Source organism: Blautia sp. MSJ-19, from assembly GCF_018918125.1.
Taxonomy (GTDB): Bacteria; Bacillota; Clostridia; order Lachnospirales; family Lachnospiraceae; genus Blautia_A.
The window spans coordinates 1-57671 of record NZ_JAHLQA010000002.1 but is presented as its reverse complement, the minus strand read 5'-3'; the positions used below and the strand labels follow the sequence as shown (position 1 = coordinate 57671).

Below are 57671 nucleotides of genomic sequence, written 5' to 3'. Positions count from 1 at the left end.
CAGGATATAAAGCAGGCACATGATCGGCGTCATATAAGAGGAGATCACGCCGACCTTCTTTACACCGCCAATGATGATCACATAGATTGCGAGTACATACAAAAGAGACGGTACGATGTATGGAAGTTTGAAGGTACTTCCAACTGCCTCAGATACCGTATAGTTCTGAAGAGTGATAAACCATGTCATAAAGATACATCCACCGAATAATACAGCAAAAATCTTCCAGAACGGAAGCTTCTTCTCATCGCCCAGACCTTTCTGCATATAGTAGGTCGGTCCACCGAGATATTCGCCGTTTGGCTGTTTTTCTCTGTAGTAGACAGCCAGAGTTACCTCTGTCATTTTGATGATCATGGCAAGAAGTGCAGCGACCCACAGCCAGAACAGTGCACCAGGACCTCCCGTTGCGATCGCGGTTGCAACACCGGACATATTGGATACACCAACGGTTCCTCCGATCGCGATGGAAATCGCCTGGAATGGTGTCAGGCTCTTGCCGTCATCTCCACCTTCCTCACGACGTTCTTTGCTGAACATATTTTTGACGATATGTCCAAAGTGACGGAACTGGAAAAATCCGGAGCGGATCGTCAGATAGATTCCTGTTACCAGAATTGTGATCAATAAAGGCAGCCCCCATAACCAGTTTGTTAAGTTTTCGAATAATGCAAACATTCCCTCTCTCCTTTTCTTTTGTTTTGCATAAAAATGCATTACCCCTCATTTTTATTCATTTCAGTATAGCATATACTTTTCTTTATTTCTATGCTAAAGCGGCATTTTCCTAAAACTTTTTCAGCTCATTGCAAAAAAAGTGTAGAACAACTTAAACATTTGCTCTACACTTTCTGTTTACTTAATGATGCTTTTTAATTACTCTACTTCTTCCGGTTCCATACTTAATACATGCTCTGCATTGTCCACAACATCATATTTCTGTCTGTACTCATTGAAGTATGTGTAATATTCCCAGCTGTCTGTCGGATAAACTTTGGAATCATGAATATGAAGATCCGAATCCTGCTCACCGCTCTTTAAGAGTGCGGTCATTGCACTTGCACTATGGGCAGCGATACGTCCGAAGCTGTTCAGGATATCATTGAATACCGTACCTTCTTCCAGTCCACACTCGCCTTTGCTCAGTCGCTCTACATGATGCATCTTCAGCTCATCACAGAGATTCGTAATGACTGCTCCCAGTGGAGCAACTCTCTGTGCCGCTTCTTTATCATCTTTCATAAAAGCATTACACGTCACATTGATTTCTTCACGAACCGCTTCCATAACGACATTCAGTTCATCCCATGCAGCCTGTGAAAACTCTGTATGATTGTCATGCATCTCATTTGCCATATGTGCAATATAGGAAGCATGGTCACCAATTCGCTCAAAGTCATTGATCGTATGCAGATACAGGGAAACCTGTCTGGTCTGTGCAGTATTCATCTCTCGCTTGGTAAGCTGGATCAGATAATCGCCAAGACGACTCTCATACTTGTCGATCAGGTCTTCTTTGCGCTGCACCTTGTCATATTTGTCCTGCTGATAATCATTCAGAAGGTTCATTGCACGGTTGACATTCTTGCGAAGCTTCTTGGACATGCCGTTCATTGCACGATGGCACTGTGCGATCGCAAGAGCCGGATAATTGATCAGACGTTCTTCAAGCAGATCGAAATCTGCCTCGTCTTCCAGCTCCTCGGCACTGTCTTTGACAAGCATGCACACCAGTTTTTCAAGTTTCGGAATAAATGGAAACAGTACCACAACAGTAGCTACACGGAACACGGTATTCAGTGCTGCGATCGTAACTGGTGTCATGATCATATCCATAAATCCAAAATGCACGATTGCATTTGCAGTATAGAAAACGATAGACCACATGATCAAGCCGAACAGGTCATTCATCAGATAGATGAGTGCAGTTCTCTTACCATTTTTGTTTGCTCCGATCGCAGAGATCAGAACCGGACAGGCTGCACCTACACCAATACCAAGAACAATCGGGAATGCACTGGCAAATGTCAGGATACCGGTTACGGAAAGTGCCTGAAGAACACCGACAGTTGCAGATGCACTCTGCAGTACCGCTGTAAAAGCAATACCTACCAGAATACCGGCTATCGGATTTGAAAACATCGTCAACATGTCAATAAATACCGGACTTTCACGAAGCGGTGCTACCGCCCCACTCATTGTCTGCATACCAGTCATAAGAATCGCGAAGCCAAGCATGATGTTTCCGATATTCTTATGTACGGATCTTTTGCAGAACATACGAAGAATGATACCGATCACAGCTACCACTGCGGAAATTGTCGCTGTTGAAAGAATACTTGCAATACCACCGGATCCCTGAATATAAGAAAGACATAGAATCCAACCTGTAATACTGGTTCCGATGTTGGCTCCCATGATGATACCGATCGCCTGTTTCAGCTTCATCATACCGGAGTTTACAAAACCGATGACCATAACGGTAGTCGCTGAAGAAGACTGAATAACACTGGTCACGCAGGTACCAAGTGCAACTCCTTTCAGCGGAGTGTTTGTCATACGGTACAGAAATGCCTCGAGTTTGTTGCCTGCTACAAGTTTCAGGCCATCTCCCATCAAAGACATTCCAAACAGAAATAATGCCACTCCTGAGAGCAAAGATAAGATCATTGAAAATACTGCCATATTTTTTCTCCTCTGTAGTCAGTTGTCCCTGAGAACTCTTCATCAGGACTGACTCCTCCTGTTAAAGTATTTTTTACGTTTTCTTAACTTTGTTTTTTCTTGTTTTTCACATTCCTTATCTATTATGCCATATCAACGACATGATTACAATATTTGATTAAATTGTTTTTTATAATGTTCTCTTATGATACAATACAGTCAGAAAAGGAGGCATCTTATGAAACTGACATTATTTCCTACTCTGAAAAATTATAATCTCAATCATCTTCCCAGGGATATTTTTTCCGGGATCATCATTGCCGCAGTATCCATTCCTATTTCTATGGGATATGCACAGATTTCGGGAATTCCTGCCATCTACGGTCTGTATGGTTCTGTTTTTCCGATCCTGTTTTTTGCTCTGTTTTCTACCTCAAAACAGTTTATCTTTGGCGTTGATGCTGCTCCTGCCGCAATCGTAGGCAGTGCCCTGGCCTCTCTCGGAATTGCAGCGGAATCTGCTGATGCCCTGTACTACGTTCCCATGATCGCACTGTTTGCCGGTCTGTGGCTTCTGCTCTTTTATTTTCTCCACGCAGACCGTATGGTAGACTTCATTTCCACACCAGTCATGGGTGGATTTATCAGTGGAATCTCTCTGACGATCATCTGCATGCAGATTCCGAAGCTGCTCGGAGGCAGTGCAGGATCCGGTGAGATCATTGAGCTTCTGCAGCATATCTTCCTGACATGCCGCAATATCAACTGGCTTTCTCTCGGACTTGGCATCGGTGCCCTGCTTCTGATCCGCCTGTCCAAAAAGATTTTTCCGAAATTTCCGGTTGCAGTCATGATCATGGCTCTTGGCGTACTCTGCACCGTCTTTTTTCATATTGATCAGCACGGTGTCATCCTGCTGCAATCTGTCGAACCGGGACTGCCAACCTTCGTCCTTCCACATTTTGGACAGGTACAGCTGACACAGGTCATCGGCCGCGGTCTGATGGTTGCCGTTGTGATCATGGCCGAAACTCTTCTTGCAGAAAATAACTTTGCATTTAAAAATGATTACAAATTGAATGACCGACAGGAAATCCTTGCCTGTGCTGCCGGAAATATCTCTGCAGCTTTCGTTGGCTGCTGCCCGGTAAACGGAAGCATCTCCCGTACTTCCATGAACGAACAGTATGGAGGTTCTTCCCAGGCGGTCTCCCTTACAGCCGGAATCGTCATGGCAGTCCTTCTCTCAGGATTTACCGGTTTCATTGGCTATCTGCCGGTTCCGGTGCTCACAGCGATTGTCATCTCTGCCCTAATGGATGTCGTTGAAGTCCATCTCGCCGTCCGCCTGTACAAAGTCAGCCGTAATGAATTTTATATCTTTATGGCAGCCTGCATCAGTGTGCTGTTTCTCGGTACGATCTATGGCGTTGTCATCGGCATCCTGCTGTCTTTTACCGCTGTGATCCTCAAGGCCACCAACCCGCCGCGTTCTTTCCGTGGTATCATTCCCGGAAAGGAAGCATATTATGACCTGAAACGTAATCCGCATGCCTATCCGATCCGTCATGTTGTAATCTACCGCTTCAGTGAAAATCTCTTCTTTGCCAATATAAAGATCTTTCAGGAAGACCTGGAAAACAGTCTGAAAGATGATACGCAGGTCGTGATCGTCGATGCCGCATCTGTCAACTCGATCGATATCACTGCCGCTGACCGTCTGGAATCCATCGCTGCCAACATGCAAAAACGAGGGATTCGTTTTTATATCACAGAACATGCCTCCACATTGAATGACCAGATGCGTGCTCTCGGCATTGGACACCTTATCAAGGACGGATGTGTCCGTCGTACCATTCTTGCCGCACTAAACGATGCCGGTATCCAGAAACCTTATGATCTGGAAATCCCCGAAGCAGTCAAAAAACTGGCAGAACTTCGCAGTCAGGCACATCTTCCGGCAGAAGAAGAAAATACTCTCGAAGAATTTGCCTGGGCTTTTGGTAATGACACTGTTGAAGAGCTGGAAAAAGCCACACATCAGATCATTGAACATCTGCATCAGATGCCCGATGTCGAACGGCTCTCCGCAGAAGGTCTGCAGCAGCTTCTTGATAACTGGCATTCTCTTGGTGCACTAGATGAAGATGAGATCCTGCGCCGTATTGAATTACATATTGATGAGCTTCCACTGGAATTGCATAAAGATCATCGTCATATTCTTGACCTGATTGAAAAACGTCGTACACGCATACACGAAAAAATGCTGGAAGAGCACCCGGAACTTGCCGCCCGTCTGGAACAGAACCGCAAGCGTCTGGAGGAACGTCTGGAAAAGCAGAATCCGGAAGCTATGCGCAAATGGAAAGAATGGAAAAAGAGAGAGCACTGACGCTCTCTCTTATCTTATATAAACACCATCCATTCCCATATAGGCCCCTTCCGGGCAGGATTCCTGTGTTTTTTCTCTGCGCAGCTCTGCGACTGCCTCGTAATCACCATCCATCAGATGACTCAGAAGTTTTCTTGAAATTCCCAGGCATATCTTACGTTCATCCGGCTCTTTGTAATCTTCTGTAAAATACGGCAGATCCAATGATACCTCTGCATAAGTATCATAAAGTCTCAGATTACTGCTTTTATCCAGAAACAATTCACAGACCGGTTTATAATATGCCTTATAAAAATCTTCCTCGCTGAACTTCAGCTGTTCTCCTTCTGTATTTCCCTCCGGCTCTCTTAAGATTCCGCAAAGATAGCCATGATCATAATACGTCATACATACAGCTGCCGGATCCGGGCGTACACCATTCAATGTGCCGATTGCCTTCAGCTGATCTGCACCTTTTTTGAGTGCCTGTTCTCTGTAGTTACTTCCGCCCTTTGCCTCCCAGACATTCCAGCTCTGTGAAACCGGGCTATAACCAATCATCTCCGGTCTCCATTCACTTGCAAAGAAATCAATATATTCCCTGTGATCAGGTGTCTCAATCAGATTCAGATTGGTCAGATATTCAGAACCATATAATCTGTGGCTGATCATCTTTGTAAAAAACATACCCATATAATAGGAAATGACACTTTTTTCAGAGGAATCCAGATATGCGATCTTCTTGGACTTTTTTAACCGGTCGCCCTCCGTCTCCAGCGCTGTTTCCACCAGGAAAAGCTTATACAAAGTTTCCAGTCGTTTTTTCTCCGGAAAAGCTGCTGTCAGTCTCTGTATCGGCATACCACAGGTAAGAATCGCATGAAGCAGTTCTTTGTTGGTAAATTCCAGTTCTACGGTATTATTGGTCAAGCCGCTGTCGCTATAATGATTCTCCGTCTCCAGCGACATGGTATATGTTTTATCTTCTGTTAAAATCATGAGCCTTCTCCTTGCATTCTGCAAAAATATCTATATTATTATAGCATTTTATTCTTAACCTGTGCAATGGATTTTACAAAAAGAAACGGCTGATTTCTCTCGAAACCAACCGTAATGATTCTTTATTTCATGTAAGTATACAGCCACTGATAAACCTTTGCCTGTCTCGTCTTATATGTACCTACCTGATTTCCGTAATCTGATGCAAGTGCATTGTAAACATTGATCAGATTGTATGGTTTTTTTGTCTTGCCAAGAACTCTTGTCACAGCAGTATAACCGCCCTGATGACGGATATTAATAAACATGCCAACTGCCTGTACATCTGTTACTCCAAGATTGCGGACCTCTGATTCATATGCTGCAATCTGCTCATACATAAGCTGATCCTGGCATTTCTTTCCGGTATCGGAACTGATGATCTTTACAATGATACTCTGGTATTTTGTATCTTTGTATGTAGACCAGTTTTTGTTGCATACATCATTCCACAGTCCGTTGGATGTATCATATTTCTTCCATGCAGTATCTCCCATGGTCTGGTGGATTAGTTTGAGAAGTTTCTGAGCTTCTGTACCATACCACTGTCCTGCACCGATCGTGATCGCATGCTCCGCGCTGCTGTTTGTATATGCCCTGGTAAAATCTGCATAATCCTGTTTGCCGTAAACCTGTCCTCCGGTCTCTACTGCATAAAGGATCTTTTTCATGACATCTTTCTGTGCTGCGGTAAATTTCGAATTGCTGACAGATGTTCCTGCCGAATTGCTGTTGGAAGTATTTGCCGCCGGTGCTTTTGGTGTTGTAACCTGATTGCTCAGCTTCACTGCGGACATGTATTTCACTCCGCCGCCTTTTTTGTATGGACGCACCGTATATACATATTTTGTATTTGCACTTACCTTTGCATCTGCATAAGAAGACTGTGTCTTTGCAACATCTGCAACAACCGCCCAGCTTCCGTTAACTACTTTTCGGTAAATACGATATCCGTCTGAACGGGTATTCTTTTTCCAGGACACATTCACCTTACTGCTGGATGCAGCCTTAGCGGTCGTTGTTGTCGTTGCCGGACGGGTTGCTCCTGTGGCTGCCACATATTTGCTGTAAACATATTTGCCATTTTCCTTGCGATATGCACGGACAGCATACTGGTATGGCTTGCTGGATGTAAGTCCACGGTTCAGATAAGTAGTAGTGCCTGCCTTTACTGTTTTGATCCTTGTATATGATTTTTTGACTGATTCTCTTCGGTAGATCACATAACCCTGCGCAGAAGAAATTTTGTTCCATTCTATTCTGAGGGCAGTATTACTGGAAGCCTTTATCTTTGTCTTTACAGTTGCTGTTTTTATACTGGATGCCGCATGGACGGGGGTATCCGTCACCAGCACTGCACTCAGCATCAGAAACAATATAAATACCAGTGCGATGCTTCTTTTGTATCTGCCTGTCTTGCTCATTTAATCGTTCCTTTCTTAAACACGCCAAAGCCTTCATGTTGTATTTTAAGTAAGAATCAAAGAAAAAGCAAGTCTTTTTTTACATTTATTTTAAATTTGTTAAATTTGTCTTACGTCATTTTTCGTCTTTTCAATATCATTCTTCATCCAGCGTGCGGATTGCTTCCTGAAGCTGATTGTCTTCCGCATGCGTAATCTCTGTTTTATTCAGAAGCTCTGCTGCCAGTTTGACCTCTACATCCGGCTTAATCCCGGTCTTATTAATAGAATTTCCGTTTGGTGTATAATAATTGGAAATCGTCAGTTTGACCGCACTGCCGTCTTTTAACTGCTGCAGTTCCTGTACAACTCCCTTTCCATAAGTCGTAGTACCCACGATTTTTCCGATTCCATAGTCCTGCACCGCTCCCGCAAAAATTTCGGATGCACTGGCACTGCTTTCATTCACAAGAACCGCAAGCGGCATATCCAGCTTATTTTTGCCATCACAGGTTTCTTCCTCGCGATTGCCGTTTTTATCCTCCGTATATACGATCAGACCTTCCGGAAGGATTTCACGCAAAATCTCGCAGACAGATGTCAGCAGCCCTCCCGGATTATCTCTGAGATCAACTACCATTCTCTGCATCCCCTGTTCTTTGAGATCTGCAAAAGCCTCCCTGTACTGCTGTGCTGCCACCCCGGTAAACTGCGTGATCTGAATATAACCGGTCGTTTCGTCCAGCATCTCGCTGAACACTGCCGGAAGTTCCACGTCTGTAACTTTTACGGAAATCTCAAGTGGTTCTTCCTCATCTTCTCTCTGCACGGTCAGAACGATCTCTTTGTCCTTATTTTCCCGAATCAGGCTCACTACATCCGAAAGCTCCATATCTGTGACATCAGTCTCATCAATTGCAGTGACTACGTCTCCGGCGATCAGACCTGCTTCTTTGCCAGATCCGCCCTCATAGCACTCTGCGATCTGCACCCCGCCATTTTTATTCTTCTGTATGGAAACTCCGATTCCCACATAAGAGCCTTCTGTCGTTGCAGTCTCCTGTGCATATTCCTCCGCGGTATAATAGCGGGAATACACATCTCCAAGTCCATAGATCAATCCGGCATATATTCCCTCTGCCAGCTCATCTTCGTCAACCTCTCCCAGATATTTCTGATCGATCAGACTTTCCAGATACTCTACTTTCTTTACATGAGACGAATCTGCCAGTACTCCACTCCCTGTGTCCCTCTGTGCCAGCTGCAGTCCGCCAGCTGCCAGTGCCGTTACCAGTACCCCTGTTAAAATCCCTGTCATATATTCTTTATGTTTCATTTCAACTGCCTTTCTCATCATTTCCTTTTCTGTTGTTTTTTAATATAACATAAGCGGCACAGACTTTAAAGTCCATGCCGCTCTTTCTTATATCTGCTCATGCGAATTCAACGCTTTTGCCCTGGTATCTGTTATACTCTCAGGTGCTTTCTTGTTGTCAGTAAGCTTCCGATAAAACCGATTCCGATTCCAAGTGCCAGACCGACCGGAAGAAGGATCTGATAGATCTGCCATACCGGAATAAATGCAACCACACCTGTCAGAACGCTGAATTTATTTAAAATGTATTCCACTACTGTATTGTAAAGGAAATACAGTGCTGTCAGTGGGATTGCCGCACCGATCACGCCGAGTACCATACCTTCCAGAAGGAACGGCGCACGGACAAATGCATCTGTCGCACCAATGTATTTCATGATTCCAATCTCTTCCTTACGAACAGAAATACCTACAGAAACAGTATTGCTGATCAGGAAGATAGAAATGATCAGAAGAATCGCAATGATCACAATAGATGCATAGGAAACCAGTTTGTTAAAGCTTCCCAGTGTATTGGCTGCCTGCTCAGACTGATTTACTTCTCTTACATGATCCAGTCCCTGAATATAAGTTACCAGCTCTGTCTGTTTCTCAATCTGATTCAGATATACATGGTAGTTTGAAGAATTAACAAGCGGGTTATCATCCTTAAATCCCTCTGCCGCATCAGATCCCTGGAAATACTGATCTTTAAAATTCTGCCATGCCTGATCAGCAGACTCGAATTCAATTCTCTCTACTTCCGGACGTGCCTGAATCAGATTTCCGACTTCCTGCATCTGTTCTTCTGTTGTTCCTTCATCAAAAAATACCGTGACCGGTACTTCCTGTTCTACTTTATGTGCAATATTATCTACATTTGTTACAAGTGAGTAGAAAACGCCCACCAGAAAAATGCATGCTGCCATGGTCAGAATGGATGCAATGGAAAACATCCAGTTTCTTTTTATATTTTTGATACCCTGTTTGAGAGTATACCAGATTGTACTAGGCCTCATGATATCCTCCTTCTTTTTCATCGCTGACGATCACGCCGTCATGCATGGTAACAACTCGTTTCTTCATTGCATTTACGATTTCTTTGTTGTGCGTAACTACAAGAACAGTCGTACCACGTTCATTGATCTGTTCCAGAAGCTTCATGATCTCCTCAGAAGTTTTCGGGTCCAGATTTCCGGTAGGCTCATCTGCCAGCAAAATATCCGGGCGGTTTACCAGAGCTCTCGCAAGTGCCACTCTCTGCTGCTCACCACCGGAAAGTTCATCCGGAAAAGATTTGTATTTCTCAGCAAGCCCTACTTCCTGCAGTACTTCCGGAACACGTCTGCGGATCACTCGTGTCGGTCTTCCGATAACACGCTGTGCAAACGCTACGTTTTCATAGACATTACGGTCTTTCAGAAGACGGAAGTCCTGAAATACAACGCCAAGTTTACGACGATATTTTGCTACACGGCGATGTTTCATCTTCTCCAGTCGCTCCCCGCTGACAACCATCTGTCCGCTGGTACTGTCCAGTTCCTTCATCAGTAATTTGATCAGTGTGGATTTCCCTGATCCGCTGCTGCCGACTACAAATACAAATTCTCCTTTATCCACGTGCAAATTTGCATGGTTCACAGCCGGAAGGCCCTTGCCATACGATTTTGTCACATCAATCAGATCGATCATCGTTTCCATATTATCCTCCTCTGTCTCTATCCGGTTCAAACAAGTCTGTCTTTCTTTTTCAAAACAGCACTTCTTCGAACCCCATAAAAAATGCTGCCAGAGTCCCGGCAGCATTTCTTGCACACTTCCTGCATCCTGCGGTATGATTTATTAACATTTCGTAACAATGTTGTAACATATTTCATAGCGGAATGCAAGCATTTTTATTGAATTCACGAAATTTTCATATTAATACTCAAGTGTCTCCATGTACTTCATGTAGCGTACGACCATCAGTGCAATCTTAAATGTGATCGCATCTTCAAATACACGAAGATCGAGTCCGGTGCTCTTCTGAAGCTTATCCAGACGATATACCAGTGTATTTCTGTGGATGTAAAGCTGTCTGGATGTCTCAGATACATTCAGACTGTTCTCAAAGAACTTGTCGATCGTGACAAGCGTCTCCTCATCAAAATCATCCGGAGATTTATTCTCAAAGATTTCTTTGATGAACATTTTGCACAGCGGGATCGGAAGCTGATAGATCAGACGGCCAATACCAAGGGAGCTGTATGCAATGACATCTTTTTCAGCGAAAAAGATCTTACCGACATCCAGTGCCATCCTTGCTTCCTTGTAGGAACGTGAAACTTCTTTCAGTTCATTTACGATCGTACCGTATGCAATATGTGTCTCTTCATTCTGATTCAGACCAAGCGTATCCAGAATGGCATGCGCAAGCTTGTCCATCTCCGCATAACCTTCTCCGTCTTCCAGTTCCTTGACAATGATAATGCTCTTTTCATCGACTGCGGTAATAAAATCTTTGCTCTTGCCGCCAAAGAAGCTCTTTACGCTTTCCATGGAGCTGTGGTCTTTTTCCTGCTGAAGCTCCAGAATCATAACTACACGACGGACATCTGCATCAATGTGGAGTTTCTTTGCCCGATTATAAATATCTACCAGAAGCAGGTTATCAAGAAGAAGGTTCTTGATAAAACTGTCCTTGTCAAAACGCTCTTTGTATGCAACGATCAGATTCTGAATCTGGAATGCTGCAAGTTTTCCTACCATATAAGTATCTTCGTCGTCACCATGTGCAACCAGTATATATTCCAGCTGATAGTCATCACAGACTTTAAAATACTGGAAGCCCTTTACAAGCTGACTGTCTGCCTGGGACTCCACAAATGCCTGTATATCCCCTGGCTGAATTGAAAAGTCTGCAAACGTTGTTGCAAGCACCTTTCCCTCTGTGTCAATAATGCAGAATTCTGTTCTGGATATTTCTTTTAATCCCTCTAGTGTATTCTGTAGTACCTGATTTGATATCATCTGCTTACATCCCTTCCCGCTGCCTGCGTTTATTTCGCCTTTTTCCCCATAGCTTAGCTTCGTTAGTTGTTATTTTAATACAAAATCACCAAAAATAAAAGACCAAAACTTAATTTTTTTGCATTTTTTTGTGTATAATTCCTATTTTTCTATGAAACCTTCCCCATGAACCTCTCTCGCATCGCCCACAATAACAAATGCATTCTCATCAATTTCGTCAATTTTCTCCTTCAGCTGCACCAGTTCTTTCTTTCCAACCACACAGAACAGCATCAGTTTATCCTCTCCGGAATACATTCCTTTTGCAGAAATTCCTGTGATCCCACGATCCAGATCTTCCATGACCATCCTGGAAACTTCATCCGGCTTATCCGTAATAATGTAAACAGATTTTGAAAATTTCAAACCTTCAATAATTCCATCCGATACTTTGGTGACAAGAAAAACTGCAATGATCGCATAAAGTGCACGCTCCACGCCAAATACATACATACCGACAACTACAACTGCCCCGTCAATAAACTGCATGATCTGCGCAATGGAGTAATGTCTCAGGTAATTCTGCACAATGGCTGCAAGAAGATCTGTTCCTCCCGTCGTTCCTCCCCCAAGGAACACAAAACCGATACCAATACCCTGCAGAAGTCCACCATATAAAGCAACCAGAAGAAAGTCTCCGGACAGTTTCCATGCCGGAAGGACTGCCAGCCACACAGTCAGTGACAGATCTCCCAGAAGCGCTTTTTTGACAAATGGAACTCCCTTTATTTTTGCCGCGAGAAGAAATACCGGAACGTTTAAAACAAGGTTTGTTACCCAGAGTGGAATTCCATTTCCATATAAATTTTTTGTCCCTGCCTTGACCAGGATCGCGATACCGGAAAAACCTCCGGTTACCAGCCCTGCCGCATCAAAACAGGATGTAATTGCGGTTGCCATCAGAGCAGTTCCGACAATGATCAGCAGATATTCCATATACCATGGTTTTTTGCCCGTAATCTTCATAAGTTCTCCTTTCTAATCTCCTGTCGCTGTACTGTGATAAAGTATCCCTTAACCCAAAAGAACGGGAACAGCGTCTGTTTGCTGTTTCCCGTTCTTAGTGTGCCCTATTTGGAAGGCATATTTGCAAATTTAATAAAATGATAGCTCTCAACGATCTGGAAATATTTGATGATTCGCGGATACAGCGGTTCTGCCGCTTCCCCGAACTCTTCTTTCACCAGTGCTGCGATATCTGTGACAGTACGTTTCCCGTCGATCAGCGGCCAGATAAAAGTTCCCTGTGCATCCAGATGTACCTTCGTATATCGCGGTTTGTTGAATACATTCTGTGCAATCTTGTTGAACCAGCCTGTATTCTCCACATCCAGAATCACACGCCCCTTGATATCTTTATGCCAGTGAAGTTCTTCGGATTTCACCGGAATCAGATCCAGATAGTTGATATCCATATTTTGTTTTTTGCTTTTTTTATTCTGTTTTCTCATCAGGCTTTTTTCTTTTTCCATAAGGAGAATTTCAGCAGTGTCAGGATCATGATGATCATGAGAACAACACCACCAATGTTACCAAAGTTTACAACACCGGATACATCCAGGCTGATACCTGCAACTGCAAGAATAGCAAGTGCGATACCTACCAGACCTTCACCGGCGATCATACCGGCACAGTACAGCGTACCGTCTGTAACCTGATCGTTCTTTGTCTTTTCATCAACGTTCTTTCTGCCATCCATAAACATACGAACAACACCACCGATCATAATGGTTGCATTCAGGTAGATTGGAAGGTAGAGACCGATTGCGAATGGCATTACCGGAATTCTTAAGATTTCCATACCAAGTGCAAGGAATACACCGATGAATACAAGTGCCCATGGAAGGTTTCCTCCCATGATACCTTCAACGATCATTTTCATAAGACCAGCCTGTGGAGCCGGAACTTCTGCTCCGCCGTATCCCCATGCTGCATCCAGAAGATACAGAACACCACCGATTGCAAGACCGGAAGCAACAACACCGATCAGCTCACCGATCTGCTGTGTCTTAGGAGTTGCACCAAGAAGGAATCCTGTCTTAAGGTCCTGAGAAGTATCACCTGCGATAGCTGCAATGATACAGATTACAGAACCAATTGCGATAGCTGCTTTCATACCGTCGATTCCAGTCTGTCCGCTGCTTTTGATCACCATTGTGGAAATCAGGAGTGTAGCGATTGCCATACCGGAAACCGGGTTGTTGGAACTTCCGATCATACCTACCATACGGGAAGATACAGTTGCAAAGAAGAATCCAAAGATTACGATAAGGAGTGCTCCGAGCGGATTAACCGGGATAGCCGGTACTGCCCAGATGATCACTACCATTGCAACGATACCGATCAGGATGAAGTTCATCGGAAGGTCTCTGTCTGTTCTTGCAGTTCCCTTTACAGATCCGCCCTTCATGCTCTTCATGGAATCGCGGAATGTGCTGACGATCAGAGGCAGAGATTTGATCAGGGAAATAATACCACCGGTAGCAATTGCACCAGCACCGATGTATTTTACATATTTGCTCCAGATTGCTGCTGCTCCTCCTGCTGCATAGAGCTGAGAAATAGTCACACCCGGATCAGCCGGATACAGCCATGTGTCTGGTCCGAACAGGCAGATCATCGGGATGATCACGAGCCATCCAACGATAGAACCCACAAACATGAAAGATGCGATACGTGGTCCTACGATATAACCAACACCGAGAAGTGCCGGATATACTTCCATACCGATTTCACCCTTGAAGGATGTAAATGCTGCAGAAACGTCTGCCGGAATCACCTTCAGACCATCTACTACAAATTTGAATACTGCTGCAAGTCCCATACCTGAGAATACAGTAGATGCGTTAGCACCACCCTCTTCACCGGCAAGAAGTACGTCTGCACAGGCAGTTCCTTCCGGATAAAGCAGTGTTGCATGCTCTTTTACGATCAGAGCGTTACGAAGCGGTACCATGAAAAGCACACCAAGGATACCACCGCAAAGTGCGATCAGAGTGATCTCAACCAGGCTTGGTTTGTCACACAGACCTTCTTCTGCCCATAAAAAAAGAGCAGGCATTGTGAAAATAGCACCTGCTGCAAGTGATTCACCGGCGGAACCGATGGTCTGTACCAGGTTGCTCTCCAGAATGGAGTTTTTCTTCATGATGACACGGATAACACCCATAGAAATAACTGCTGCCGGAATAGATGCAGAAACAGTCATACCGACACGAAGTCCGAGGTATGCGTTTGCGGCACCGAATACGATAGCAAGGATGACACCCATGATCACTGATGTCACCGTCATTTCTGCTGTGACTTTTTCAGCAGGAATATACGGTTTGAACTCTTTGTTGTCGTTCATTGATTTCCTCTCCCTTGTTTTTATTGGTATATAAACCTAAGATTATTATAACCGACTCCGTGTAGATTATCAAGGGCGAGTTTATGAATTTTTTATATTTTCGTTCGTTTTATTTAACACTTTTTGGAAATATTGCACATTTTCGTCTATTATCCATCAATCTCCAGCTGTTTTGTCAGATATCGGCCAACAATTTTCGAAAAGTTCGCAATATCCCGGATGTACGCAAAATCCTTTCCAAAAATCTTTTTCTCTGTTGCCAGGTCTTTTTCTTCCCCTGCAAACACTCCCAGTACACTGACATCCAGATTACGGAGCCTGCGCACTTCTGTCGCGGTATCTGAAATTGCTGCTTTTCCCTGATACGGCTGAGGATTCTTTGCATTTGGACGGTTTACGATCACATCATACGGACGACCATCACTTAAGATGATCATGATCTTCTTTTCTTCTTCGCGCTGCAGAAGCTCATATCCTGCCGTCCGGATGGCAAGTCCGTCACGATTGTTGGAAGATGTCACGTAATTGAAGATATTTTCGTTTTCTGTCCGCGGATCGTCATATCTGCGGAACCGATGCATGATCGTATAATCCCAGAATGTACAGAAACTCATCACCCGGTGCGGGATATCGACATTGCTCAGTGCCTCACTGATGATATACGCCTGCAGTGCCACATCTCCCTGTCGTTTCATCTGTGATCCACTCGCATCTATCAGAACATCGACAACAAAATCCGACGCTTCGCCTTTCAGCTCCTGCTGAAACAGTTTTGCATCATTTGTCCGTCCGATCCGCCAGAGTCTGGAAGGAACGATCATCCCTCTGTCTGACAGTACCATCTGCGACTCGCTTCGAAGAACCAGTGACTTTCGCAGAGTCTCCGTCAGAACTGCAATATTGTGCTTGACGATCCGGTGTTTGTCATGATACAGCCAGACATTTTTATTTCTCAATCGTTTTGCATACTCATACTGGTAATTTCTTTTTGCCGGATTTTTCAGAATTCCCTCTGTAAAATACAGGCTGCAGTCACTGTGCACGCCCCTGCACATCTGATAATTGATCTTCTTTTCTTCTGCCTCGCTCAGATATGTTCTGCCGAAATTCAGTTCTACGTAAGTATAAGCCTTTTCCAGCATCTCCGGTGTAACAACTTTGACGGCACGCTTTTTCTGCCGCTTTTCTTCCATCTCTTCGGTAACTGCTGCATTTTCAAGTCCTGAAGCTGAATTCGTCAGCTGTTCGACATAACTTTCCAGAGCTTCTTCATACATTTCCTCTGAAAGAAAATCTTCCCACGAATACTCCGTAAGATCTTCCATTGTCACAGAAAGGACCTGCTCCAGGGTACCATGCTGAACAGGAAATGTTGGATCGATCAGAAGATTATAAAGCTCATCGATCACCCGGATCAGTTCCATCGTATCCTGACTCTCTCCTGCCCGTTCGATCAGATCCATAAACGGCTGCAGTTTTTGCTCCACATGATATTCACCGCCGGTCAGTCGTCTCCGAAGGGCTGCTACCCTGAGTCTGCCCGGAATGTCCCGCAGATCTGGCAGCTTTTCAAATTCCTGCTCAAGAATATCTTCTATACATTGCTTCTGCATATCACGGATTCCCGGGCGTTCCTCGCAGATCTTGTCCCCAATAGCTTCTTCGATACAGAGCTGTGCCACAAAGGTCAGCTCGTTCTCTCCTGCCTGAAGGAATATTTTTTTAACCAGATAAAGCCCGAGCATATCCTTATCATAATATCTGGCAAGTGCGCCCTGTTTGATTCCGTCATACAGGGCAATTGCCTTTGATCTGAGAAAAAGTGATACGTCAGGCTTCATATCCAGTTTATAATCACCGCTCACTGTCCATAACAGATTGCGGATCCTGTTTTCCAGTTCCAGACGATAATCGTCAATCTCAACCGGCTCTGCACTATGCTTCATATACATCATCCCTGGTCCAATTCGATGGAATTCTGGTGCTCACGACATCTTCTACGATTTCTTTTTCAAATACATCAAATGTTTTGTTTACAATTCCCATACGGACTGCCTTCGCCGGAGCAAGTCCGACATCAACGATCTTCATTGCTGCAAGCAGACCGCGAAGATCCAGTGCTTTCGTTGAAATCTCACTGTTCAGTGCCTTCAGCTGCAAATCCAGAAACAGTCCGACAAACTGTTCAATTGCGTGTTCTTTTGCCGTCGGAAACATCTGATGAAAAATAAATCCCAGCGTCTCTTCTGTCTGTGCCGGCATATCAATGACCAGAAATCTGGATACCAGTGCTTCATTCAGCTCCTTCGTGCCGGCGTAACCGTAATTCATCGTACCGATAAATCTCGCAGCCGGATGAAGGTCGATTTTATCATACCCCGGCACATCGATGGATCGTCTGTAGTCCAGAGTAGCATGAAGGACAGAAACCGCATCGTTTTTTGCCATGTTGATCTCGTCGAGAATTCCGAATCCTCCGTATTCTGCACAGCGGTAAATACTTCCCTTGCGAAGCTTTACCTCATTATCTTCAAATGTATCTGTTCCAATCAGATCACCACTGTTGGTGTTGACATGAAACGAAATATTATAGGACGGACGGTTAAAAATATATGCCAGATTCTCTGCCAGAATATTTTTGCCAGTTGCTTTCGGTCCGGTCAGAAGCAGATTCTGCCCCTGGAGAATACCTGCGATTGCCATCTCCAGAATCTCTTTTCCATAAAAAGGAATCGACGGTTTTATAATTCGGTTCTTTACTTCATCGGAAACAGGATATGCCTCCCTGAATTCTATAATTTTGTCTATGAAAGAGGAGCAGATACCCTGCTCCTCCAGAAATTTTAATTTTTCCACTTAAGTTACTCCTTTGAAGATCACACTTCAAAAATCAGATCGCCATAAGAAGGCATCGGCCACATTTCCTTATCAACCAGCATTTCCAGCTTGTCAACCGGTGTACGCAGTTCTTCCATCGCTTTTGTCACGATATCCTTGCAATATACAGCACGTTCTCTTCCCTCCGGAATCTGCGGAACTTTTGCCACCACTTCAGAAAGTTTCTTCATGGCTTCGCTTGTTTCCCTGAGAAGTGCAGAGCATTTCTCAAGGAGCTCTGTCTGTACACTTACATCGATCGGTCCTGCTGCCTTCACTGCATTGATAGAATCTGCCAGTACAGTCGTGTAGCGGATCACAGCCGGGATGATCTGTTTTGTCGCAATGTCGATCATGGTCTTTGCTTCAATGTTGACTGCTTTTGCATAGATCTCATACTGGATTTCTGCACGGGATTCCAGCTCAGTTTTTGTAAATACATGGAATTCCTCAAACAGTTTCACAGCTTTTTCGGTAGTAAGTGCCGGAATTGCATCTACCATGGACGGAAGGTTCGGGAGTCCGCGGCGTGCTGCTTCTTCTGCCCATTCCGGTGCATAACCATTGCCGTTGAATACGATACGCTGATGCTCGATCGCATATTCTTTGATCAGATCATGTACTGCCATATCGAAATCTTCGGCTGCTTCCAGACGGTCACATGCTTCTTTGAATGCTTCGGCTGCGATAGTATTCAGAACTACGTTGCACTCGGAGATAGAGTCTCTGGATCCAACCATACGGAATTCGAATTTATTTCCGGTAAACGCGAACGGTGAAGTACGGTTACGGTCCGTTGCATCCTTCATAAAGTCTGGCAGAGTCTTAACACCTGTCTCCAGAATGCTTCCTTTCTTGCTGTGTGTTGCAGTTCCTGTGCTGATGAGCTGATCCAGGACATCGCCAAGCTGCTCACCAAGAAATACGGAAATAACTGCCGGCGGAGCTTCATTACCTCCAAGTCTCTGATCATTTCCGACATCGGCTGCGGATTCACGGAGCAGATCTGCATGTGTATCAACTGCCTTCAGAATACAGGTCAGCACCAGAAGGAACTGAATATTCTCATGTGGTGTCTTGCCCGGATCCAGCAGGTTGATTCCGTCATCTGTAGTCAGGGACCAGTTGTTGTGTTTACCGGAACCGTTGACACCTGCAAACGGTTTCTCATGAAGCAGGCAGCGCATGCCATGACGGCTGGCTACTTTCTTAAGGATACGCATCATGATCTGGTTGTGGTCTGCTGCGATATTGACCGGTGCATAGATCGGTGCAAGCTCATGCTGTGCCGGTGCCACTTCATTGTGCTGTGTCTTGGCAGTCACACCCAGCTTCCAGCACTCTTCATTTACTTCTTTCATATAAGCAGAGATTCTCTGGCGGATGGTTCCAAGATAATGGTCATCCATCTCCTGTCCTTTCGGCGGCATAGCTCCAAACAGTGTTCTGCCTGTATATGTAAGGTCTTTTCTCTGCAGCCATTTTTCTTTGTCAACAAGGAAATACTCCTGCTCTGCCCCAACAGACGGAGTCACCTTCTTTGATGTTGTATTTCCAAAAAGTCTGAGAAGACGTAAGGACTGTGTATTGATTGCTTCCATAGAACGAAGAAGCGGGGTCTTCTGATCCAGTGCCTCTCCTGTATAAGAACAGAATGCGGTCGGGATGCACAGAGTGCCGCCGGCTGCATCATGACGTACAAATGCCGGTGAAGTACAGTCCCACGCTGTATAACCTCTCGCCTCAAAGGTTGCGCGAAGGCCACCGGACGGGAAAGAGGACGCATCGGACTCACCTTTGATCAGCTCTTTGCCGGAAAAGCTCATCAGAACCTTGCCATTTTCCTTCGGAGCAGTGATAAATGCATCATGTTTTTCCGCGGTTACTCCTGTCAGCGGCTGAAACCAGTGGCTGTAATGTGTCGCTCCTTTTTCGATTGCCCATTCTTTCATCTCATGAGCAACGACATCTGCTACTTCCAGAGAGAGTTCTTTCCCCTCTTCTATGGTCTTTTTCAGCTCTTTGTATACTTTTTTCGGAAGTCTTTCTTCCATGACAGCATCATTGAATACATCGCATCCGAAAAGTTCTGTTACATTCACGTAGTCTGACATCTTCTATCTCCTTTAGTTCTCGTTTATAGTTCCTGTTCACTCTATTCACAGCAGCTATCCTGTGAACAGTTACCATTTATACTTTGCTGTGTGTCTCATTTCAGTCTTTATTTTTCGTGCTTTTTAAATAAAGATTCAGGGCTTTGTGACGATTTTCGATTTCTACATAGCTCTGGTTCCCGCCAAATTCTCCATCCAGAGTCCAGGGCACATCCTCATCCGTCTCTATCGTAAGCTTCTTTGATTTGAACGAATAGATCATATCCGTATTATCCTCTGCGATCACCAGTGCAGTCATGATCTCCTGAAGCTGCAGCGGATTCTTCGGATGCCTGATGAGTGTTACCTCAAAAAGCCCGTCATTCATATCTACATTTTTGCCTGTAAGATTCTTAAAACCACCTACAGATCTGGAATTCGTGATCATCCCCACAATAAAATCATCTTCCACCTGAAGTTCCTCGGAAGTTACTTTCATATGGTAAGATTTAATATCAAAAAGGCGCTTGACTCCTTCCAGCACATATGCCAGATGCCCAAGAACATTCTTCAGATCCTGGTCTGTCTCATAGGATACATCGGTAAACAGTCCAAATGCAGCCACATAGGCAAATGTCTGGTCGTTGAATCTGCCGATATCACAGTGATACAACTGCTCTTCCATGATCATCTCCGCAGCCTTAACCATGCTTTTCGGCATAAAAAGACTGTTTGCAAAATCATTGGTGCTTCCTGCCGGAATATATCCGATCGGTACATTACTGTTTTTCTCTGTAATTCCGGTAACGACCTCATCCAGAGTGCCGTCGCCTCCGCTGCATACAATCAGGTCTACCGCATCTGCATATTCTTTTGCTTTTTCATATGCGTCTCTCGGCGCCTGTGTCGCACGGATAATGACCTCATAATCATGACTGCTGAATATATCAACAATATCCAGTAAATGCATCTTGATCCTGCCTTTTCCTGCTTTGGGGTTAAAAACAAAGAGCATTTTCTTTGCCACGGTCTGATGTCTCCTTTCTTTGATTTATTACGCAATGTATATCATACAACAAAATATTGCAAATTCCTAGATGCAAATTTTTCTGTTGGTTCTGCCAAAATTTTTGGACAACGCGGAGCGTTTTTTGCGTTATTGGAAGATTACGGAGTAATTTCCTATAACGCAAAAAATCCTCTGCGAATACAGAGGATCTGAAGTAGCGAGAGGGGGATTCGAACCCTCGACACCACGGGTATGAACCGTGTGCTCTAGCCAACTGAGCTATCTCGCCATATGCAATTATATAGATAAAAAAAGTAGCGAGAGGGGGATTCGAACCCTCGACACCACGGGTATGAACCGTGTGCTCTAGCCAACTGAGCTATCTCGCCATATTGAATGGGACCTATAGGGCTCGAACCTATGACCCTCTGCTTGTAAGGCAGATGCTCTCCCAGCTGAGCTAAGATCCCATTTATATCTGTCACACTGACCGGCTCTCATAAACCGCTCTCGCAACCGACTTCGTTAGTATACTATGTCTTTCGCAAAGTGTCAACACTTTTTTTAATTATTTTTAAAATTTTATTTTGTTTACAAATTTCCGACAATTTTGTCCTTCAAAATCGCCAGAATCTCTCTGGGAATATAGAGCAGAAGTCTCCATGAGCGATAGCGCGATGGAACCGGATAAATCCTGCGGCAGCCACACTTTCTGCCAATCAGCACGCCTCTGAGCACATGAAAATTATTTGTCACCACTCCTATGGATGGTTCTGTACTTCCAATCAGCTCCAGGCTGAAATCCAGATTTTCTTTGGTATTCGTTGATCGTTCTTCCTTTATCAGACGTTCTTTATCAATCCCGTGTTCTGTCAGATACCGGTACATGGCCTCCGCTTCACTGATCCGCTCCCCGGTTCCCCGTCCTCCGGAAAGCACAGCTCTTGTTTCAGGATTTTTTTCAAGATACAGCAAAGCCCTCCTGGTTCGTTCCAGAAGGGCTAATGTCATTCTTGTTCCATCTACATGGGCACCAAGTACGATAATATATTCCAGATTCTGTCTGGCTTTCATTATTTACCGCAGCAGTGTTTGTATTTCTTACCACTTCCGCACGGACAAGGATCGTTACGGCCAATTTTGTGTGGTTTTACTACAGTACCGGACTTTTTCTGTTCCATGTAGAGCTCTTTACGTTTTTCTTCGGTAAAAATCTCATCCCACTGTGGAAGCTGATACAGCCAGTCTGCTTTTGCATCAACCATGTTCTTGTAAAGAAGCTCTTTGTCAAATGCAAGTGTGACTTTGGTGTTTTCATCCATAGTCTCGATCGGGTTCGGAATCTTAAGGCTGTCGTTGATACCATCCAGGAATCCAACCATAGTCAGGACTTCCTGTCCGTATTTTTCTGCCAGTTCTTTAACTGTGCCGCTTACTACTTCATCCGGATTGGAAAGAAGCTGCTCATAAATTCCTTTTTCGATATTAAAATAGTTTGCCCAGAATCTCTGAAGCTGATTGCGGTCTGCCTGCTGATTGTAGGCAATTTCACGCCACTGCTCTAAGATTGTTTTATCACTCATTGTTTCATCCTCTTTTCAAAAATTTTGCCTGTGCCCCATTATACCATCTTTCTTCCCAAAACACAAATCATATTCCTATAATTTTTGTGAAAATTGTGTATAGATAGTAAGAAACCGGTCATACTACAAATGTTCCCTTAAGACTTTCCCTCAAAGTTCTTGTGGAAACAGCCTGCGAAAGATAATTTGAGAAAGGTAACTGTTTCCTGCATTCACAGCCACAACATGTTAAAACAGTTACCGGGAAAAACTTATATCCTCCCCTTACGAAGTCTCAGGACTGACGCATGGACGCGGTTCTGGGGCTTTTCTCGTTTTTATTTTACTCCCATTTTTTCCAGTTCCGCCGCGGCCTGCTTAAAATTCTTAAAACAGATCGTGCGAATTCCCAGATTCTCTGCACCCTTGCAGTTTACTTCTCTGTCATCAATAAAAACACATTCCTCTGGTTTCAGCTGATATTTATCCAGCAGCGTCCGGTAGATTTCCGCCTCCGGCTTCAGCTGTCTGACATCACAGGAAAACACATCTCCATCCATATATTTACGAAACGGCATTTCTTTTTGTGTTCTGTCCAGCATGTACTTACTGTAATTAGAAAGAATGTACAGATGATATCCCTGACTTTTGAGATATTTCGTCCAGGTCTCTGCATACGGCATTCTGTGGATCGTCTTTGGTGTATCCTTCATGACTCTGGCGATGTCCTCTGCATACTCTGGATCCAGTTCCTGGCACTGGCGGACATATGTTTCCTCGTCATAAACGCCTCTGTCACGCTCATCCCACACCGGTCCCTGAAATGTTGCTTTTGCAATTCGGTCACGTTTTTCTTTTTCGAAACCAAAACTGTCCAGATATGTCTGCCAGTTAAATTCAACCAGCACCAGTCCTACATCAAAAATCACATTTTTTATCATTCCTGCTGCCCCCTGCTCTTCTTTTTTCCTGTTCAGATATTTAAACAGCATTAAGATCACATAACACATGACTGCAACAAACATCACTGTAAAAAGTGATGCCATAAATTCCTTCTGTGAAAAGTCTCCCTTCAATGCAAAATACATCGGAAGGCAGAAAATTGCCAGAAGCGCGATCACTGCAATGATCGCCGCATATTTTTTCCAGTTTTTCATAATTTCCTCTTTATTAAGCAAATGCGCCGGAGCGAACTCCGGCGCGTCATATGCTCATACTTATTTATTTCTGTAAATGATATCGTTTCTTCCTGGTCCGTTGGAAACCATTGTGATCGGGAATCCAATCTGTTTCTCAATAAATTCCACATATTTGCGGCAGTTTTCCGGAAGATCTTCGTATTTTTTGATTCCACGGATATCTGTTTTCCATCCCGGAAGCACTTCCAGAACCGGTTTTGCTTTCTCAAGAAGACCTGTTGTCGGGAATTCTGTAGTGACTTTGCCGTCAATCTCATAGCCCGTGCATACCGGAATCTCATCAAGGTATCCAAGTACATCAAGTACAGTAAATGCAACATCTGTCGTTCCCTGCATACGGCAGCCGTATTTGGAAGCTACACAGTCGAACCATCCCATACGTCTCGGACGTCCGGTTGTTGCACCGTATTCGCCGCCGTCTCCGCCTCTTCTTCTGAGCTCATCAGCTTCTTCTCCGAAGATTTCAGAAACAAAAGCGCCTGCGCCTACTGCACTGGAGTAAGCTTTGCATACAGTGATGACTTTTTTGATCTCATATGGAGGTACACCTGCACCGATTGCTCCATAAGCAGCCAGTGTGGAAGATGATGTAACCATCGGATAGATTCCGTGATCCGGATCTTTCAGGGAACCAAGCTGTCCCTCAAGCAGGATTTCCCTGCCTTCTTTTAATGCATTCCACAGGAACAGAGATACATCTCCGACATATGGAGCAACCATTTCTTTGTATTTCATCAGTTCTGCAAAGATTTCATCCGGATCAAGAAGCGGTTTGTGATACAGATGCTCCAGAAGGATGTTCTTTGTCTCAACAACACGCTCTACTTTTTCTCTCAGAGAATCATCGTGAAACAGTTCATTTACCTGGAAACCGATTTTTGCATATTTGTCTGAATAGAACGGAGCAATGCCTGATTTGGTGGATCCAAAGGATTTGCCACCCAGACGCTCTTCTTCATACTGGTCAAACAGAATATGATATGGCATCACGATCTGTGCTCTGTCAGAGATCATGATCTTCGGAGCCGGAACTCCTCTTGAAACCACTTCATTATATTCTTTGAAAAATACCGGAATATTCAGAGCGACACCGTTTCCGATCACGCTTGTTGTATGATTATAGAATACACCAGACGGAAGTGTATGCAGTGCAAATTTACCATAATCATTAACGATGGTATGACCTGCATTTGCTCCTCCCTGGAATCTTACGATAATATCAGCTTCCTGAGCGAGCATGTCAGTAATCTTACCTTTACCTTCATCTCCCCAGTTTGCTCCAACTACTGCTTTGATCATAACACATTATCCTCCTCGTGTTTTATACGTTTATCTCTGCGGTCATACCCAGCATGTCTTTGTGTGCATCCAGAACCGGCTGTACAGTCTTCTCAATAAATGTCGCTGTCTGTTCTTTTGCTCTTCCGACATATCTGGACGGTTCCATGGATTTACGCAGTTCATCAATTGTCAGATTGAATGCAGGGTCCGCTGCGATTCTCTCCAGAAGGTCATTGTCTTTACCTTCAACTTTGACAGTACGTCCTGCTTCCATGGAAAGTTCTCGGATACGTTCATGAAGTTCCTGGCGGTCTCCGCCGGTTTTTACAGCATCCATCATAATATTCTCTGTTGCCATGAATGGAAGCTCCGCCATCATATGTTTCTCAATAACTTTCGGATATACGACCAGTCCGTCTACAACGTTCAGGCACAGATCCAGAATACCGTCGATTGCAAGGAAGCCCTCCGGAATGCTAAGTCGCTTGTTTGCAGAATCGTCCAGTGTTCTTTCAAACCACTGTGTTGCAGAAGTGATTGCCGGATTTAATGCATCCACCATCACATATCTGGAAAGTGATGCGATACGTTCACTTCTCATAGGATTTCTCTTGTAAGCCATTGCAGAGGAACCGATCTGAGATTTTTCGAATGGTTCTTCTACTTCTTTGAGGTGCTGCAGAAGGCGGATATCATTGGACATCTTGTGTGCACTTGCTGCAATTCCTGCAAGAACATTCAGTACTCTTGTGTCAACTTTACGGGAATAAGTCTGTCCGGATACCGGATAACAGTTCTTGAAGCCCATCTTTTCAGCGATCATCGGATCGATCTTGTCGATCGTCTCCTGGTCTCCTTCGAAGAGTTCCAGGAAACTTGCCTGTGTTCCTGTAGTTCCCTTGGAGCCAAGAAGCTTCAGAGTTCCCATTACATATTCCAGATCTTCCAGATCCATCAGGAATTCCTGTGTCCAGAGAGTCGCACGCTTACCAACTGTAGTCGGCTGTGCAGGCTGGAAATGTGTAAATGCAAGAGTCGGCTGCTCTTTGTATTTATCTGCGAATTTGGAGAGTTCTGCAATTACGTTCACCAGTTTCTTCTGAACCAGTTTCAAAGCCTCCGCCATAACGATGATATCTGTGTTGTCACCAACGTAGCAGGATGTTGCTCCCAGATGGATGATTCCTTTTGCCTTCGGACACTGTACTCCATATGCATACACATGGGACATAACGTCATGACGTACCTGACGTTCTCTTTCTTTTGCCACATCATAGTTGATATCATCCTTGTGAGCTTTCAGTTCATCAATCTGCTCCTGGGTGATGTTCAGGCCAAGCTCTTTTTCTGTTTCAGCCAGAGCGATCCACAATCTTCTCCAGGTGCGAAATTTCATATCCGGAGAAAAAATGTACTGCATTTCCTTGCTGGCATAACGCTCTGAAAGGGGACTTACGTATCTGTCTGTACTCATGTATTTACTCCTATCATCTCACTCGATTAACCGCAGGGGTAACTGCGGTTGATCGGATTTCCTATCTTTACGCAGAAATTATATAACATCGCATGATTAAAAGCAATCCTTTTATTCTTCTCCCTGATGAAATTTGCCAAGGAATTCCTTTATTCGTGCATTACTTGAGGAAAATACTTCCTGCGGGGTACCCTCCACTGCGATCACGCCTTTGTCCATAAAAATAACTCTGTCTGAAATATCACGGGCAAAGTTCATCTCATGCGTAACGATCACCATTGTGATATGCAGATCTGCCAGAGAACGAATGACTCTCAGCACTTCTCCTGTCAGTTCCGGATCCAGTGCAGAAGTCGGCTCATCAAAAAACAGGATCTTCGGATTCAGTGCAAGTGCCCTCGCGATCGCAACACGCTGGCACTGTCCGCCGGACAACTGATACGGATAAGCATCTTCTTTATCAGACAGCCCCATCTTGGCCAGGAGGTCTCTCGCCTCTTTATAAACTTCATCTTTGTTTCTTTTCTGCACATGGATCGGTGCATCTGTGATATTCTTCATGACTGTATAATGTGGAAACAGATTAAAGTTCTGAAAAACGAGTCCGAAGCAGGACTGAATTTCTTTCAGTTTTGCCTTATTCGGCAGACAGACTTTGCCATTTTCGGTCCAGACTGTCCTATCTCCCATATAGCTGACTTCACCATCGTCAATCAGAGTCAGCAGCGTAGCACAGCGAAGAAGCGTCGATTTTCCCGAACCAGAAGATCCGATGATTGAAACGACTTCTCCCTCATTTACATGAATCGATACATCTTTCAGCACCTGAAGACCATCGAATTCTTTTTTGATATGATTCATTTCCAGAAGACTTGTACTCAAAGCATTTCCTCCTAACGATAGTAATTCAGTTTCTTTTCAAACCATTCCATTACCCATGCAACTACAAAATTAAAGATATAGTAGAAGACTCCTGCGATCACAAACGGGATTACCGTTGTCTGTGCCGCTGCGATCTGTTTTGCCAGGGCAAACATTTCAATATAGGAAACAGAATAAACAAGCGATGTATCCTTTACAAGAGTGATAACTTCATTTGTCACAGACGGAAGAACGATCTTCACAACCTGTGGCAATACGATCTTGAAAAATGTCTGACTCTTGTTATACCCCAGAAGCTGTGCAGCCTCATACTGTCCCACCGGAATGGATTCAATTCCGGAACGATAGATTTCTGCAAAATATGCCGCATAGTTCAGGGAACATCCCAGAATGATCGCAGTAAACTTATAATTTCCAATATTCATCCCCCACAGATAGAACGGTCCAAAATACCACAGCAGCAACTGCAGCATCAGCGGAGTTCCTCTCATAATGGAAATATAAGCCTTGACGAGCCAGCTTAATGGTTTGAAGCGGCTTACACGTCCAAAATATACCACCATGCCAAGTGGCAGAGAAAATAACAGGGTCAGAAAAAAGATCAGCAGTGTCTGGCCAAACCCCGTGGTAAGCTGTTGTAACATTACCTGAAAACTCATGTACTCTCCTCCATAAACCTACAAGAGGGATGCCACCCGGAAAACCGGGAAGCATCCCATTCTGTATTCGTATTTTATGTATTACTTATTTTTCTTCTGCTGTATCTGTTGTCTCTGCTGCTTCTTCTGCAGTATCATCTGCGGCTGCATCGTCAGAAGCTTTCAGTGTGACCATATCAGCAATTTCATATTTGTCAGCAAGCTCAGCAACCGTTCCGTCATCAGCAAGTTTCTGAAGATCTGCATTTACGATATCGCAAAGTTCATCATTGCCTTTCTTGAATCCGATCGCATACTGTTCTGTATTCAGAGTTTCATCAAGGATCTTGAATCCCTCTCCTCTGGAATTCAGCTGATACTTGGCAACTCCGATATCAATTGCCAGCGCATCCAGAGCGCCTGCCTGCAGTTCTGTAAATGCAGTGTTATAATCTGCAAATTCATTCAGTGCTCCAAAAGTATCTGCCAGCTCTTTCTGTCCGCCTTCTTCTTCACTCTGAAGAAGATCCAGTGCTGCGGAAGCTGCCTGTACACCAACCGTCTTACCTGCAAGATCTGTCAGTTTTTCGATTCCGGAAGTTTCGGAAACAACGATTACCTGGCTGTTATCTACATATGGTTCTGAAAATGTATAATCATCTTCTCTTCCGTTCATGGTAAATCCATTCCAGATACAGTCAATGGATCCTGAATTCAGTTCCATATCTTTTGAATCCCAGTTGATCGGTTTTTTCTCCAGTTCCCAGCCTTCCAGGTCACATACTGCCTGTGCCAGTTCCAGGTCAAAGCCTGTATATTCTCCGTTTTCGTCCATATATCCATATGGCGGATATTCTGCATCAAATCCAACTACCAGAGTTTTATCTTCTACTCCCGCCTGCACGCTGACTGCAGACACCATTCCCAGTGCCATTGCTGCTGCCATAAATACTGCAACTGTTTTTTTCTTCATCACTCTATCTCCCTTAACAATATTTTTATCTTTTAGCACGTAGTCACTCTACTTCGTGAAAGTATTGATATCGTAACATACCCGCCTGAACCTGTCAAGAGAATTTTCAGATGTACGACAGATATCGTTCCTGTCGCTTAACTGTTCACATTCACCCTGCCTCAGTTACATCTGGTCCTTGTGATGCAGTACCGTCACACTGCGCGGCGGAAGATACAGATTCAGTGCACCAGCCCTGGACAGCACCTGTTTCTGGTGTGCTGTATAGCCTTCCTGAGAAGACTGTATCAATCTTGTGAAAACAGCTTCTTCCAGACGGCTGATTCCCGCCTGCCATACTTCCAGCATGACTTCTCTGCCTTCATCACGGTTGTTCAGGATCACGATCATCTGCTCTGTATGAGAAAATCTCGCATAACAGAGACCCTGATAATCATTCCAGAGGAATTTCAGCGAACCATTTCTGAGCATTTTGTATTTTTTGTGGATGGCGATCATTTCTTTGTAAAAATTCAGAAGTTCCATGTTTTCATTGCCCCACGGATATGTTCTCCGGTTATCCGGATCTGTAAATCCACAGACACCGGCTTCATCTCCATAATACAGTGTCGGTGCTCCCGGCCATGTCATCTGAATCCCGATTGCCTCACGCATGATCGCCGTATTGATATTTTCGGACGCCGCCTGTGCCCCTGCATAGGAAACACGCCCAACTCTCCTGTTCGTTCTGGTAAGGAATCTGGAATGATCATGATTGGACAGCTCATTCATCGCCGTATGCAGAGATGACATATGCAGGGAGCGCATATGTGTCTTCATCGCTCCAATAAATGCCTCACTGTTTCCATAGAGGTCTTCCCGATACTCATCGCTGTGCTTTTCCATTCCTGTCAGAAACCAGGTGACCGGCTCCATAAACGCATCATAGTTCATGACGGAATCCCATTCATCGCCCTGAAGCCATCCCTCCGGACTTCCATAATGCTCTGCCAGGATCAGTGCTTCCGGATTTGCTTCCTTGACCGCCTTACGAAAATCTTTCCAGAACTGATGATTAAACTCATTGCTGTGGCCCAGATCTGCTGCCACATCCAGTCTCCATCCATCCACATTATACGGTGCAGACACCCATTTCTGTGCCACACGCAGCACATAATCATAAAGTTCCCTTGATCCCTCATAATTCAGTTTTGGAAGTGTATCATGCGTCCACCACCCATCATAAGAGGGATTGTATGGCCATCGATTCTGATCATGAAAATCAAAAAAGTAGCGGTATGGACTGTCTGCAGAGATATAAGCTCCCGGTGCATATCCTTCCTGGCCTTCATAGATCCGTTCCCTGTCCATCCATTTATTAAACGAACCACAGTGATTGAACACTCCATCAAGGATGATCTTCATGCCACGCTTGTGCAGCTCTTCTACCAGCTCTGCAAAAAGCTGGTTGCTGGCCTCCAGATTTCTTTTGTCTGTCACACGTCGGATATACTTCGCCGCATGCGTATTGTCCCGGTCTCCCGGGGAAAGCAGTCCATCACAGTCCTCTACGATCTTTCCGTAATGTGGATCTACATAATCATAATCCTGACAGTCATATTTATGATTACTCGGTGAAACAAAGATTGGATTCAGATAGAGCACTTCCACGCCAAGTTCCTCAAAATAATCCAGCTTGTCAATGATTCCCTGCAGGTCTCCACCATAAAATTCCCTGACACCCATGACTGCCGGTGTCTTGGACCAGTCTGTAACTTTCTCACTGTGTTCCCCGATATACGTATATTCATGGCTTTCTACGTCATTCGACGGATCCCCGTTACGAAAACGATCCACAAATATCTGATACATAACAGCACCCTTTGCCCAATCCGGAGTATGGTAATCCGGATAGATCTCAAACTGTGCCCATTCCTGCAATTCTGAACAGACGCCCTGTTCCGTATAATAACACGTCACCCATCCATACTGTATTTCAAAATGATAGCGGAACACCTCAGCCGGCATCATGATCTTTGTTCCATAATAATCAAAACCTTTTGCGGTTTTGTATACTTTCATTTTATAACGTTGCTCTCCTGATATAAGATACACAGCATCTACATTGTTCTTCTGGGTTCTGAAGCTGATCATTACCTTTTCACCACTTCTGGGTTCAGTAGGATTTCTGTAATATCTGGTTCCATCGCTGAAAAGAGCATCTTTGTTCAGCACCGGACGCATATTCAGAATATACTGCATTTTTCTGGTAATATCTTCATTTCCCTGTTTCATAATTCAATCCCCTTTGTATTTTAGCATATGTATATTTTAGTCTAAACTCCACCTGGACACAATATAAAAACCACCGAAAACAATGCCTCCATTCCGTTATTTTTTTGCAAAGTAAAAAAGACAGCGGGATAAGCTGTCTTTTTTGGAGAAGGTATTTCTTCTTATGGGGTGTAGCAAAAACTATATAATGTATTGGGGGGTTTTTACGGTTATTATAGTACCATGACTTCCCCCAAAAGTGTGCACAAACTTCACAAATTTTGATGTCTGTTTTTGTATACTTTGTATATCTTATTCTTGAGTCATTTCATTTTCTGATGTAAAAAGTGCCTCAAATTCATCTCTCTGAATCTTTTCCTTCTCTAAAAGCAGTGCAGCACACTTATGAAGGACATCCATATGCTGAGAAATGATCTTTCTGGCATCCTCATGGCACCGGTCAATAATACCATGAACTTCTGCATCAATTTCTTTTGCCACTTCTTCACTGTAGCTTCTGGTATGTGCCAGATCACGGCCGATAAATACTTCATCTCCGTCATCGCCATAGGTGATCAGTCCAAGTTTGTCTGACATACCATACTGCATCACCATCGCACGCGCTGTGCTGGTTGCCCTCTTGATGTCATTCGAAGCACCTGTGGTAATATCGCCAAAGATGATCTCCTCAGCAACGCGTCCGCCCAGAAGAGTGGTAATATCCTGAAGCATCTTGCCCTTGGTGTTAAACATCTCATCGTTTTCAGGAAGCGGCATCGTATATCCGGCAGCTCCCATTCCGGTTGGAATAATGGAAATCGTATATACCGGGTCCATATCCGGAAGCACATGGAAAAGGATCGCATGTCCGGCTTCATGATAGGCTGTGATTTTCTTTTCTTTTTCGGAGATGACTTTGCTTCGCTTTTCTGCTCCGATGCCAACTTTGATAAACGCATGTTTGATATCCAGCTGTGTGATATAACTGCGTCCGGATCTGGCCGCCATGATCGCAGCTTCATTCAAAAGATTCTCAAGATCCGCCCCGGTAAATCCGGCTGTTGTCTGTGCGATCTGTGCAAGATCCACATCCTCTCCAAGCGGCTTGTCTTTCGCATGGACTCTGAGGATTTCTTCTCTTCCCTTGACATCCGGACGACCTACAGCGACTTTACGGTCAAAACGACCCGGTCTCAAAATTGCCGGATCCAGAATGTCTACACGGTTGGTAGCTGCCATCACAATGATTCCCTCATTCACGCCGAAACCATCCATCTCTACAAGAAGCTGGTTCAGTGTCTGCTCTCTCTCATCATGTCCACCGCCCATTCCGGTTCCTCGCTGCCTTGCTACCGCATCGATCTCATCAATAAATATAATACATGGTGCATGCTTCTTTCCTTCTTCAAACAGATCTCTCACACGGGATGCACCAACACCGACAAACATCTCCACAAAATCAGAACCGGAAATTGAGAAAAACGGAACTCCCGCTTCTCCGGCAACTGCTTTTGCAAGAAGTGTTTTTCCTGTTCCAGGAGGTCCTACAAGGATCACTCCCTTAGGGATTCTCGCTCCAACATTGGTATATTTCTGCGGAGCTTTCAGGAAATCCACAACTTCTACCAGGTCTTCTTTTTCTTCCTGCAGACCTGCCACATTATCAAATGTGACCTTTTTGTCATCCGGCAGCATCATCCTTGCGCGGCTCTTGCCAAAATTCATCATCTTGGCATTTCCACCGCCACCGGACATCTGTCGGTTCATCATCATAAACAGGAAAATTACCAGTGCCCCTGTGAGCAGAACCGGAAGAAGTGTCGTCATGAACACACTTTCCTGCGGCACATCCTGGATTTCCGGATAGATACCATAGCTTTCCAGCATTTCCTGTGCCTCTTTAACATCTGTCACATAAACTCTCTTCTGGCCCTCTCCTGTAATGTCTGCCACAACTGAGCCAGTCGGAACCTGTCTGTTCTGATAAATTTTTGCAGAAGTCACCTTGCCATCCTCTGCTGCCTGTTTCATGGTTTCCATTGAGTAATTACTCTGTGATACTACCTGATTGTTCAGATAAAAATATCCCGCAACCAGCATCACGATCAATACAAGATACAGGCCAATTCTGCCTGACTGTTTATTCACCTGCCAAATTCTCCTTTCAATCCTCGTTTAATTCCACTACCCCGATAAATGGAAGGTTTCTGTATTTCTGTGCATAGTCCAGACCATATCCGACAACAAATTCATCCGGAATATTAAAGCAGCAGTAATCTACCTTTACATCTTTAACTCTGCGTTCCGGTTTGTCCAGCAAAGTACAAAGTCGGATACTGTTCGGATTTCTTCCTTTCAGGATTTCGATCAGATAGCTGAGTGTTCTTCCGGAGTCAATAATATCCTCTACGATCAGAACATCCTTACCGATGAGTGGCTGATCCAGGTCTTTGACGATCTTTACAACTCCGCTTGATTTTGTGTCATCTCCATAACTGGATACAGACATAAAGTCCAGGGATACCGGAACTGTGATTCTTTTTGCCAGTTCACAGGTAAAGAATACGCCACCCTTCAGGACGCAGATCAGATGGATTTCTTTTCCTGCATAATCTTTGCTGATCTGTGCTGCGATCTTTTTGATTCTCGCGTCTACTTCCTCTTCACTCAGTAAAACTTTGATTTTTTCACTCATTGTACGTTTCCTCCTTGGTATGTGATCTCCAATACCCTTCCTGTCCAGGAAGTGATTTTGTAACGCTCATTGATTCTTCCGCCTACGATCCACAGGATCTCGTCTCCTGCCGCGACCAGTGGTATAGTCTCCCGCAGCTCTGCCGGTATCTTGTCGTCGATCATACAGCGTCTAAGTTTTTTGTGGCTGCCCGCCTGGTCTATCACCATGTAATCACCGCTTCTGCGTGTGCGGACAGACAGTTCGCACTTTATTTTATCACAATCAAACCATTTCGTATACTTTTTTTCTAAAATCTTCTCGCCTGTATAAGAAAAAATTCGCACATGAAATTTTTTATTTTTCCATGCTGTTTCCCCTGTCATATCCAGTAAGACCGTATCTTCCTCTGTTGCGCGGCCATCTCTGCATTTTTCCCTCTCACCCAGGCTGATCTGTACGCCTTCATAGCACCGCCGCGCTTCCATCCCATAAGGAAGCTGAATCCTCTTTCCAACCTGGCAATGGTGCAATTCCCGAATCTGGCGGATATGGTTCCCGGTCAGGTCTTTCTGATGTCCGCCGGTTTGCTCCAGGATCTCTCGGATCACATAATCCTGCAAAATCTCCTTTTTTTCAAAAAATGCAGAATCCAATGTATATTTTTTTTCTTCCACAGAGTAATTCTCCGCCTCACGCTTTGCCAGTTCTGTAAAATATGCCTCTGCCTGATCAAAGATTCTGGCAGCTTCTGCCATATGTGTTACTGTTTTTTCATTTACTTCTTTTTCCAGAAGCGGCAGGATATGTCTGCGAATCCTGTTTCTCGTATACGTATCTTCCAGATTGCTGCTGTCTGTCACACAGGGGATTCCTTTCTCCTTTACATAATCGACAATTTCACAGCGTTCTAAACACAAAACCGGGCGAATCCATTCTCCATTGACCGGTTTCAGGGAAGAAAGACCTCTGAGTCCGGAGCCTCTTGCAAGATGATGAAGCATGGTTTCTGCCAGATCGTTTTTATTATGTGCCAGTGCGATCCGGATCCTTTCCCTCGGAACAGCCGTTTTTCTTTTTTCCTCTTCAAACGCTCTCCTGCGCAGAATCCTGCCTGTTTCTTCTGTGCCTGTTTTCCACTGAGCAGCCAGTTTTGGTACATCATACGTATAAACGCTACATGTAATCCCCAATGCCGTGCAAAATCGTTGAACCGTTTCCTGATCCCGCAATGCCTCCTCACCCCGGATTCCGTGATTCACATGCACTACCCGGACCATAAACTGCATGGTCTCACTGAGTCGGTTCAGTATATCCAGCATTGCCATGGAATCAGGTCCACCTGAAACACCGGCGATCACCAGTGAACAGGACTGCAGCATCTCTGTTTCACGGATATATTCTTCTGTCTTTTGTAATATGCTTTTCTGCATCGGAACTCTCCTGTATCTTTATTTTCGTACCACATTCGCAACCAGCACTGTCATATCATCCCGTGCCCGGTAGTCGCTGTATCCCAGTACCCGTTCAAGGATTCCCCGGCTCACCTCTCTGGGCGCCTCATCCTGAATATCCATAATAATTTCTTTCATCGTCTCTTCTTCACGCTCTGCCGGAAGCGCATCCAGCACGCCATCCGTCATCATAATGAGATAGTCTCCATGATAAAGCTTACGGGAAGCTGTATCAAAGTCGATCCTCTGTACCAGGCCTGCGGCAAGACTCTCGGATGCTATGGCCTCCACCCAGTGATCTCGCTTAATAAATGTTGCTGCTGCACCTGCCTTAAGGAATTCGCAGATACCTGTATATAAATCTATCGCACAGATATCCACTGTAGAAAACATCTCTTCCCTTCCTTTTAACACAAGTGCTGAATTCACCATACGTGCCGCCGTCTCCTGAGAAAATCCGGATTCCAGGAACTGTTCCAGAAGCTCTACAACAATTTCACTTTCTCTGCACGCATCCATCCCTGATCCCATACCATCAGACAGGCACATAACAAACTTCCCGCCTTCCTCCTGACGGCAGATATAATTATCTCCGGATACTTTTTCTTCTTCTCTTGTCAGTCTCGAAACACCATACAGCATCTGATAGCTGACATCTTCGACAAAATGAACTGTATGAAATTCTCCGTTTATGATACAGCGGCTTCCCTGTGCAGAAGTCATCGTACATTCAAAGATTTCCGACAAAATCTGCGAAATCTCCGTCACTGACACACACTGTCCGCTTCTCGCCCGCAGATTCAAAAACACCTGTCGTCTTCCTTCTACTTTGTCCATCGCCCAGGCATGTTTCAGAACAACATGTTTTCTTTTCAGCCGCTTTCGCAATTCTTCCTGAAATTCCGGCTCTGCCGGTGAAATATCATACAGATCCTTTGCAACCATTCCCATGATCCCCGAAATCTCTGTCAGCTGCTGCGCCACCGCCAGTCTGCTCTCGATCATACGGTTTGTCCAGATCAGATTTTGTTTTTCTTTTTTGAACTGTTCCCGCATTATCTCCAGATATTGCAGAGACTTTCCACAGATTCCGGCCCACTGTATCCGCAGTGCCTCTGTTTCTTCTTCATTGCCTTCTTCCAGTGCCCGAATCATAGCTTCTCCGCCCCTGCACAGGGTATCCGCCTGTTTTCCCCAGCAGATTTCCCTATGATAACAGCCACTGCAGACCTGGTCATTTGTTTCACTGAGTATATGCGTGATCTGACCACTGCTGAGATATTCTTTTTTATAAGGCATTCCATAAAAAGTATCTGCCAGTTTCTGAAAAGCAGCCGCATATTTTTCTACTTTTTCTTTTTGGGGATGGTCTTCACACAAAGGAAATTCTTCCTCTTTTTTTGACATTCTCCCCGTCAAAATAGTTTTTGCCATGTCCCGTAATATCAGAAGTACACTGATCACGAGCATGGCAATTATCCATTCCTGCATATGTTCCCCTCCCCTAATACTTTCACTAGGAAACTATTATAAGAGGGTTTTCCAAAAATATCTGTCAAATAAAGGGATACACATCAAAAAACTTTTCGACAAAATCTCCTTTATTTTTCTTCCTCAAATACAATCTCATTGCTCTTGACAAGTCCAAGCTTATCTCTGGCGACTTCCGCTATATACTCATCCGTCTGCATATAGTCTTTCTGCTCATCAATCTCCGTCGTCCGGTCCTGTTCCTCCTCTATGGATTGCTGCAATGCCTCTGCTTTGGCATCATAAACCGCAATACGTGACTTCAGGCTCTGACTCTGAAAAGTCAGTTCGCCCAGCAGAAGCAGAACAACGATAGCAATTGCCGCCATTCCCAGGTAGTTATTCGCTATTTTCTTTTTGTTATTTCTTTTTTTTGACTGTTTCAAACCGTCTGCTCCTTTTAAAAGACTTAAAACGCTTCCTCGTAGGTTTACGTGGTAAAAGTTTACATCTTTTTATAAGAAATAGCAACCTGTTTAACAAATAATTTGAAAAAAAAGCACCAAAAACAGCACCTGGTAACATAAAGATCCTTAATTGTCCGGAATTATATCTGTATATTTCGGAAAATACGACACCACCCGCAACTACCCAGTATAACAGATCAAGGATTCTGCCATTTTTTCGTTTATCAGAAACTACCGCTCTGTACAGAAACCGGACCCCTCTGTAACTGACCAGCAGCCAGATTCCCATCACAATTGCCCGCAGAAAAAGGAGCGATTCATTTCTCATATAAGTGCTCATCTTAACGAAACAGCCTTTTCATCAGTGGATCATTCTTTTTTCCTGCGGTTCTGGTCAGATACGAAATGTGATTCACTCTGCCTTCAATCTCAGCCTCCCCTTTTTCAAGGTTCAGACTCTTCACATGCAGTTGTTCCCCCTTCAGCAGAATCTTTCCTGCTTCGGACAGTAACAGAATCTCATTTTCATTAAAAGAATGTATATCCTGGATCCCCGTCAGTTTTCCATATCTGCGGTCATCCAGAAACAGGCTGTGTGACTGGAGTGCTTTTTTGTCTTCCACGTCCGCTCTCCTGAATTCTGACTTACTCTTAATCTATGTAGAAATCACCCGGGATAGACATTCTTATGCTCCGTTTTCTTAAATATAACGGAACAGATTCTCTGCATCCTCTTTGCGCACAGTGTCTTTGACTTCCAGAACTTCCACTTTTACATTTTTGCTTCCGAACTGGATCTCGATCGTGTCTCCTGCTTTTACCTGTGCAGATGCTTTTGCCGGACGGTCATTTACCAGTACACGTCCCGCATCGCAGGCCTCATTTGCCACTGTTCGTCTTTTGATCAGTCTTGAAATCTTCAGATACTTATCAAGTCTCATATTTACCTCCTGAAACAACAAACGGGGGAACTTCCGTTCCCCCGAAAATTACGTCCAATATATTATTCGTTTACCATATCTTTCAGAGCTTTTCCTGCTTTGAATTTCGGTGCCTTGGAAGCTGCGATTTTCATTGTTTCACCAGTCTGAGGATTTCTTCCTTCTCTGGCTGCTCTTTCGCTTACTTCAAATGTACCAAAACCAACTAACTGGATTTTTCCACCTTTTTTTAATTCGGATGCTACAACATCAGTGAAAGATTTTAATACAGCCTCTACATCTTTTTTAGAAAGGTTTGTTTCTTTCGCCATTGCTGCTACTAATTCTGTTTTATTCATGGTGTTCCTCCTCTAAATAACCTCATTCTTATTTATTGCGTAATGCTTCCTTGGCATATGCACGCTGTCTATTATATATAAACCTTTTGTGTCAAATTGTCAAGGCTTTTCGCGTTATTTCGAAGTCCTGCTGCAGTCTCATCAGACCTTCTCTTCCTGCAGTGCTCGTTCTTTCTGTTTCAGCTCTTCCCAGCTAAGCTCTGACAGGCTTTTATCCTGTGGTGCAAAGATCTTTGGATGGCGAAATTTCATTTTTTCTGAAATGCCCTCGATCACATCCTGTATATTAAACAGGCCTTCCTGTTCCGCGATCACACTGTGCAATGCGATCTGAAACAGCACATCTCCTAATTCTTCACACAGGTTTGCACTGTCCTGCTTTTCTGTGAGCCGGTCAATTCCCTCCAGAACCTCCCTGGTTTCTTCTACCAGGTATTTCTTGAGACTTTCATGCGTCTGCACGCTGTCCCACGGGCACTGTTCACGTATCAGCCTGACAACTCCCATAAATTCATCAAAGGTCTGCATATATCACATTACATCATGGAGTCAACCATATCCAGAACGGCCTTACCCATTACTGCGGATTTTTCATCTGCATCTTCCAGAGATGTGCCCTTTACACCATAATAGAATTTTACTTTTGGTTCTGTACCGGACGGACGAACACATACCCATGCATCATCAGTCAGATCATAGTAAAGAACATTGGAATTCGGAAGTCCTGTCGGTGTAACTTCTCCTGTAGCAAGGTCTTTGATCGTATCTGCTTTGTAGTCTCTTACCGCAACAACCTTGTGTCCTGCAAATTCTGCCGGTGGGTTCTGACGCAGAGAATTCATGATCTCCTGAATCTTCTGAAGTCCCTCGATGCCTTTCATAGTTACTGCTTTGATATCATCTTTGTAATATCCGAACTGCTCGTACATCTCGATCATTGCATCCCACAGAGTCTTACCCTGTGTCTTGTAATATGCAGCAGCCTCACAGAGTGCCATAGTTGCTACGATAGCATCTTTGTCTCTCGCATATGTACCGATCAGACAGCCATAGCTTTCCTCAAATCCGAAGAGATAAGATCCTTTTCCACTGTTTTCAAATCCAAGGATCTGCTGTCCGATAAATTTGAATCCTGTAAGAACTTCGATGAGTTTTACACCATAACCTTTTGCGATTGCATCTGCCAGATTGGTGGTAACGATCGTCTTGATCAGAGCACCATCCTCCGGAAGGCTTCCGTTTACAGCCTTGCGCTGGCTGATCTCATAATTTGCAAGCAGGCATCCTGACATATTTCCGGTCAGATCATGATATTCTCCATTCTTGTCTTTGACACGCACACCGAGGCGGTCTGCATCCGGGTCTGTTGCAAGAACAAGATCTGCATCAACTTCTTTTGCAAGTTTGAGACCAAGCTCAAATGCTTCTGCTGCTTCCGGGTTCGGATAGCTTACAGTCGGGAAATCTCCATCCGGGAGTTCCTGCTCTTTTACTACATATACATTCTCAAATCCAAGTTCTTTGAGAATTCTTCTTGCCGGGATATTTCCTGTTCCATGAAGTGGTGTATAAACGATCTTGAGGTTCTTTCCTTCTGCCTGGATCGCATCCATATGGATAACCTGTTTTTTGAGTTCTGCCATGTACGCATCATCCACTTCTTTGCCGATCACCTCAAACAGACCTGCTTTTTCTGCCTCTGCCTTGTCCATGGTCTTCACTGTATTCCAGTCAGAAATGGCTTTTACTTCACCCATGATTCCACTGTCATGTGGTGGTGTGATCTGTGCGCCGTCTTCCCAGTATACCTTATATCCGTTGTATTCCGGTGGATTATGGCTGGCAGTTACGTTAATACCTGCAACACATCCAAGATGACGTACTGCAAAAGAAAGTTCCGGTGTAGGTCTTAAAGACTCAAAGATATAGGCTTTGATTCCATTTGCTGCCAGGCAAAGTGCGGCTTCCTGTGCAAATTCCGGGGACATATGGCGGGAATCATATGCGATTGCAACACCCTGGGATTTTTTGTCAACTTTTGCAATATAGTTTGCAAGACCCTGGGTGGCTCTTCTTACCACATAGATATTCATGCGGTTGGTACCTGCTCCGATAATTCCTCGAAGTCCGGCTGTACCAAATTCCAGATCCATATAGAAACGTTCTTTTATTTCATTTTCATCATCTGCGATATTTTTTAATTCCTCTTTTGTTGCTTCATCGAAGTATGGGTTTGCAATCCACTGCTCATAAACCTCTTTGTAATCCATACTAAATTACCTCCCTGTACATTGTATTTCCGACAGTCCTGTGACTGCCATATATGATTTCTCATTATACACCTGTTTACTCAAAAAAGGAAGTACAAACCTCTGTGTTCCGAGGAAAATGCAGAATTCATGGTTTCTATATTTTTCAGAAAGGAAAAGTTCCCAAACCCTGTTCCTGAAAATTTTTCCAGGCATCTCTCTGGCGAATGAGGTTCTGTAATTTTTCGGTGTTTTTGGCGGAAATCCAGGTTTTCCGGTGTGTATAGTAGTAGTTTGCCAGTTTCCAGTATTTTTCCGGATAGCAGAAACGAAGTTTCAGATTCTGCCATTCATCTGTTGAAATTGCTTTTGTCTGATGATAGACTCGCAGCATTTCCCTGCCGAGGCGGATGTCCCAGTTATATTTTTCAAGAATTTTTCTCATAAAGCGATACAGATCTGCCATCTGGATATCAAATCCCCAGTGTTCAAAATTAGTCACGGCAGTTCCGTTTTTGAGCATCAGAACATTGTGCTGGTTATATTCCCCATGACAGACACAGCCCTGCTCCATTGCCGTCTGCCTCAGACTGTCATAAGCAGATTCTTTTAAGATGCATGCCGTCTGTTCTCCATCCTTCAGATATTCTTCTACTGTTGCAAGGTAAAGTTTTTCAAACGGACACGATGGACCTCTTTTTCGGATAAAGCTTCGGATTTTTTTGAGTTCCTGATTATGCCTCTGATATTCATTCAGCAGAGATGGTTCTATATAAAACTCAATTACAGGCATATGCATTTTCTGGTGTAATTCTGCAAGGGCACGAATACTCCTGAAAATATCTTCTCTGGACCTGGTATCGCATTCTCTTCCTTCATACCAGTACTGGACAGTATATGGAATCCCGTCCTGATCACGACTTACAAGATTTTCTTCCAGATTTTCAAGATAGCAGTCTGTTTTTCCGCCCTGCTGCTGAATCTGCTGAAGAAGTTCCTGCTGTTTCTGGAGTTTTTTTTCACTTCCTTTGAATTCGCGGATGATAACCAGTCCTTTTTGAGTGTGGCAAAGAAGTGCGCCACGTGTACGTGCTGTGGATTCGGCGGTGAGTCCATACTGCTCCAGGGTACTGAGTCCGTAATCATACAAATGAAAATCCCCCTCTTGGTTTTATACCTTCTATACATATGTATGGGGAATCCAGAAAATGTCAGGGAGGATTGTAGATTCTGTTGTAAATCAATGTAGGTATTTATCCTTTACGGAAGGGAGGAAAATCAAAGAAAGACCATACAAATGTACGGTCTATATACTTCTAATGCTTTTCTTTATTTTTTATAAATTCCATTAATTTGTCTTTTGTGTTATCATCTGGTTCTTCGAGCACATGCTCAAGCAGCTCCTTCAGGATCTCCCCCAGTTCCGGGCCCGGCTTATATCCAGCCTGGATCAGATCCCGTCCTGTCACAGCAAGTGTCTTTAACGATACACACTGTTTCTCCTCAATCACCTTGTGATAGCACTCTGTCACACCCTCTAAGCGTGCGGTTTTCTCTTCCCGGCGATATTCACTCTGTGCAAGCATATCTGCACGCTGCACCTCCAGATACAGTGGGAACAGATCTTCGCCGATTCGGTTCACGGCACGTCTCACCGACCGCATTTCCGGCAGAGGGCGATCATCATGATATCTGATCAGTCTGGAAACCTTTCCGATCGTATCATTATCAAATTTCAGACGACGCAGAATACTCTTTGCCATCTTTTCGCCCTCCGGTGCATGCATCTTGAAATGGTCCCGACCATTTTCATCGGTCTTTCGCATCACCGGTTTTGCAATGTCATGGAGCAGCATTGTCAATCGAAGGACCTTGTCCGCGCGTACCAGCTCAAGACTGTGCAGAATGTGCTCTCCTACCGTATAACAATGATGCGGGGTATTTTGTTCTGTTTTCATACAGACATCAAATTCCGGAAGAAATTCTTTCGTGATTCCTGTCTCATAAGCCACTCTCATATAGTCCGGATGCGGTGAAACAAGCAGTTTCACGACTTCTGTCTGGATCCGTTCTGCGCTGACGCATTTCAGATTCGGTGCCAGCTCATGAATCCCCGCTTTTGTCTCTTGCTCAATGGTAAATCCCAACTGTGCGGAAAATCGTACTGCTCTGAGGATACGAAGTGCATCTTCATGAAAGCGCTCCATCGGGTCACCTACACATCGAATGATTTTTGCCTGCATATCGTCCATTCCGTGAAAGAGATCCACCAGACCTCTTTCCGGATGATATGCCATGGCATTGATCGTAAAATCACGACGTTTCAGATCTTCTTCCAGGCTTGATGTAAAAGTCACCTGTTTGGGATGCCTGCCATCTTCATAAGCACCATCCACACGGTAAGTCGTTACCTCATACCCTTCTTTGTCCATCAGCACAGTCACTGTCCCATGCTGCAGTCCGGTGTCTACCGTACGCTGAAACAGTTCCTTTACCTGCTCCGGAGATGCAGATGTGGTAATATCCCAGTCATTCGGGCAGCGCCTCAGGATCGAATCCCGGACACAGCCCCCAACAACATAGGCTTCATAACCGTTTTCCTCTAAAATGTGCAGTATTTTTTCCGCATTGGAAGGAATCGTTAATTTCATATTAGTATGCTCTTCCCCAGTAAACCATCTTCTTCGCCGGTTTTCCGCAGCATACGCAGACATCGCTTAAGTGTTCCTGCTCAAATGGCATACATCTGGATGTTGCCTGAACATCTTCTTTGATCTTGTCTTCGCATTCGCGGTTTCCGCACCACATTGCCTTTACAAAACCAGGTTTGTTGTTGATGGTATCCTTGAATTCTTCATAGTTTGTTGCAACATAAGTATGAGCGTCACGATGTGCACGTGCACGTTCCAGCATTTCTTTCTGCATAAGCTCAAGAACTTCCTGCACTTTGGAAGCAAGCTCATCAAAGGAAACTACATATTTTTCTCTTGTATCACGACGGCAGATCACAGCCTGTCCGTTCTCGATATCCTTCGGTCCACATTCGATACGAACCGGAATACCTCTCATTTCCTGCTCTGCGAATTTGAATCCCGGGCTTCTGTCTGTGTCATCTACTTTCACGCGGATGCCGGCTGCTTTGAGTGCTGCAAACAGTTCGTCTGCTTTTTCAAGAACACCCTCTTTGCGCTGCTGGATCGGAATGATAACAGCCTGCGTCGGAGCGATTCTCGGCGGCAGAACAAGTCCACTGTTATCACCATGAACCATGATGATCGCACCGATCATACGTGTTGTCATACCCCAGGAAGTCTGATGTACGTATTTCAGTGTGTTATCCTTGTCTGTATACTGAATTCCAAATGCTTTTGCAAAACCGTCACCGAAGTTGTGGCTTGTACCGGACTGAAGAGCTTTTCCGTCATGCATCAGGGACTCGATCGTATAAGTAGCTACTGCACCTGCAAATTTCTCTTTATCTGTTTTCTGACCTTTGATAACCGGAATAGCAAGAACTTCTTCACAGAAATCTGCATACAGGTTCAGCATCTGAATAGTTCTCTCTTCTGCTTCCTCTGCTGTTGCATGAGCAGTATGTCCCTCCTGCCATAAAAACTCTCTGGAACGAAGGAACGGACGGGTTGTTTTTTCCCAACGCACTACAGAACACCACTGGTTGTATACCTTCGGCAGATCCCTGTGAGACTGAATGTCTTTCTGATAAAAATCGCAGAACAGAGTCTCTGAAGTCGGACGTACGCAGAGACGCTCCTGAAGTTCATTCAGTCCACCGTGTGTTACCCATGCTACTTCCGGTGCAAAACCTTCTACATGGTCTTTCTCTTTCTGAAGAAGAGATTCCGGAATGAACATCGGCATATATACATTCTGTACACCTGTTTCTTTGAATCTGCGGTCAAGTTCATGCTGGATATTCTCCCAGATCGCATAACCTGCCGGTTTGATTGCCATGCATCCTTTAACACTTGTGTAGCCGCACAGTTCTGCTTTTTTTACAACGTCTGTATACCACTGTGCAAAATCTTCCTCCATGGAAGTGATGGCTTCTACTAATTTTTTTGCCATAGTTCTTTTCTCCTTTTTGATATGATCTGCGCCGGGTCCGGAAAGACAACAAAAAAAGCCCTTCTGATCCCGGTAAAGGGACCGAAGGACTTCGGCGGTACCACCCTAATTAACAGTTCCCAAAAGAACTGTTCTCTCTAAATCCTTTAACGCAGGAAACACGCCATGCTTCAGTTGCACGGAGCTCAGAGGCCGGTTCCACGATTCGCGCACAGAATCCTCACACCATACAGATTCCTCTCTGAGATTGCTCCTCATGTACTATTCTCTTCATCGCTGTCATTCTTATTCATGTTCAGCCGGATATTCTTTCAAATTCTCCGGACTTTCTTCATTTTAAATAAAATCTGCTCAGGTGTCAAGCCCCAACTCTGCTGCCTGTAGATTGTTTCATACCATATCAGCCTGCTCTTCGATCATATTTTAAACAGACAGCCGGATTTCCTTGCCAGAACGATTGTACTTATAATACCTTACTCCAGCTGCATCCAGCATTCTTTTGGAAGCTATGACAGACGGAGTGTGTTCGTATTTGTCACAATCATAAACAATTGTTTTTATTCCTGCCTGAATGATCGCCTTGGCACATTCATTGCATGGAAACAGTGACACATAAAGCTTCGCGCCTTCCAGACTTCCGCCACGATAATTCAGAATCGCATTCAGTTCACTATGTGTAACATACAGATATTTGGTATCCAGCGGATCTCCTTCCCGTGCCCACGGAAATTCGTCATCAGAACAGCCCTTTGGAAATCCGTTATATCCCATAGAAAGAATTTTGTTGTCATTGCTGACAATGCAGGCTCCCACCTGTGAATTCGGATCTTTGGAACGCATCCCTGAAAGCATGGCGACCCCCATGAAATACTCATCCCAGGAAATATATCCTTCTCTCTTCTTAATATGTACTGCCACTGTAAAATCCTCCCTTGTGCAAATACCGGCCTCCTGTAAACTTCAGGAGACCGGTAATAAAATCAGTCGTTATATCCGTTCATTGACACAGTTGTCTCAGATTTCAGGATACGCATCTGTGATGTCAGTATCTTCTTCAATCTGTTTGATTCTGCGAATATGGCGTTCTTCCTCTGAAAATGGCGTATTCAGGAAAGTATCCACGATCTTAACTGCCAGTCCCGGACCTACAACTCTGCCACCCATTGCCAGAATATTTGCATTATTATGCAGTCTGGTTGCTTCTGCGCTGAAACAGTCTGAGCAGAGTGCTGCACGGATTCCTTTGAATTTATTTGCAGTAATAGAAATTCCGATGCCTGTTCCGCAGATAAGGATTCCCTTTTCACAATCCCCGTTCTGAATGGCAATTGCAACTCTCTTGGCATAGATCGGATAATCTGTGGAATCCATGCTGTCACATCCAAAGTCTTTGTACTCGATATGATTTTCCTCCAGATATTTGATGATCTCCTGTTTCAGTTCATAACCGCCATGGTCACATCCTAATGCTATCATTCTTCTTCCTCCTGTGCATTTATGATTTTATGTCCTGCCGCCTTTAAAAGGCGGTTCATAATAGCCTGTCCCATCTTTGGTGTATAAAACGCCTCAGAATAGATCAGATCCACTCTGTCATCATCGAAATCTCTCAAAACTTCATACAGATGATGTGCAATCGTTTCTTCCTCTTCCCTGCTTCCGATACTTAAGACATCTGCATGTGCATAACGTTCTTTCGTCTCATCCGTTGCAATGATGCCAACTTTGAGACCCTTTGCAACTGCTTTTTCTGTCAGGCGATTAATGCATGCAACTACTTCGTCTTCTTTCCCTTCTACAATAGAAAGATCTGCCTTTGGCGCATAGTGACGATATTTCATACCAGGTGCTTTTGGCCGGACACTGCTGTCCGTGATCAGAAGTCCCTTGTCCATCCGTACATCACCCAGGGTTTCCTGCAGCATTTCCAGTGAAATATAACCCGGTCGCAAAATTACCGGTACTTCTTCTGTAAAATCTACGATCGTCGATTCCAGTCCGATCCCTACCTGACCGCCATCAATGATCATTTCAATAGCATCTCCAAGATCTTCTTCTACATGCTCTGCCATTGTAGGACTTGGCCTGCCTGAAGTATTGGCGCTTGGTGCTGCCACAAATCCACCCGCAGCACGAATCAGTTCCTGTGCGATCCGGTCACTCGGAAAACGCACTGCCACACTGTCCAGCCCTCCGGTTGTCTCTCTGGGCACGATATCCGATTTTGGAAGGATCATCGTCAATGGACCCGGCCAGTATTTCGCAGCCAGGATCTTTGCCCCTTCCGGAATCTCTGTTGTAATCTTTGCCAGATCCTCTGTCTTTGCAATGTGCACGATCAGCGGATTATCTGATGGACGTCCTTTTGCTGCATAAATCTTCATGGAAGCCTGCGGATCCAGTGCATTCCCGCCAAGTCCATATACTGTTTCTGTAGGAAAAGCAACCAGTCCACCAGATTTCAGAATGTCTCCTGCTTCTTTTATGGCATCCATATCCAGTTGTTCACCGGTCATTGCCACAACTTTCGCTCTCATAATTTGTCTGTCCTCTCATTTATCGTTACTGTTATACCAGATCATAATGACCTGTGCCCATTTTGTATATTTTCGCTTACAGACCTTCATTATAGTCTAATTTCAAAGATTATACAAGCCGGACATTCATTTCCTCTGAGACGTTTCCTTCCGCATCTCTGATTCACATTTCATTTATTTTACTTTTACGATATACGTCTGATATTCTGTATCCTGGAACACCACTTCACCCAGGCTTCGCAGTAATTCATTATTCAGAGACTCTCCGTATTTATTTCTTTCACAGGAACCGACAAAAATATAGGAAACATCGTATTCCTGCAATAATTCTTTTACATGTGTTTCGTCTGTGGAAGTATAGATATTTTCAATGTCTGCAATCTTATCATTCAGATCCGCCACATCTCCCCTCCACAACCACTCATGGACATACCAGCCCATGATCGTCGGAAGCCCTGTCATGGCAGAAACACGCTCATATTCTGAATAACTGTCCCCGTTCGCCTCCAGAACCACCGGTGCATCCTGAATGTTTTCCTTGAGCCAGTGTATTCCCTTCACATCCTCCGGAAAATCTGATTCCAGAAATGCCGTTGCATTCAGACCTTTATACTGAGACGGTTTCCAGATTTCTCCAAACCAGGAATGCGCACTGTTTCCAAAATAACCGCATGTCCATACAAAGAAAAACAGTCCGATCACTGCCAGTACTTTGAGAAGTTTGTTTTTGCCTATGATCAGCAACCGGAAAATCGCATAGATCATCGTCATCCCAAACATGATATATGCCTGATATGTCAGTTTGAACATTGTATTGGCGCGTGCATTCCCATTTTCATAAATATCGCGTACATACACCAGCTCCGGAATCAGTACCAGCCCAATTGCACAAAGCCCCATGACCACGGCAAAAAGATCTGGAAGTTTCATGGATGCCAGCAGACGATACGAAGATTTTTTCTCTGCTCCTCTCAATTTTTCCACAAGCAGAGACACAATAAACAAAATCGTCAGAATTGCCGGAAGTCCCCACAACACCAGAAGCTGATGTGGCAGTGAATGATGCTGTGCCAATGCTACGCCCTGCACCATATTGCTGGTATCAAACTGCAGAGTAAATGGCAGGATGATCACCGTTGCCAGAATCAAAATCTCTGCCGCCTGTGCCGCAGTCACCGCTAAAACCCATTTTGCCCTGCCTTTTTGTCCAATGATATTCATAAACAGAACTACGCCACCGGTCACAACAAAATAGATTACAAAATCCCAGTAATTCGTCCAGTGGAACATTCCCAGAAGTGCCGCCGCCGCCAGAAGCTGCGGCATCAGGAGCTGCTTTTTCCAGAATTCTTTTCTGTCTGTATTCTCCAGAGTCAGATTGAGCATTCTGACTTTTTTTATCCACGCATAAAGAAGTCCCAGTAAAAGCAGGACAAACATGATATCCACAACATGTGCGTGCAAATCTCCCAGCACAAAGGAATAACACGGGAATTCATGAATCGTCTTGTCATCTACATCAGGATTAAATCCTATATAACGAGTGGCATCCGGAAACCAGTAACTGCTGACCTCTTCCCCTTTCAGCTTCTGGATAAGAGGAATGATCTGTCCGTAAACCACATAATGCATATTTCCTGCAATGGAAACCGCAATGCCGGCAAGAAATCCGGTTACTGCCGGTAATTTTTTCTTCCATCCGCTCACATTTCTGCCAAGACAGTCTCTGACCATCTGATATACCAGCGAAAATGGCATGGCAAATGCCAGTCCTGCAACAAATGTGCGCATCAGATTATACGTGAGTTCTACCTTCGTACCGGACAGTTTTGTCAGAAATACTGCAAAATACTGTCCACCATAATAGTAGTTGATCTTACCCTGTGAGTACCACAGATCTGTCGCCGGAAGTGTTTTACTGCGCATCATCGCTTCCATAAAACCATAATCCATAAATTTTTCAGTTCCATATGCCGCCGGATGAAATCCTGCACAGTAAGTCCACAGCAGAAAGAATGCAAAAAACAGGATTTCCTCTGCATATACCAGCTGCAGATGATCAAACGGAATACATTCAAATCCATCTTTCTGTTCCCTGCATCCAAGCAACACTGAAAGTGCTGCACAGATGACCGTCACTGCCACACAGGTAACCATCGTGAATTTCAGAAGCTTTACAGCCACCAGAAACCAGGTGAGAAAGCCAGTGACTGCAATTGCAGTTACTTTGGAAAAAATCCAGCCTTTATCATCAAATTTCCGAAACAGCCTTCCCGTCAGCGGCATAGCTGCCACACCCAATACCAGTGCCAGCAGATACCAGGTCCAAAATGTCCATACATCTCCCTGCAGAAGAAAAGCAGACAATGCAACCAGCAGCACTGCCGGAACCGCTTTTCCTGCACTTTTTATTATCTTATCAGGTTTCATAAATCCTTATTCTCCCATCTTCTGTTTCATACACCAGCCTGTACGTACCGGCTATTGTCTCTTCCCTGCAGTACTCCTGCTCATACTCCATGCCCTCTTCAAACAGGATATAGGTAATCTTCTCCTGTCTGACCAGTCTGCGAAGCTCCTCTGCATCCTCCGTACTGTAGATGGTCTTTGCCTGCTCCGCCCTGTAATATGTATCATATCCGGCTGACCATGCATAATATGGCCATCCCATATACATCATCACACCTGACATCGTCACCTCATTGATGCTGTATTCCGGAGTCAGGATCAGATCGTCATGTGTCAGATTTTCTGACAGCCAGTCTGTCAGTTCACTTTCCATATTTACTGTTACCCGGTGTCCTTCCCCGTTGTTTCTCAAAATGACCACAAAATCATACACTCCTGTAACGGTCAGACAAAACACGAGCAACACAGCCAGAATCCTCTGCCACATTTTCCCGCGAAACATGCTCACAGCTGCCCATGCCCAGAACATTGCCAGAAATGCATATGAGATCATGATATATTTATGATTCACCGCAATGTCCGGAGTCAGAGATGCACAGAACGCAAATACTGTCGGAAACAGAAAGCTTATCAACGCTGCCCTCTGTTTTCTTTCTTTTATGAAATACAGCAGAACTCCCGCACCGATAAAAAAGATTCCGCTCATCTGCAACAGATACCAGAGTACTCCGACCAGCGTCTTTCTCTCCGCAAGAAATCCCCAATAAAAAGAAGGACTCACCGCATTTCCCCAGATAAAGATTTTGGTCTGAAGCACCGAAAATACAACTGTCGTAACCGCAAGAATGAGATAATCCAGTTTACCATCTGAAAAAACAGCAAAGCCCATAAGAATCAGCAAACCGCCAATGACTGCCGCCCCATTCCAGAAGGATGTCAGCCCCAGAAACATTCCTGCCATAAGCGCATTTTCCGGACATCTGCAGATCCAGGCTCTTTTTGTAAAAAAGCGATTGAGGAACCATTTTCCACCGGTTGCCGTGTCTGCACAACCTGCATCCAGCCAGTCCAGAAATATCCATAATACCAGTGCCACGATCAGAAGTCCAAATGCCAGATGTCTCTGATTCAGATAAACATTGAAATTCCAGAGTCCCCAGTTTTCATTTGTAGTATACCCAATAAATGTCGTATTTGTTTTCAGTGTCTCCCACAGATTCCCTGCAAGTAAATGTTCTGCAACAAAGCGGAAAAAAGAAAGGGAACTGCGGAAAAAGAACAATACGACCGTCATAACGCCGGTTGCCAGACTTCCGGTCAAGCGTCTGGCAATGCAGTACAGAAGCATCAAAAAACCTGCAAGTGCCAGGACACTTACTGTATTATAGGCAATATCCATACGGATTCCCAGAAATTCCAGATTTCCCACAAAAAACTGAAACATGAAATGATATTTTACATCCTGACCTCCAAAATGAGGATACTGTGTAGGGAAATTATTCTGTCGCGAAAATGAGCGCATCATCGCAGTATGTGGTGCATAATCTCCATAGACAGTAAAACCGCTGTACAGTACTCCGTCTTTTATGAAAAACACATAAAACATCATCACCGTACTGAACACAAGCAGAATACCTGCCAGTATCAGCTCTTTATGAAAAAAGTTTTTATCCGCAATCAGCTTTCGATCCGCCGATGTCAGCACTGTTCTATTTGCATGATAGCGTCTTCGATATATCATCCCCAGTATTACAACTGCCGCCAACATCACTGCTGCATCTCCCCAGATCAGAGGTTTCGATGCCCCCAGTTCACTGGCCGCCCAGGAAATCATATAGGTTCCCCAGCCAAATACCAGTGTTCCCATACCAAATGCTGCCGCCAGCAGAATCCATATAGTATTATATGTAACGTTTTTTTCTGTTCCGCTGTTTACATCTGAACCGGATTTTCCTGCAAATAACAAAATCTCTGCCAGTTCCTTTCCAGTCAGCAGACTCAGTATCAGATAAATCACACCTGCCATTTTACTACCTCACTACAAACTCTCTGTATGAATAATTTTCTGCTCATACAGAGACAGTATAACAAAGGAACTTTCTTATGGCAAACAAACTTCCGGTATTTCAGAACTTTTCACAATATTTACACTTTTTTCTGCATTATTGTATCTCCAGATAATGATCTACCCCATCCGCGATTGCATCCGCAACTTTTTTCTGATAAGACTCCGTCTGAAGTTTTGCCGCTTCATCTGGATTTGTAAGAAATCCACATTCTACGATCACAAGTGTTCCCTGACTTCTTTTTAAAAGATAGTAACTGGTATTTCCTTTAATCTCTCTCTGACGATCCACTTCCAGTTTTTCATTCAGACTCCCCTGAATCGCCTCCGCCAGTTTTTTCCCTTCTGACGAACTTTCATAATAAAACACCTGTGGTCCATGCACTGCCGGATCCTGATAGCTGTTCTGATGGATGCTTACAGACAAAAGTGGAGATTTCTCGCTGATCAGAGCCACACGTCTCTGCATATCCTGTGCTTTCTTATTGTTTGAAGAAGCATCATAAAGCCCTTTGTCTGTATCTCTGGTCATCACCACAGAGTACCCACGCCTCTCAAGATTTTCTTTTAACAAAAGTGATATTGAAAGATTGATCCCTTTTTCTTCAAGACCGCCAACACCAATCATCCCCGGGTCACTTTCTCCATGTCCCGGATCCACAAGAATCAGTTTTCGCCCTGCATTTTCCTGCACCTGCCCTTCACTGTTTTTCCCTTTTTCCTGATCTGTTGTCATCTGGACAGAAACAACAGCAGCCTGTCTGGACAGAAGGTAAAAGCACACCAACAGCAGACAGGCCATGATCATCTCTATTCTGTATTTTTTCAGTTTCATAAAGAACACCTCTTCGTATATTCCCTCTATGTATATGCAAAGAGATGTTTTTCTACCACCTACTCATACTTTACAATTTCCTTTTTTAAACGTTTCATTATCCTTTTTTCAAGTCGTGAAATATAGGACTGTGAGATTCCCAGAAGATCCGCCACTTCTTTCTGTGTTTTTTCTTTACCATCCGCATTATTCAATCCGAACCTCAGTCGGATGATGGTCTGCTCTCTTGGCGACAGTTTACTGATTGCCTTTGCAAGAAGTGTGATTTCCACTTCATCCTCCAGCCTTCTGGAGATCACATCTTCATCTGTTCCGAGAATATCTGACAGAAGAAGCTCATTTCCATCCCAGTCTACATTCAGCGGTTCATCAATAGAAACCTCCATTCTGGTCTTACTGTTACGCCGAAGATACATCAGGATCTCATTTTCAATACATCTTGACGCATACGTGGCAAGCTTGATATTTTTCACCGGATTAAATGTATTGATCGCCTTGATCAGTCCAATCGTCCCAATTGAGATCAGATCCTCCACCCCGACTCCTGTGTTATCAAATTTCCGTGCAATATAGACCACCAGCCTGAGATTATGTTCGATCAGCAGAGATCTTGCCTCCTGTTCCTGGTCTGTTTTCAGTTTGCTTATCACATATGCTTCCCTCTTTGGCTCCAATGGTGCCGGAAGCACGTCACTTCCTCCAATATAATAAAGTTCTCTCGATCTTGAAAGAACTAATTTCTGAAAAACCTGAAACGGACGATAGTCCACCTCTGCTGCCGATCTGCTCATATCCTGCCCCTCCTAATGCAATAATCTGGAATTCAATATCACTTTGTATTCCTTTCCAAAAGCAAAAGGTTCTGATGACACAGCAAGCACCGGTTCGGATATGTGAATCCGCTCTCCCGGAGTCTGAATACAAAGATCCTCTATGGTCACTGTCAGAAACATCTGCATTTCCCGTCCTACGGTCCGGAAGGACAAATAATGCGGTTTCAGATCAGCAATCTCTGTACTTTTCAGCTCCTCTGGTTTCTCCTGCAGGTATCTCAGTTTTTCTGCCAGCTCTTCTGGAAGCAGATTTTTCAGGACTTCTGAATCCACCACAGAAACAGGTGTTTCTGTCACAGAATCCACCAACAGATTTCCAGTATCATACAGCCCATAAGTCGTGTATTCTTTTCCCTGATATTTCAGTAAAACGGGATACAGATGTTCACGGGATCGTTTTGTTCGTTCTGCCAGAAAGATCACAAGACTCAGGAACACATACGTACCTGCCGCACACAGAATAAAAACCAGGAGCGTCATGTTTCCTCTTCGGCATAGTGCAGTCCAGAAACCTCCTGTCAGAAATGTCATCCCATAAAAAAGTGCAACTGCTCCTGTAAGCTGTCGCCAGCCGTGAATCCGATATGCGATCCACAGCATTCCCGCTGCACAGATTGCCTGTATACCTGCCGAAACCACCGGCATTTCCATTGGTGCATAAAGACTCAGACTGGAAAAAACAGCTCCTGCTGCCGCCGCTGCCAGACATCTGCGTCTGCTCCCCTGATACTGAAGTATGATTCCTGCAAGTCTCAGCAGAATATAATCCATCAGAAGATTTGCAGCAAATACAGCATCTATGTATACTTCCTGATACATAAAAAAGCCCCCTGCCGCCTCTAAAGCTTCTACCGTTCGCTCTGGTACAAAGTACTTCCTGCAAACAGTAATCATCCTTTCACTTTGGTAAGTGAACTCATTATAGGTGACAGGGGATGCAGATTTTGTCAAAACAGGGTGTCGTATCTCCAGAACTTCTCGTGCCCCTTCGACAGAATAGAAACGTTTTTGCATTATAATGAAATTTTCGTAAAAAAACAAAAAGAAAGAGAGGACTTCGCATCCTCTCTTTCGATAAAACATTGGTTATTTATTATTTTTTCTCTTCCTGAACTTCGATCTTGCGGATCGTTTTGTTCTTGATTTCTTCTTTGATCGCACTCATGAAATCTCCGAGGTCTTTCATTCCTTCATCGCCAAGGTAACGGCTTCTTACGGAAACTTTGCCCTCTTCCTCTTCTTTGGCACCAACAACGAGCATGTATGGAACTCTTTCAAGACGTGCTTCACGGATCTTGTATCCCATCTTCTCAGAACGTCTGTCAACGGAGCAGCGGATTCCTTCTTCTTTCATCTGTGCTTCTACTTTGTCAGCATAAGCGTTGAATTTCTCGGAGATCGGAATCACACGAACCTGTTCCGGGCACAGCCATGTCGGGAACATACCGGCATATTTCTCAATCAGCCATGCAAGTGTTCTCTCATAGCATCCCATGGATGTACGGTGGATGATGTACGGACGTTTCTTCTCGCCGTTTTCATCGATGTAGTACATATCGAACTGTTCTGCCAGAAGAGCATCCCACTGAATTGTGATCATGGTATCTTCTTTGCCGTATACGTTCTTTGCATTGATGTCGACTTTTGGTCCGTAGAAAGCAGCTTCTCCGACATCCTCTGTGAACGGAATGTTCAGTTCTTCGAGCATCTGACGGATATGTCCTTCTGTCTCTTCCCATACTTCCGGATCACCGATGTATTTCTCTTTGTTTGTAGGATCCCATTTGGACAGATGGTAGGTTACATCTTCCTCAACACCGAGAACCTGCAGGCAGTACTGTGCAAGTGCGATACAGTCTTTGAATTCTTTTACCATCTGGTCTGGTCTTACGATCAGATGTCCTTCAGAAATTGTAAACTGACGAACTCGTGTCAGGCCGTGCATCTCACCGGAATCCTCGTTACGGAACAGTGTGGATGTCTCGCCGAGACGGATCGGCAGGTCACGGTAGCTGTGCTGTTCTGCTTTGTATACATAGTACTGGAACGGGCATGTCATCGGACGAAGTGCATATACTTCTTTGTCCTTCTCTTCATCGCCGAGAACGAACATACCGTCTTTGTAATGATCCCAGTGTCCGGAGATCTTGTAGAGGTCGCTCTTTGCCATCAGAGGAGTCTTGGTTCTTACGTAACCACGTTTTGTCTCCTCATCCTCGATCCATCTCTGCAGTTCCTGCATCATGATGACACCATTTGGCATGATCAGCGGAAGTCCCTGTCCGATCACATCTACAGTTGTGAAAATCTTCATCTCACGGCCAAGTTTGTTGTGGTCACGTTTCTTGGCTTCTTCCATCTGCTCCAGATGTTCTTTGAGCTCGTCCTTTGTAGCATATGCTGTTCCGTAGATACGTGTCAGCATGGCGTTCTTCTCACTGCCTCTCCAGTATGCGCTGGAAGAAGAGAGAAGTTTGAATGCTTTGACAGGTTTTACGCTCATCAGGTGCGGTCCTGCACAGAGATCTGTCCAGTCGCCCTGTGAATAGAAGGAGATTTCTGCATCTTCCGGAAGGTCTTCGATCAGTTCTACTTTGTAAGGCTCGTTTTTCTCTTTGAAGTATGCAATTGCATCTTCTCTGGATTTGGTGAACCGTTCAATCTTTGCGCCTTTTTTGATGATCTTCTTCATTTCTTTTTCGATCGCATCGAGGTCCTCACGGGAGAACGGCTCGTGATCGAAATCATAATAAAATCCTGTATCAATAGAAGGTCCGATGGCAACTTTTGCTTCCGGGTATAAGTTCTGTACTGCCTGTGCAAGTACGTGGGAAGCTGTATGACGAAGAACAGCAAGTCCTTTCTCGTCCTTAGCTGTCAGAATGTTCAGTTCGCAGTCGCTGTCAAGAACTGTACGAAGGTCTACAACCTCTCCGTTTACTTCTCCTGCACATGCGGCGCGTGCCAGTCCTTCGCTGATGTCATAAGCGATGTCAATTACGGATTTTGCTTCGGAATATTCTTTTTGGGATCCGTCTTTCAGTGTGATGATCATAGTTTTGAACTCCTTTTGTGTTTGAATAAAAATTTTGTAAGTTTTCCACAGGGACGAGTAAGGACGCTGGAGGCTAAAGCCTCCACCTATAACATCATGATACCTACGGATTGCTCCGTGCTATGCACTCTCACAATCCTACCTGGTATCAAAAAAAGTCCCTTACAATACATCTCTGCACTGTAAGGGACGAATATGATCATATTATACAATACTCGCGGTTCCACCCTGCTTGCTGTAACTGTCATACGGCAGCTTCAGCCACTCTTATAAGATGATAACGGAATCACCGGACCGGATTAGGGCCACTCGGAGATGGTCTTCGACTGCTTCCCGCTGAAATACTCTCAGCAAATGTATTCCTCTCTGGAGCCTTCCACAGTTTACTCTTCTCGTCAACGTGTTTTTCATTTATTCTGTAGTTCATTATATCCACACGTTTTCCGTTTGTCAATGGGTGATTTTATTTTTTGGTAAGACCAATTTGATTAATAATTACTGTTCACAATTAATTACTGCAAATGAAGCAACTAATAACATTTATATTATCTTTCTGCATCTAAAAACAGGTCAGGTGTTCATATCGATGCCAATATCTTAATATAACAAACATATCTGGCATCGGAAAACACGTCAGATGTATATATCGATGCCAGTATCTTAATATAACAGGTTATGCCCGTATAATGGTGTAAATTGAATATTAAAAATAAATAGAGCCAAATGCTCTCCCTTTAGGTATAATAAGTTCACCACAAACAAAATTACCAAGGAGGATTCACAAATGGCT

Annotated in this window: 48 protein-coding genes, 3 tRNA genes and 1 other annotated feature (1 of these 52 running past the window's edge); of the genes, 1 reads left to right on the top strand and 50 read right to left on the bottom strand. The window is 44.3% G+C overall.

Translation table 11 applies throughout. The features are described from left to right. On the bottom strand, window positions 1–678 hold the beginning of the coding sequence (locus KQI91_RS00400; protein WP_216390905.1) for an alanine/glycine:cation symporter family protein. It extends 774 nt beyond the left edge of the window; only the first 678 of its 1452 coding nucleotides appear in the window; it begins with the start codon at window positions 676–678; the stop codon falls past the left edge of the window. A gap of 198 nt (window positions 679–876) precedes the next feature. Further along, the gene (locus tag KQI91_RS00395; RefSeq protein ID WP_216390904.1) at window positions 877–2685 is read right to left on the bottom strand and encodes a Na/Pi cotransporter family protein; all 1809 of its coding nucleotides are present in this window, start codon (window positions 2683–2685) and stop codon (window positions 877–879) included. Between the two features lie 217 nt (window positions 2686–2902). On the opposite strand from KQI91_RS00395, the gene KQI91_RS00390 reads away from it, so the two are divergent. Beyond that, complete coding sequence (locus KQI91_RS00390; RefSeq protein ID WP_216390903.1) at window positions 2903–5056, top strand: SulP family inorganic anion transporter; 2154 nt, start codon at window positions 2903–2905, stop codon at window positions 5054–5056. A 9-nt stretch (window positions 5057–5065) separates the two neighbouring features. On the opposite strand, the gene KQI91_RS00385 is transcribed toward KQI91_RS00390, so the two are convergent. From KQI91_RS00385 to thrS, 48 genes are all read right to left on the bottom strand, one after another. After that, a complete protein-coding gene (locus KQI91_RS00385) occupies window positions 5066–6034 on the bottom strand; it encodes a hypothetical protein (protein ID WP_216390902.1) in 969 nt (322 codons plus the stop codon). A gap of 122 nt (window positions 6035–6156) precedes the next feature. Then, window positions 6157–7497, bottom strand: coding sequence for a fibronectin type III domain-containing protein (locus tag KQI91_RS00380; RefSeq protein WP_216390901.1), 1341 nt, complete (start codon window positions 7495–7497; stop codon window positions 6157–6159). Between the two features lie 136 nt (window positions 7498–7633). After that, window positions 7634–8812, bottom strand: coding sequence for a S41 family peptidase (locus tag KQI91_RS00375; protein WP_216390900.1), 1179 nt, complete (start codon window positions 8810–8812; stop codon window positions 7634–7636). Between the two features lie 131 nt (window positions 8813–8943). Then, entirely contained in the window at window positions 8944–9849 is a 906-nt protein-coding gene (ftsX, locus tag KQI91_RS00370) for a permease-like cell division protein FtsX (protein WP_216390899.1), read from the bottom strand. Further along, on the bottom strand, window positions 9839–10522 hold the full coding sequence (ftsE, locus tag KQI91_RS00365; RefSeq protein WP_216390971.1) for a cell division ATP-binding protein FtsE: 684 nt from the start codon (window positions 10520–10522) through the stop codon (window positions 9839–9841). The genes ftsX and ftsE overlap by 11 nt, the downstream gene beginning before the upstream one ends. Window positions 10523–10750: 228 nt before the next feature. Continuing rightward, complete coding sequence (locus tag KQI91_RS00360; RefSeq protein ID WP_216390898.1) at window positions 10751–11839, bottom strand: PucR family transcriptional regulator; 1089 nt, start codon at window positions 11837–11839, stop codon at window positions 10751–10753. A 141-nt stretch (window positions 11840–11980) separates the two neighbouring features. After that, window positions 11981–12844, bottom strand: coding sequence for a YitT family protein (locus KQI91_RS00355; RefSeq protein WP_216390897.1), 864 nt, complete (start codon window positions 12842–12844; stop codon window positions 11981–11983). A 104-nt stretch (window positions 12845–12948) separates the two neighbouring features. Then, entirely contained in the window at window positions 12949–13350 is a 402-nt protein-coding gene (locus KQI91_RS00350) for a PqqD family protein (RefSeq protein ID WP_216390896.1), read from the bottom strand. Then, a complete protein-coding gene (locus tag KQI91_RS00345; protein WP_216390895.1) occupies window positions 13329–15227 on the bottom strand; it encodes an OPT family oligopeptide transporter in 1899 nt (632 codons plus the stop codon). The genes KQI91_RS00350 and KQI91_RS00345 overlap by 22 nt, the downstream gene beginning before the upstream one ends. Window positions 15228–15376: 149 nt before the next feature. Further along, a complete protein-coding gene (locus tag KQI91_RS00340; RefSeq protein WP_216390970.1) occupies window positions 15377–17179 on the bottom strand; it encodes a cobaltochelatase CobT-related protein in 1803 nt (600 codons plus the stop codon). Further along, the gene (locus tag KQI91_RS00335) at window positions 17163–18083 is read right to left on the bottom strand and encodes an AAA family ATPase (RefSeq protein ID WP_216390894.1); all 921 of its coding nucleotides are present in this window, start codon (window positions 18081–18083) and stop codon (window positions 17163–17165) included. Before KQI91_RS00335 ends, KQI91_RS00340 begins: the two co-directional genes overlap by 17 nt. A 20-nt stretch (window positions 18084–18103) precedes the next feature. Next, entirely contained in the window at window positions 18104–20218 is a 2115-nt protein-coding gene (locus KQI91_RS00330) for a glutamine synthetase III family protein (protein WP_216390893.1), read from the bottom strand. A gap of 100 nt (window positions 20219–20318) precedes the next feature. Beyond that, window positions 20319–21224 carry a diacylglycerol/lipid kinase family protein gene (locus KQI91_RS00325; RefSeq protein ID WP_216390892.1) on the bottom strand — a complete coding sequence of 302 codons (906 nt, stop codon included), beginning with the start codon at window positions 21222–21224 and terminating at the stop codon, window positions 20319–20321. 197 nt (window positions 21225–21421) lie between these two features. After that, window positions 21422–21495 (bottom strand) — tRNA-Met (locus tag KQI91_RS00320). Between the two features lie 26 nt (window positions 21496–21521). After that, a tRNA-Met gene (locus KQI91_RS00315) sits at window positions 21522–21595 on the bottom strand. Window positions 21596–21603: 8 nt separating this feature from the next. Further along, a tRNA-Val gene (locus tag KQI91_RS00310) sits at window positions 21604–21676 on the bottom strand. Between the two features lie 121 nt (window positions 21677–21797). Then, window positions 21798–22280 (bottom strand): YdcF family protein, encoded by a 483-nt coding sequence (locus KQI91_RS00305; protein ID WP_216390891.1) that lies wholly within the window; start codon window positions 22278–22280, stop codon window positions 21798–21800. After that, window positions 22280–22789, bottom strand: coding sequence for an SEC-C metal-binding domain-containing protein (locus tag KQI91_RS00300; protein ID WP_216390890.1), 510 nt, complete (start codon window positions 22787–22789; stop codon window positions 22280–22282). Before KQI91_RS00300 ends, KQI91_RS00305 begins: the two co-directional genes overlap by 1 nt. Before the next feature lie 317 nt (window positions 22790–23106). After that, complete coding sequence (locus tag KQI91_RS00295; protein ID WP_216390889.1) at window positions 23107–23925, bottom strand: HAD family hydrolase; 819 nt, start codon at window positions 23923–23925, stop codon at window positions 23107–23109. 60 nt (window positions 23926–23985) lie between these two features. Beyond that, window positions 23986–25266, bottom strand: a complete 1281-nt coding sequence (locus KQI91_RS00290; RefSeq protein ID WP_216390888.1) for an adenylosuccinate synthase — start codon at window positions 25264–25266, stop codon at window positions 23986–23988. A gap of 22 nt (window positions 25267–25288) precedes the next feature. Further along, on the bottom strand, window positions 25289–26722 hold the full coding sequence (gene purB / locus KQI91_RS00285) for an adenylosuccinate lyase (RefSeq protein WP_216390887.1): 1434 nt from the start codon (window positions 26720–26722) through the stop codon (window positions 25289–25291). Window positions 26723–26833: 111 nt separating this feature from the next. Next, window positions 26834–27583, bottom strand: coding sequence for an amino acid ABC transporter ATP-binding protein (locus tag KQI91_RS00280; protein WP_216390969.1), 750 nt, complete (start codon window positions 27581–27583; stop codon window positions 26834–26836). Window positions 27584–27615: 32 nt separating this feature from the next. After that, a complete protein-coding gene (locus tag KQI91_RS00275) occupies window positions 27616–28263 on the bottom strand; it encodes an amino acid ABC transporter permease (RefSeq protein ID WP_216390886.1) in 648 nt (215 codons plus the stop codon). Window positions 28264–28348: 85 nt separating this feature from the next. Further along, window positions 28349–29164 carry an amino acid ABC transporter substrate-binding protein gene (locus KQI91_RS00270; protein ID WP_442860588.1) on the bottom strand — a complete coding sequence of 272 codons (816 nt, stop codon included), beginning with the start codon at window positions 29162–29164 and terminating at the stop codon, window positions 28349–28351. A gap of 216 nt (window positions 29165–29380) precedes the next feature. Next, on the bottom strand, window positions 29381–31489 hold the full coding sequence (locus KQI91_RS00265; protein WP_216390884.1) for a glycoside hydrolase family 13 protein: 2109 nt from the start codon (window positions 31487–31489) through the stop codon (window positions 29381–29383). Between the two features lie 291 nt (window positions 31490–31780). Further along, window positions 31781–33568: an ATP-dependent zinc metalloprotease FtsH gene (ftsH, locus tag KQI91_RS00260; protein ID WP_216390968.1), complete on the bottom strand. Its 1788-nt coding sequence runs from the start codon at window positions 33566–33568 to the stop codon at window positions 31781–31783. Window positions 33569–33632: 64 nt separating this feature from the next. Then, the gene (gene hpt, locus KQI91_RS00255; protein ID WP_216390883.1) at window positions 33633–34163 is read right to left on the bottom strand and encodes a hypoxanthine phosphoribosyltransferase; all 531 of its coding nucleotides are present in this window, start codon (window positions 34161–34163) and stop codon (window positions 33633–33635) included. After that, on the bottom strand, window positions 34160–35575 hold the full coding sequence (tilS, locus tag KQI91_RS00250; RefSeq protein WP_216390882.1) for a tRNA lysidine(34) synthetase TilS: 1416 nt from the start codon (window positions 35573–35575) through the stop codon (window positions 34160–34162). The genes hpt and tilS overlap by 4 nt, the downstream gene beginning before the upstream one ends. Before the next feature lie 18 nt (window positions 35576–35593). Next, on the bottom strand, window positions 35594–37087 hold the full coding sequence (locus tag KQI91_RS00245) for a SpoIIE family protein phosphatase (RefSeq protein WP_216390881.1): 1494 nt from the start codon (window positions 37085–37087) through the stop codon (window positions 35594–35596). 110 nt (window positions 37088–37197) lie between these two features. Next, complete coding sequence (locus KQI91_RS00240) at window positions 37198–37512, bottom strand: FtsB family cell division protein (protein WP_253288289.1); 315 nt, start codon at window positions 37510–37512, stop codon at window positions 37198–37200. Next, the gene (yabQ, locus tag KQI91_RS16440; protein ID WP_216390880.1) at window positions 37487–37861 is read right to left on the bottom strand and encodes a spore cortex biosynthesis protein YabQ; all 375 of its coding nucleotides are present in this window, start codon (window positions 37859–37861) and stop codon (window positions 37487–37489) included. Before yabQ ends, KQI91_RS00240 begins: the two co-directional genes overlap by 26 nt. 13 nt (window positions 37862–37874) lie before the next feature. Beyond that, complete coding sequence (gene yabP, locus KQI91_RS00230; RefSeq protein WP_216390879.1) at window positions 37875–38156, bottom strand: sporulation protein YabP; 282 nt, start codon at window positions 38154–38156, stop codon at window positions 37875–37877. A gap of 78 nt (window positions 38157–38234) precedes the next feature. Continuing rightward, the gene (locus KQI91_RS00225; protein WP_216390878.1) at window positions 38235–38474 is read right to left on the bottom strand and encodes an RNA-binding S4 domain-containing protein; all 240 of its coding nucleotides are present in this window, start codon (window positions 38472–38474) and stop codon (window positions 38235–38237) included. A 62-nt stretch (window positions 38475–38536) separates the two neighbouring features. Continuing rightward, window positions 38537–38812 (bottom strand): HU family DNA-binding protein, encoded by a 276-nt coding sequence (locus KQI91_RS00220; protein ID WP_005428681.1) that lies wholly within the window; start codon window positions 38810–38812, stop codon window positions 38537–38539. 141 nt (window positions 38813–38953) lie between these two features. Further along, window positions 38954–39340: a MazG nucleotide pyrophosphohydrolase domain-containing protein gene (locus KQI91_RS00215; protein WP_216390877.1), complete on the bottom strand. Its 387-nt coding sequence runs from the start codon at window positions 39338–39340 to the stop codon at window positions 38954–38956. Window positions 39341–39348: 8 nt separating this feature from the next. Beyond that, window positions 39349–41082 (bottom strand): phospho-sugar mutase, encoded by a 1734-nt coding sequence (locus KQI91_RS00210; RefSeq protein WP_216390876.1) that lies wholly within the window; start codon window positions 41080–41082, stop codon window positions 39349–39351. Window positions 41083–41227: 145 nt separating this feature from the next. Beyond that, complete coding sequence (locus KQI91_RS00205; protein WP_216390875.1) at window positions 41228–42211, bottom strand: phosphotransferase; 984 nt, start codon at window positions 42209–42211, stop codon at window positions 41228–41230. Between the two features lie 166 nt (window positions 42212–42377). After that, a complete protein-coding gene (locus tag KQI91_RS00200) occupies window positions 42378–43712 on the bottom strand; it encodes a CCA tRNA nucleotidyltransferase (protein ID WP_216390874.1) in 1335 nt (444 codons plus the stop codon). 1 nt (window position 43713) lies between these two features. Next, window positions 43714–45147 (bottom strand): proline--tRNA ligase, encoded by a 1434-nt coding sequence (gene proS, locus KQI91_RS00195; RefSeq protein WP_216390873.1) that lies wholly within the window; start codon window positions 45145–45147, stop codon window positions 43714–43716. A 73-nt stretch (window positions 45148–45220) separates the two neighbouring features. After that, window positions 45221–45430, bottom strand: a binding site (T-box leader). 140 nt (window positions 45431–45570) lie between these two features. Then, window positions 45571–46065: a deoxycytidylate deaminase gene (locus tag KQI91_RS00190; RefSeq protein WP_216390872.1), complete on the bottom strand. Its 495-nt coding sequence runs from the start codon at window positions 46063–46065 to the stop codon at window positions 45571–45573. Window positions 46066–46161: 96 nt separating this feature from the next. Continuing rightward, window positions 46162–46623 (bottom strand): ribose 5-phosphate isomerase B, encoded by a 462-nt coding sequence (rpiB, locus tag KQI91_RS00185; RefSeq protein ID WP_216390871.1) that lies wholly within the window; start codon window positions 46621–46623, stop codon window positions 46162–46164. Beyond that, window positions 46620–47684 carry an L-threonylcarbamoyladenylate synthase gene (locus KQI91_RS00180; protein WP_216390870.1) on the bottom strand — a complete coding sequence of 355 codons (1065 nt, stop codon included), beginning with the start codon at window positions 47682–47684 and terminating at the stop codon, window positions 46620–46622. The genes rpiB and KQI91_RS00180 overlap by 4 nt, the downstream gene beginning before the upstream one ends. A 174-nt stretch (window positions 47685–47858) precedes the next feature. Continuing rightward, complete coding sequence (locus KQI91_RS00175; protein WP_216390869.1) at window positions 47859–50114, bottom strand: DUF2298 domain-containing protein; 2256 nt, start codon at window positions 50112–50114, stop codon at window positions 47859–47861. Beyond that, entirely contained in the window at window positions 50104–52119 is a 2016-nt protein-coding gene (locus KQI91_RS00170) for a hypothetical protein (protein ID WP_216390868.1), read from the bottom strand. The genes KQI91_RS00175 and KQI91_RS00170 overlap by 11 nt, the downstream gene beginning before the upstream one ends. A 136-nt stretch (window positions 52120–52255) precedes the next feature. Next, window positions 52256–52993 carry an N-acetylmuramoyl-L-alanine amidase gene (locus KQI91_RS00165; protein ID WP_253288288.1) on the bottom strand — a complete coding sequence of 246 codons (738 nt, stop codon included), beginning with the start codon at window positions 52991–52993 and terminating at the stop codon, window positions 52256–52258. A 59-nt stretch (window positions 52994–53052) separates the two neighbouring features. Next, entirely contained in the window at window positions 53053–53784 is a 732-nt protein-coding gene (gene sigE, locus KQI91_RS00160) for an RNA polymerase sporulation sigma factor SigE (RefSeq protein WP_216390867.1), read from the bottom strand. 12 nt (window positions 53785–53796) lie between these two features. Beyond that, window positions 53797–54645, bottom strand: coding sequence for a sigma-E processing peptidase SpoIIGA (locus tag KQI91_RS00155; RefSeq protein ID WP_216390866.1), 849 nt, complete (start codon window positions 54643–54645; stop codon window positions 53797–53799). A 274-nt stretch (window positions 54646–54919) separates the two neighbouring features. After that, a complete protein-coding gene (gene thrS, locus KQI91_RS00150) occupies window positions 54920–56881 on the bottom strand; it encodes a threonine--tRNA ligase (protein WP_216390865.1) in 1962 nt (653 codons plus the stop codon). Window positions 56882–57671: the final 790 nt, after the last annotated feature.

Coding starts and splice junctions, on each gene's coding strand:
- KQI91_RS00395 (WP_216390904.1), bottom strand. CDS start 2,685: ATGGCAGTATTTTCAATGATCTTATCTTTGCTCTCAGGAGTGGCATTA.
- KQI91_RS00390 (WP_216390903.1), top strand. CDS start 2,903: ATGAAACTGACATTATTTCCTACTCTGAAAAATTATAATCTCAATCAT.
- KQI91_RS00385 (WP_216390902.1), bottom strand. CDS start 6,034: ATGATTTTAACAGAAGATAAAACATATACCATGTCGCTGGAGACGGAG.
- KQI91_RS00380 (WP_216390901.1), bottom strand. CDS start 7,497: ATGAGCAAGACAGGCAGATACAAAAGAAGCATCGCACTGGTATTTATA.
- KQI91_RS00375 (WP_216390900.1), bottom strand. CDS start 8,812: ATGAAACATAAAGAATATATGACAGGGATTTTAACAGGGGTACTGGTA.
- ftsX (WP_216390899.1), bottom strand. CDS start 9,849: ATGAGGCCTAGTACAATCTGGTATACTCTCAAACAGGGTATCAAAAAT.
- ftsE (WP_216390971.1), bottom strand. CDS start 10,522: ATGATCGATCTGATTGATGTGACAAAATCGTATGGCAAGGGCCTTCCG.
- KQI91_RS00360 (WP_216390898.1), bottom strand. CDS start 11,839: ATGATATCAAATCAGGTACTACAGAATACACTAGAGGGATTAAAAGAA.
- KQI91_RS00355 (WP_216390897.1), bottom strand. CDS start 12,844: ATGAAGATTACGGGCAAAAAACCATGGTATATGGAATATCTGCTGATC.
- KQI91_RS00350 (WP_216390896.1), bottom strand. CDS start 13,350: ATGGAAAAAGAAAAAAGCCTGATGAGAAAACAGAATAAAAAAAGCAAA.
- KQI91_RS00345 (WP_216390895.1), bottom strand. CDS start 15,227: ATGAACGACAACAAAGAGTTCAAACCGTATATTCCTGCTGAAAAAGTC.
- KQI91_RS00340 (WP_216390970.1), bottom strand. CDS start 17,179: ATGTATATGAAGCATAGTGCAGAGCCGGTTGAGATTGACGATTATCGT.
- KQI91_RS00330 (WP_216390893.1), bottom strand. CDS start 20,218: ATGTCAGACTACGTGAATGTAACAGAACTTTTCGGATGCGATGTATTC.
- KQI91_RS00305 (WP_216390891.1), bottom strand. CDS start 22,280: ATGAAAGCCAGACAGAATCTGGAATATATTATCGTACTTGGTGCCCAT.
- KQI91_RS00300 (WP_216390890.1), bottom strand. CDS start 22,789: ATGAGTGATAAAACAATCTTAGAGCAGTGGCGTGAAATTGCCTACAAT.
- KQI91_RS00295 (WP_216390889.1), bottom strand. CDS start 23,925: ATGAAAAACTGGAAAAAATATGCGGCGATCATTGCAGTGATCGCGCTT.
- KQI91_RS00290 (WP_216390888.1), bottom strand. CDS start 25,266: ATGATCAAAGCAGTAGTTGGAGCAAACTGGGGAGATGAAGGTAAAGGT.
- purB (WP_216390887.1), bottom strand. CDS start 26,722: ATGAGTACAGACAGATACGTAAGTCCCCTTTCAGAGCGTTATGCCAGC.
- KQI91_RS00280 (WP_216390969.1), bottom strand. CDS start 27,583: ATGAATCATATCAAAAAAGAATTCGATGGTCTTCAGGTGCTGAAAGAT.
- KQI91_RS00275 (WP_216390886.1), bottom strand. CDS start 28,263: ATGAGTTTTCAGGTAATGTTACAACAGCTTACCACGGGGTTTGGCCAG.
- KQI91_RS00270 (WP_442860588.1), bottom strand. CDS start 29,164: ATGGTGTCTGCAGTCAGCGTGCAGGCGGGAGTAGAAGATAAAACTCTG.
- KQI91_RS00265 (WP_216390884.1), bottom strand. CDS start 31,489: ATGAAACAGGGAAATGAAGATATTACCAGAAAAATGCAGTATATTCTG.
- ftsH (WP_216390968.1), bottom strand. CDS start 33,568: ATGCTGGTTGCGGGATATTTTTATCTGAACAATCAGGTAGTATCACAG.
- hpt (WP_216390883.1), bottom strand. CDS start 34,163: ATGAGTGAAAAAATCAAAGTTTTACTGAGTGAAGAGGAAGTAGACGCG.
- tilS (WP_216390882.1), bottom strand. CDS start 35,575: ATGCAGAAAAGCATATTACAAAAGACAGAAGAATATATCCGTGAAACA.
- KQI91_RS00245 (WP_216390881.1), bottom strand. CDS start 37,087: ATGCAGGAATGGATAATTGCCATGCTCGTGATCAGTGTACTTCTGATA.
- yabQ (WP_216390880.1), bottom strand. CDS start 37,861: ATGAGAAATGAATCGCTCCTTTTTCTGCGGGCAATTGTGATGGGAATC.
- KQI91_RS00225 (WP_216390878.1), bottom strand. CDS start 38,474: ATGAGACTTGATAAGTATCTGAAGATTTCAAGACTGATCAAAAGACGA.
- KQI91_RS00220 (WP_005428681.1), bottom strand. CDS start 38,812: ATGAATAAAACAGAATTAGTAGCAGCAATGGCGAAAGAAACAAACCTT.
- KQI91_RS00215 (WP_216390877.1), bottom strand. CDS start 39,340: ATGCAGACCTTTGATGAATTTATGGGAGTTGTCAGGCTGATACGTGAA.
- KQI91_RS00210 (WP_216390876.1), bottom strand. CDS start 41,082: ATGGATTACAAAGAGGTTTATGAGCAGTGGATTGCAAACCCATACTTC.
- KQI91_RS00200 (WP_216390874.1), bottom strand. CDS start 43,712: ATGAAATTAACGATTCCTTCCAATGCGGAAAAAATACTGCACATTTTA.
- proS (WP_216390873.1), bottom strand. CDS start 45,147: ATGGCAAAAAAATTAGTAGAAGCCATCACTTCCATGGAGGAAGATTTT.
- rpiB (WP_216390871.1), bottom strand. CDS start 46,623: ATGATAGCATTAGGATGTGACCATGGCGGTTATGAACTGAAACAGGAG.
- KQI91_RS00180 (WP_216390870.1), bottom strand. CDS start 47,684: ATGAGAGCGAAAGTTGTGGCAATGACCGGTGAACAACTGGATATGGAT.
- KQI91_RS00175 (WP_216390869.1), bottom strand. CDS start 50,114: ATGAAACCTGATAAGATAATAAAAAGTGCAGGAAAAGCGGTTCCGGCA.
- KQI91_RS00170 (WP_216390868.1), bottom strand. CDS start 52,119: ATGGCAGGTGTGATTTATCTGATACTGAGTCTGCTGACTGGAAAGGAA.
- KQI91_RS00165 (WP_253288288.1), bottom strand. CDS start 52,993: ATGAAACTGAAAAAATACAGAATAGAGATGATCATGGCCTGTCTGCTG.
- sigE (WP_216390867.1), bottom strand. CDS start 53,784: ATGAGCAGATCGGCAGCAGAGGTGGACTATCGTCCGTTTCAGGTTTTT.
- KQI91_RS00155 (WP_216390866.1), bottom strand. CDS start 54,645: ATGTATCAGGAAGTATACATAGATGCTGTATTTGCTGCAAATCTTCTG.
- thrS (WP_216390865.1), bottom strand. CDS start 56,881: ATGATCATCACACTGAAAGACGGATCCCAAAAAGAATATTCCGAAGCA.